Consider the following 56993-nt stretch of genomic DNA (forward strand, 5'->3'; position numbering starts at 1 on the left):
CCGCTGGAAGCTGAACCTGATCGAGGGCGAGACCCCGGGCTGGCGAACCTCTACGAGCGGCTGAAAGGTTAACGTCATGCTCTGGACGCCCGGAATACGTCCGGGCGAGACGGGAGTAGGAGGGCCGCTTTGGAGCCGCTGTCGTCATTGTGCTTGCGCCGTCAAGCGGAACCCAAGCCCGCCGCCCTCACGCGAACACCGCCTCCACCGCCGCCCGGCTCAGCCTTCGCGCCCGCAGGCCCATCTCCAGGGCCCGCGCCAGAAAGAGGCCCAGCGCCAGGAGCAGGAAGGCGTCCTGGATCAGGAGGGCGGGGAGGTGGTAGGCGGCCTCGAGCTGGCCGGCCAGGGTGCGCATCAACGCGCGCACCAGCACCAGGGCGACGATGAAGACCATGGCCAGCGGCGAGGCCTTGGCCCGCACCGCGCGGGTGGTGGGATCGACCTCCAGGTGGATGGTGGCGCCGCTGACCCAGCCGAGGCCGAACCCCGCCGCGAGCGCCAGGGCGAGCCACAGCCACTGCATCCCCTCGGGCGGGTGCGCCGCCAGGGTGAAGACGGTGAGCGCCAGGAACAGGGTGGGCAGGACCCAGATGTACTGCAAGCGGAACGGCCGGCTGGCCATGGCGCGGCGCATGCGCAAGGCCAGGAACACCAGGAAGACGGCGCCGCCCACGACGTAGGCGACCAGCCGTCCCGTCTGATCGTGCATCCCACATCCCCCCGGACCTGCGCACGCAAGGGTAGCGGATGGGGCGGGCAGGGCAAGGGGCGGGCTTCCCCTCCCCTGCGCAGCGGGGGAGGTGGCGCGATGCGGATACGCGCCGTGACGGAGGGGGCGTAACCGCCCCGGCAGCATCAGGCTTGGAAACGGTGACGGCCCCTCCACCGTGCTGCGCATGGTCCCCCTCCCCCGCTGTCGCAGGGGAGGAGAAGACGGCGTCTAGCCCGCGAAGGGGTCGTACATCAGGATGGTGTCGTCGCGTTCGGGGCTGGTGGAGAGGAGGGCGACGGGCGCGCCCACCAGCTCCTCGATCCGGCGGACGTACTTCACCGCCGCGGCGGGCAGGTCGCGCCAGGACCGGGCGCCCTGGGTGCTGTCGCTCCAGCCTTCCAGGGTCTCGTAGATCGGGGTGGCTGCGGCCTGGTCGGTCATGCCGGCGGGCAGGTGGTCCAGGACGCGCGTCTCGCCGATGCGGTAGCCGGTGCAGATCTTCAGCTCGTCCAGGCCGTCCAGCACGTCGAGCTTGGTGAGCGCCATGCCGTGGATACCGTTGATCGCGACGGTCTGGCGCACCAGCACCGCGTCGAACCAGCCGCAGCGGCGCGCCCGGCCGGTGACCACCCCGAACTCGCGCCCCACCGTGCCCAGGTGCCGGCCGACCGCGTCCGACAGCTCGGTCGGGAAGGGGCCGGAGCCGACGCGGGTGGTGTAGGCCTTGACGATGCCGAGCACATAGCCGACCCGCCCCGGGCCGACGCCCGAGCCCGCCGCCGCCTGGCCCGCCGCGGTGTTGGAGGAGGTGACATAGGGGTAGGTGCCGTGGTCGACGTCGAGCAGCGTGCCCTGCGCGCCCTCGAACAGGATCCGCTTGCCGGCCTTGGCCAGGGTGTCGAGCACCCGCCAGGCCGGCTTGGCGTAGGGTAGCACCCGGGGCGCGAGCGCCAGCAGGTCGGTCCGGAGCGCCTCGGCGTCGATCTCGGGCAGGTCCAGGCCGCGCCGGAGCGCCCGATGGTGGGCGAGCAGGCGGGGGAGCTTTAGGTCGAGCGCGGCCGGATCGGCAAGGTCGGCGACGCGGATGGCCCGCCTGCCCACCTTGTCCTCATAGGCGGGCCCGATCCCGCGCCCGGTAGTGCCGATCTTGGCGGCGGCGGCCTCGCGCTCGCGCGCCTGGTCCAGGTCGCGGTGCAGGGGCAGGATCAGGCAGGCGTTGTCGGCGAGCGTCAGGATATCGGGGCTGATCGCTATGCCCTGGCCTTCGAGCTTGGCGATCTCCTCCAGCAGGTGCCAGGGATCGACCACCACGCCCGAGCCGATGATGGACGGCTTGCCCTGGACCAGGCCCGAGGGCAGCAGGGACAGCTTGTAGACCTTCTCGCCGACCACCAGCGTGTGGCCGGCGTTGTGGCCGCCCTGAAAGCGCACCACCACGTCGGCGCGGTTGGACAGCCAGTCGACGATCTTGCCCTTGCCCTCGTCGCCCCACTGGGCGCCGACGACGGCGACGTTGCCCACCGCTAGAACAGGCCGCCGAAGCGGTACAGGACCCGGCCGCCGAAGGTGTCGAGCCCAGGGTTGCGGCCGCCGAAGCCGGCGTTGGAATAGTGGTCCCAGGAGGCTTCCACCGCGAAGTGGCGCGACAGGTCGTAGCCGACGGTGAAGTTGGGGTTGAACACGAAGTCCGATCCCATGGCCTTGTTCCTGTTGTAGATTTTCAGGTCCTGCTGGTAGAGGACGTTCTGGGCCGGGGTGGTGGGCAGCGGCGTGCTGTCCGGGTTGAAGTGGTCGGGATAGGTATTGTAGCCGTCCACATAGGCTCCGCCGAGCCCGAAATCGCCGTAGAACCTGCTGTGGAACAAGTGGTGGCGCCACTCGATGCCCAGGGTGAAGAAGTTGGTGCGGCTGTCGGTGTTGATCTGCGCCTTGGCGTAGAACATCGGGTTGAGCAGGTAGTCGATATGGAAGGTCCTGGTGCGGTAGAGCAGCTGGACGTCCTCGGTGCCGCTCTCGTGCGGGGTGCCGGACACGCCGAAGCTGGTGTCGTGAGCATAGACGCCGACGCCCACCTCGTCCGCCAGGGCGGGCGCCGCCGACAGCAGGGCCGCGGCCGCCACGGTGAGGGCCAGGGCCCGACGCGATCTACCCATATGCAAGTCCTCTGGCGGCCCCAAGGGCGGCGCTACGAAACCGGCGTCATAAAGCGACAAAGCCGCCGCATGTCCAGCCGGACGGCGGCGTGGCGGCCCGCTGCGCGACGTGCGTGTCAGTGGCGGAACACCCGCACGCCGGTGAAGGCCATGGCGACGCCGCGCGCGTCGGCGGCGGCGATCACCTCGGCGTCGCGGATGGAGCCGCCGGGCTGGATCACCGCGGTCGCGCCCCCCTCCACCGCCTGGATCAGCCCGTCGGCGAAAGGGAAGAAGGCCTCCGACGCGCAGGCCGAGCCGTCGGCGAGCGAGCCCGGCAGGCCTGCGGTCTCGGCGGCTTCCCGGGCGCGCAGCGCGGCGATGCGGGCGCTGTCGCGGCGGTTCATCTGGCCGGCGCCGATGCCTGAGGTCTGCCCGTCCTTGGCATAGACGATGGCGTTGGACTTCACGTGCTTGGCGATGGTGAAGGCGAACAGCATGTCGGCGACCTCCGCGTCGGTGGGCTGGCGCTTCGTCACGATCTTCAGGTCGGCGGGCGTGATGCGGGCGCTGTCGCGCGACTGCACCAGGAAGCCGCCGGCCACCGAGCGGAACACCTCTCCCGCCGCCCGCGGATCGGGCAGGCCGCCCGTGGTGAGCAGGCGCAGGTTCTTCTTCGCGGCGAACACGGCGATGGCGTCCTCGTCGGCCTCGGGCGCGATCACCACCTCGGTGAACACCTCCACGATCGCGCGCGCCGCCGCCACGTCCAGCCGGCGGTTCACGGCCACGATGCCGCCGAAGGCCGAGACCGGATCGCACTGCAGGGCGCGCCGGTAGGCCTCAAGCAGGCTCCCGCCCACCGCGACCCCGCAGGGGTTGGCGTGCTTGATGATGGCTACGGCGGCGTGGTCGGCGGGATCGAACTCGGCCACGAGCTCGAAGGCGGCGTCGGTGTCGGCCACGTTGTTGTAGCTGAGCGCCTTGCCCTGATGCTGGCGCGCCGCGGCCACGCCCGGCCTCGTGGCGCCCAAACGGTAGAAGGCGGCGGCCTGGTGCGGGTTCTCGCCATAGCGCATGGTCTGCAGCCGCTCGCCCGCGATGGCCTTGCGCTCGGGGAAGGCGTCGCCGAGCTGGCCGGCGAACCAGGTCGAGATGGCGGCGTCATAGGCGGCGGTGCGGGCGAAGGCGCGGGCGGCCAGCCTCTTGCGGAGTTCCAAGGTCGTGGCGCCGTCGGCCTGCAGGGCGGCGAGCACCTCGGCCATGGCCTCCGGGTCGGTGCAGACGGCGACACAGCCGTGGTTCTTGGCGGCGGAGCGGATCATCGCGGGGCCGCCGATATCGATGTTCTCCACCGCCGTGGCGAAGTCCGCGCCCGCCGCCACCGTCGCCTCGAACGGGTAGAGGTTGACGTAGAGCAGATCGATGCCGCCGATCCCGTGCTCCGCCATGGCCTGCGCATGGGACGGGGCGTCGCGGACGCCGAGCAGGCCGCCGTGGACGACCGGGTGCAGGGTCTTGACCCGGCCGTCCATCATCTCGGGAAAGCCGGTCAGCTCGGCCACGTCGCGCACGGGCAGGCCGGCGGCGGCCAACGCCGCGCGGGTGCCGCCGGTGGAGACCAGCTCCACGCCCAGCGCGTGCAGGGCGCGGCCGGCCTCGACCAGCCCCGCCTTGTCGGAGACGGAGATCAGGGCGCGGCGGACAGGGACGCGGTCGGGCGCCGGCGGGAAGTCGGGGGCTGAGGGCATGGCGGAGTCCGGACGGGAAGGGGTTCGGGAGCCCAGGCGCGCGGCGATCCACCCCGCACTCCCCGGTGGTGACCCACCTTCAGCGCCAGTCGTGCGAGGCGGCCGGACCATAGGAGGGCCGGCGAGGGTGTCAACGCAGGTCGGGCGGGCTCGTCAGAAGGGCCGGCCGTTGCGGCGGGTCACGGTGAGCTCGCCGACCTCCAGCTGGTCGATGCGAACCCTGCCCAGGCGCGCGTCGCCGACCGCCAGCCGTCCTATGGCCAGGGCGCCCACCGCCAGCGCGCCGACGGCCAGCCCGAACACCGCGACCAGGCCGAACGAGCCGAACGGAAGGGCGAGGGGTCGTATCGGTCCGCCCACCGTGGGGCCATGTCGCGGCGACCAGTGCACCAGCTCAGGCGCGTCCAGCTCGGCTGTGGGGTCGTCGTGATCCATTGCGCACGAACGGCTGCGCTGGAGCCCTGTTCCGTGCAGGGCGGATGACGCGGCGGCCGGGCGGCGCTAGAACCCGGCCCTTCCGGGCAGGCCTGTCGGCCACGCCCCGCAACCTCGACGACACGCACATGGCCGGCCATTCCAAGTTCAAGAACATCCAGTTCCGCAAGGGGCGCCAGGACAAGATCCGCTCCAAGCTGTTCTCCAAGCTGTCGCGCGACATCACGCTCGCCGCCAAGACCGGCGTGCCAGACCCCAAGGACAACGCCCGCCTGCGCCTGGCCATCGCGGCGGCCAAGGCGGAGTCGATGCCCAAGGACAACATCGACCGGGCCATAAAGAAGGCCGCGGGCGGGGAGGCCGACACCTATGAGGAGATCCGCTACGAGGGCTTCGGCCCTGGCGGCGTGGGCCTGATCGTGGAGGTGCTCACCGATAACCGCAACCGCGCCGCCGCCAACGTGCGCGCCATCTTCGGCAAGAACGGCGGCGCGCTGGGGGAGACCGGCTCGGTCGCCTTCATGTTCGACCGGCTGGGCGAGGTCGTCTATCCGGCCAAGGCGGCCAGCGACGACGCCATGATGGAGGCGGCCATCGAGGCCGGGGCCGAGGACGTGGAGAGCGACGAGGAGACCCACACCGTGTTCACCGGCTTCGAGGACCTGGGTGCGGTCATCGAGGCGCTGGAGGCGAAGTTCGGCGCGCCGAAACGCACCGGCATCGTCTGGCGACCGAAGTCGCTCACGCCTGTAGAGGGCGAGCAGGCGGCCTCCCTGCTCAAGCTGATGGACGCGCTGGACGACGAGGACGACGTTCAGACCGTCTTCCCGAACTCCGACATCAGCGAGGAGGAGATGGAGCGGCTCAGCGCCTAAACCGCGGCTCCGCGGCCTGCAGACGCAGTGACTTGGCCTCCCGCTTAGGTTCAATACGCTTACGCTTGCTCCGCCCGCTCCGCGCGCCGGGGCGCGGACTGTTCATGAGGTCGCCCTTGCAGACAGCGATCCGCAGACCCCGAGCGCGGCCGGGCGGCCTGGTCGCTGCGGCCGTCCTGCTGGCTGCGAGCCTGGCAGGATGCGCAGGCGGCGGCATATCGCACCCCTCCACGGTCATGCCCGCCGCCTACCAGGCGCCCGGCAAGTCGGACCCGGCCCTGTCGCCCCAGGCGCTGGACGCCTGGTGGCGGCTCTACGACGATCCCCAGCTCACCGGCCTGGTGGAAGGCGCGATGCAGGCCAGCCCCGACGCGCGCACCGGGCTGCAGCGCATCGCGGAGTCCCGCGCCGCCCGGTCCCAGGCCCTGGCGGCCTACCTGCCCCAGGGCGACCTGCTGGGTTCGGCCCAGAACCAGCACACCTCCGAGAGCTTCGGGGGGCTGGGCGTCAGCACAGGGCTCGGCAGCACCACGACCGGGACGGGTTCGGTCGGGACGACGGGAACGACGGGAACCACGACCACCAGCGATTCCGGCGCCGTCCTGACGCCCTCGGGCAGCCTGCAGACCTACGCCGCCCAGTTCAACGTCTCCTACGAGCTGGACATCTTCGGCCGCAGACGGGCGGCCAAGCGGGCGGCGGACGCGGACCTGTGGACCCAGCGCTTCGACTACGAGGCGGTGCGCTCGATGCTGGCCACCAACGTGGCCAACGACCTGTTCCAGGCCCGCGGCGACGCCATCCAGCTGGCCGAGGCGCGGGAAACCTACCGCATCGCCCAGTCGCTGGCCCGCTCGGCCGACCTGTCGGCCTCCCATGGCCTGACCTCGACCTCCGACGCCGCCCGGCTGGAGAGCGATGCGGCCACCGACGCGGCCGAGGTCGTGCGGCTGGAGGCGGTGGGCCGGGCCGCCCGCCGCACCCTGCTCGACCTGGTCGGCCGCGGCCTGGACGGGATCGAGACCCTGGTGGTGGAGCCTGTGGCCGTAGCCCCGCCCGTGCCGCCGCAGACCACGCCGGGAGAGCTGCTCCGCCGCCGCCCCGACGTGCGCGAGGCCCAGGCGCGGCTGCAGTCCGCGGCCGGCACGCTCGACCTCGACAGGCTCGGCCTGTTCCCGGACTTCTCGCTGGCCCCGGCGCTGGAGCTGGCCAAGACCACCGGGACCTATGACAGCTTCAGCACCATCTGGTCGCTCGGCCTGAACGCCACCGCGCCGGTGCTGGACCGGCCGCGCCTGCTCGCCATCGTGCGCGGTCAGAGGGCGCGGGGCGAGCAGGCGGTGATCGCCTACGAGAAGGCGGTGCAGGACGCCTATCGCGACGCGGAGAACGGGCTGAACACGCTGGACGCCGACCGCAGGCGCGGGGCCAGCCTGCAGACCGCGGTGGACCGGGCGCGCTTCGCCTTTGACGCCAAGCGGCGGGGCTACGACCTTGGCCTCACCGACCTCACCACCCTGCTGGCGGCGGAGAGCACCTGGCGCCAGGCGCGGCTGACGCTCTCCACCGCCCAGGTGACCACCCTGATGGACAGCGCCACCCTGTTCCAGGCGCTCGGCGGCGGCTGGACACCCCCGCCCATGCCCCAGCGGGTGGCGGCGCGATGATTACGAAGAGATAATGCGGCGTTGATGAGTAGTGACGCTAAAGGTTCGGGCGGCGCTTCGTCGACGGGCGGCGGAGCCGCGTCCGACACAGGCCCCCGCCCGTGCTGCAGACCTGTCGTGAAAAGGCCTGTATGAGCTTCCTCCGTTCCGCCTCCGCGTCGCTTCCCGCTGCGCTTCTCGCCTCGTCGGTGCTGCTGGCCGGCTGCAATAAGCCGGCGGCGAAGACGGCCGTGGCCGCCGCGCCGCTCAGCGTCAGCGTCACGCCCGTCCGCACCCAGGTGCTGCGAGGTGGGGTCACCGCCTCCGGCCTGCTGATCCCCAAGCTCGAGGCCGCCGTCTCCACCGAGCTGAGCGGCTATCGAGTGGCGAAGGTGTTCGTCGATCAGGACGCCCAGGTGGCGCCGGACCAGCCCCTGGCCCAGCTCGACGACACCCTGCTGCGCGCCCAGATCGCCCAGCAGCAGGCGATGGTGGACGAGCAGAAGGTCGCCTCAGAACGCAGCGTGGAGGAGGCCAAGCGCGTCTCCGGCCTGGACAACCAGGGCGTGCTGCCCCAGGAGCAGATCGTGGAGCGGCGCCTGGCCGCCCGCAGCGCCGGGGCCGGCGTCGCCGCCGCCCAGGCCCAGCTCAACGACCTGCTCACCCGCGAGCGGATGATGACCGTGCGCGCCCCCGTAGGCGGACGGGTGCTGGAGCGCACCGTGCGACCCGGCGATATCGCCGCCCCCACCATGGTCATGTACCGCATCGCCGCCGACAACGTGGTGGAGTTGAACGCCGAAGTGTCGGAAGCCGACCTCGCCGGCATCCATCCCGGCGACCACGCCACCGTCACCCTGCCCGACAATGCCAGCGTCGACGGCGTGGTGCGGGTGGTCAGCCCCGAGGTGGACGCCCAGACCAAGCTCGGCCACGTGCGCGTCACCCTGCCGGTGCGCGCGGACCTGCGCCCCGGCGGCTATGGTCGGGCGACCTTCACCAGCAGCGGCCGCAGCGCCACGGTGATCCCGGAGAGCGCGCTGCGCTTCGACGCCGACGGCGCCTCGGTGATGACGCTCGGCTCCGGCGACGTGGTGCGCCGCATCCCGGTCCGCACCGGCGCTCATGCGGGCGGCCTGGTGGAGCTCTTGAGCGGGCCCCAGCCCGGCCAGATGGTGCTGCTCGGCGGCGGCGCCTTCGTGCTCGACGGCGACAAGGTCAACCCGGTGCGGACCGATCCGGGAGCGCCCGCGGCATGAAGCTCCGCATCTCGGCCTGGGCGATACGCAACCCGCTGCCGATCACGGTGCTGTTCGTGGCGCTGACCCTGATGGGCTGGCTGTCCTACACCAAGCTGCCGATCCGCGAGTACCCCAACATCACCTTCCCCGCGGTCAGCATCACCGTCACCCAGAGCGGCGCGGCGCCCAGCGAGATCCAGAACCAGATCACCCGCCCGATCGAGGACGCGGTGGCTGCGCTCCCCAACGTCAAGCACGTCTACAGCTCGATCAGCCTGGGGCTGGAGCACACCACGGTGGAGTTTGAACTCGGCTCCGACCTGCAGAAGGAGACCGACCAGGTCAGGACCGCGGTCGACCGCACCCGCGTGCAACTGCCCCCCGGCATCGACCCGCCGCTGGTGGAGCGGGTGGACGCCAACACCAACTCCATCCTGATCTACGCGCTCAGCTCCAACTCGATGAACCCGGTCCAGCTGTCCTGGTTCATCGACAACACCGTCTCGCGCGGGCTGCAGGGCGTCTCGGGCGTCGCTCAGGTGAACCGCGACGGCGGCCAGGACCGCGAGATCAACGTCACCCTCAACCCGCAGCGGATGACCGCCTTCGGCGTCACCGCGCCCCAGGTGAATGCGGCGCTCTACACCTACAACATCGACGAGACCGGCGGCCGGGCCGACATCGGCGGCCGCGAGCAGACCGTGCGCGTGCTCGGCCAGGCGGCGACCGTCGACTCGCTCCGTCGCCTCACCATCCCCGCCAACGGCCGCTACGTGCAGCTCTCCGACATCGCCGAGATCGGCGACGGCCAGTCGGAGCCCCGGGCCTTCGCCCTGCTGAACGGGCGCCCGGTGGTCGGCTTCGAGGTGAACGAGACCGTCGGCGCTGACGAGATCAAGACCGAGCATGCCGTGAAGGCCGCCATCGCCAAGCTGGCGCACGCCTATCCCGCCGTCGCCTTCACCCAGATCATCGACACGGTGGACGAGACGCGACTCTCCTATGAGGCGACGGTGCACGTGTTGCTGGAAGGCATGGTGCTGGCGGCGCTGGTGGTCTTCGTCTTCCTGAAGAGCTGGCGCGCCACCGCGATCGCCGCGACCGCCATGCCGCTCTCCCTGATCCCCACCTTTACGGCGGTGCAGCTGTTCGGCTTCAACCTCGACGTCATCAGCCTGCTCTCGCTGACGCTGGTCATCGGCATCCTGGTCGACGACGCCATCGTCGAGATCGAGAACATCGAGAAGCGCATCGAGCGCGGCGAGACCCCCTACCGGGCCTCGCTGATCGGGGCGGACTCCATCGGGCTGGCGGTGGTCGCCACCACCGCCACGATCGTGGTGGTGTTTACCCCCGTCTCGTTCATGGGCGGCATACCGGGCCAGTTCTTCAAGGAATTCGGGCTGACCGTCGCCGTGGCGGTCATGTTCTCCCTGGTGGTGGCGCGCCTGCTGACGCCTCTGCTCGCGGCCTATTTCCTGAAGCCCCGCGCCCATATCCAGCCGAACAGGCCGATGGGCGGCTTCTATCGTCGTGCGCTGGACTGGGCGATGGGCCACCGCTGGCTCGCCGCCGTCGCGGGCCTGCTGATCTTCGTGGCCTCGCTGGCGCTCATGGGCACCCGGCCGACGGGCTTCCAGCCGGTCGGCGATCCCGGCTACTTCTACCTGACCATCGAGGGTCCGCCGGGCGCGACCCGGGCCGACATGACCGACAGCGTCGAACGCGCCACCAAGATGCTGCTGGCCCAGCCCGATGCGGAGCGCGTCTACGCCCAGGTCGGCGAGGGCAATCCGTCCAGCGAGGGCCAGGACCTGAACAACGGCGTGCTGACCGTGGTGCTGAAGCCCGTCCGCCGCCTGACCACCGAGGGCTTCAAGAAGCGCATCCGCCCTCTGCTGCGCCAGCAGCCGGACGTGCGGGTCAACACCCAGGGCAGCGGCTTCGGCGGCTCGGCGGACGTGGAGATCGTGCTGGCCAGCCAGAACGGGCCGGCCCTGGAGGTCAGCCAGCTCGAGCTCATGCGCGAGATGCGCCGCCTGCCCCAGCTGTCGGACGTGCGCCCCTCGCCCATGCCGTCGGGGCCCGAACTTGTGGTGCGGCCCAAGGCCGACGAGGCGGCCCGGCTCGGCGTCACCTCCGACGCCCTGGCCCAGGTGCTGCGCATCGCCACCATCGGCGACATCGACGCGGCGGTCTCCAAGTTCAGCGAGGGCGAGCGCCGCATCCCCATCCGCGTGCGCCTGCCCGAAGCCGACCGCACCGACGTGTCCACTCTCGGCCAGCTGCAGGTGCCGACCACGAACGGGGCCTCGACCCCGCTGTCCTCGGTCGCCGACCTCAGCTTCGAGGCGGGTCCGGCGCGCCTGGTGCGCTATGGGCGCGAGCGGCGCGTCTCGGTGCAGGCGGACCTGAACGGCGCCAGCCTCGGCACGGCGCTGAAGGCGGTGAAGGCGCTGCCGGTGATGCAGCACCTGCCGCCCGACGTGCATCAGCCCGCCATCGGCGACGCGGAGGCGCTCGGCGAGATCATCGGCGGCTTCACGCTCGCGCTCTTCACCGGGATCGGGCTGATCTACGCGGTGCTGGTCCTGCTGTTCCGGAGCTTCTTCAAGCCCATCATCATCCTGGGCGCGCTGCCGCTCAGCCTGGCGGGGGCGGCGGTGGCGCTGACGCTCTGCGGCATGGAGATCGACATGCCGGTTTTCATCGGCCTGCTCATGCTGTTCGGCATCACCGCCAAGAACTCCATCCTGCTCGTGGAGTTCGCCATCGAGGACGAGCGCGCCGGCCAGGACCGCTGGACCGCCCTGCACAACGCCTGCCGTGAGCGCGCCCGCCCGATCGTGATGACCACGGTGGCCATGGTGGCCGGAATGCTGCCGACTGCGCTGGGCCTGGGCGCCGGTTCGGAGTTCCGGAAGCCGATGGCGGTAGCGGTGATCGGCGGCCTGATGAGCTCGACCTTCCTAAGCCTCATCCTGGTGCCCGTGATCTATCTCTTCGTCGACGGCTTCGAGGCCTGGCTGAGACCCAAGTTCTCCCGCTTCGCCACGCCCCGACAGCCCGGCGACGACGCGCCGATCCGCGAGGGCGAGGAGACCCTGGTCACCTCCGGGGCCTGACCTCGCTCCCGCAGGACGGGCGGAGTGGAGCGACCGGCGCCGGTGAGCCGACCGTCAGGCGAGGAGCCTGGCGCAGAGGCGCGAGAGGCGGTCCTGTCCGACGCCCAGCGAGGCGAGATACGGCTCCAGCCCGCCCGTCCGTATGTCGAGGGAGGCCAGGGCAACGTCGAGGTGGCCGCCGGTCACGCCCATGAAGCCCTGCAGGATGGCGGCTGAAGGCTCGCCGCCGAGGATGGGCGCCAGGGTGGCGGAGACCTGCTCACGCCGTGGGCCGGTCATCATCGCCGTGTTCGTGGCCAGGAAGTCGGCCATGATCTCCGGGCGGCCGACCCCCAGCGCGGCCTGGATCAGGGCGGCCAGCAGCCCGGTGCGGTCCTTGCCCGCCGTACAGTGGATCAGCAGGGCGCCGTCACCGGCGTCGAGGGCCGAGAAGGTCTCGGCGAACAGGGCCATGTGGCGCGGCTCGAAGAACGCCTCGCGGTAGTAGCCGCTGAGATAGGCCTCCACGCCTGCGTCGCTGAGATCGCCCTGGCGCAGGAAGGCGATGTGCGGCCCCTCCTCCCGGTCGCCGAGATCGGACAGGATCAGGCGGCCCGGGAAGCTGGTCCAGCGGGAGGGCTGGCGGCGCCGTTCGGCCGGGCGGCGCAGGTCGACGATCGTGCGGACGCCGAGCCGGTCGAGCTGGACGATGTCGGCCTTGTCCGCGCCCGCGAGGTTGGCCGAGCGGAACAGCCGGCCAGTACGCACGCGGCCGCCGAAGCGCGACACCGCTCCGCCGAAGTCGCGGAAGTTGTCTACCCCGGCGAGGGCGTGGCACGTGGGCATGGCGGCTGCGCGGACAGGCGCACCGGAGCGTTGTTACGGGCGCCTGGCTTCAGGCGTCGTAGCCGGGCAGCTTGCGGTCGAGCTTTCGGAGCAGGCCGGGCCAGCCGAGCTGCGCCACGGCGGCCATGCCGCGGGCCGTCTGCCCCAGGACGACCTCCTGCGCCTCGGGGGGTGCCGTGAGGATGTGGTCGCGGCCGCCGGACAGGGCGGCGACCTGCTGGGCGCAGGCGCGTTCCAGGAAGTACATGGCCGTCCAGGCCTCCGCCGCCGAGCCGCCCACGGCCAGGGTGCCATGGTTCCGCAGCATCATCACCGACCTGTCCCCAAGGTCGGCCACCAGCCGCTCGCGCTCGTCGTGGTTCAGAGCCACGCCCTCATAGCCGTGATAGGCCAGCCGGGGGATGATGATCAGGTGGTTCTGGCTGATCGGCAGCAGGCCCTCGGCCTGGGCCGACACGCCGACGCCGCAGTCGGTGTGCAGGTGCATGACGCACATGGCGTCCGGCCGCGCCGCATGGATGGCGGAGTGGATGGTGAACCCCGCCGGATTGATCTTGTACGGCGTGTCCATGACGATCCGGCCATCCAGGTCCACCTTGACCAGGGCGGACGCCGTCATCTCGTCGAAATAGACGCCGTAGGGGTTGATCAGGAAGTGGTGCTCGGGTCCCGGCACACGCATCGACACGTGGGTGAAGATGGCGTCGTCCCAGCCGTGCAGCGCCACCAGGCGGTAGAGGGCGGCGAGTTCGACCCGCGCGCCCCACTCCTGTTCGCTCACCCGGCCCCTGAGGGAGCTGGGACCTGCCATCGAACCATCCGCCATCGCCGATCGTCCCTCAGTGCAGGCCTCGTTCTGCGCCCTTAGAACTTGGCCCGCAAGGTCGCCCCGAAGGTGCGCGGGTTGCCCAGGAAGGCGTCGATCAGGCCGGTGGCGTTGGTCGGCGCGTTCTGGAAGCCGCTGTCGAAGGCCACCTGCTCGTAGTGGGTGTTGGCCAGGTTCTCCACCCAGAACTCCACGTCGTACTTGCCGTCCTGTGGGCCGAAGATGATGCGGCCGTCGGTGACGAAGTAGGCGCCCTGCTCCTTGCGGATGTCCTCGTCGGAGCCGGTGTTGTACTTGGAGTTGAACTTGGTCCCGAGGTTCAGGCGGACCATGTAGTCGGCGGGCAGCCGGTAGGTGTAGGTTCCCTCCAGCGAGGCCGAATACTGGGGGGCCAGCGGCAGGCGCGACCCGGCGGCGCCGAGGAAGCCTGAGGTGGCCAGCACGCCCGAGGTGGCGTCCCCGTCGGTGTGGGAGAAGCGGGTGCTGGCGATGGTCAGGCCGCCCTGTACGTTCAGGTCGCGGATCGGCCGCCACAGGAAGTCGGTGTCCAGCCCTTTGCTGTAGACCGCCGGCAGCGAGTCGACCACGAACACCAGGCCGTTGAAGGTGTTGTACTGGAAGTTGGAGAACTTCTCGTAGAACAGGGTGGCGTTCAGCAGCAGCTTGCGGTCGAACAGGGTGGTCTTGGCCCCCGCCTCGATCGAGTCGGAATATTCCGGCTTGAAGAAGGTGTTGGTGTCGGCGGTGAGAGCGGTGATGATCTTGGTCCCGCCGGTGCCGAAAGGATTGGTCGGCACGGTGGCCACGGGGCATGAGCCCGCCGGGACCGGTCCGGTCCCGGCATAGGGCTGGCCGTTCGGACAGCCGACGCGGTCCAGGTTGAAGCCGCCTGCCTTGAAGCCCTTGGCGTAGGAGACGTAGGTCAGAAGCTCCGGCGCCCAACGATAGACCGCCTTCACCGTGCCCGAAGTGTTGGAGGTCGACTCGCTCTGGTGGTTGGAGAAGTTGTCGAAGGCCGGGCTGAAGAACGGCAGGCAGACGGTGTTCAGCAGCGCCTGCGGGATCAGGCCCAGCTGGGTCAGCGGGCTGGAGTCGATCGCCTGGCAGCCTGCGCCGGGATTGGCGCCGGTGTTCTGGTTGCTGCTGTTCAGCACCTTGTTGTCGATGGTGTAGCGCACGCCGACGTTCACGTCGAACTTGCTGGTGAAGTGGTAGGTGTCGTTGGTGAAGACGGAGTAGTCGTCGTCACGCTGGCGATAGCGATCCATGCTGGCGTTGCCGCCGGGGAAGGTGGCTTGCGGGCCGAACAGGCCCGGCAGGAATCCGGGTGTCGGCTGGCCTTCAACGATCGTGCTGAACAGGTCGTCCAGATAGGCGCCGAACTGGTTCCCGGTGCGGAACTCGAAGTTGTCGCGCAGGTATTCGTTCGCGTAGAACGCGCCCACCAGGTAGTCGAGCTTGCCGTAGGTTCCAGCAAAGCGCAGCTCCTGACTCAAGTCCTGGAACTGGGTGCTGTTCTCGTCGCCTACGGGAGTGGAGAACAGGTCGGCGTTGCTGAAGTCCAGGTCGTTACCATCGATAAGCTTCCAGTTCCGGAAGGCGGTGATCGAGGTAATGGCGGCGTTGATGCTGGGGAGTTTGTAGTCGATCTGGGCCGAAATGCCCTCATCGACGATGTTCTGCACGCTGGGCTCGTTCTGGTAGGCGAGGCGGCTGTAAGGGTCCGGCGTCTGGGCCTCGCCCCCGCCCGCGCCCGCCAGGCCGGCGACGATCCCCTGCACGTTCAGGGGACTCGCGGCGTTGAGCGGCCCGCTGTTGGCCTTCACCACCGCCGCGCAGCAGTTCTCGTCGCGGTGGGTGTAGTCGGCGATGATCCGTGCGGTGAGGTTTGAGTCCGGCCGGAACAGCAGCTGGCCGCGGGCGGTGTAGAAGTCCTCGTTGTCGCTGGCGTCCTGGGTGCGCGGCCCCTGGCCAGTGACCACGTCGTAAAAGCCGTCGCGATGGCGGTCGGCGAAGTAGAAGCTGCCCGCCACCTTGTCGCCGCCCAGCACCGGCAGCGCGCCGTGGACCTCGGCCGATCCGCCGATCTCGTTATAGTTGCCGACGGTGAACTCGGCGCTGCCGCCGGTCTTGAAGCTGGGCTCGGCGGTGGTGATGCTGATCACGCCGGCGGAGGTGGACTTGCCGAACAGGGTGCCCTGGGGACCCTTCAGCACCTCGATCTGGTCCACGTCGCCCAGGTCGTTGAAGCCTACACCGTTCCTTGGCCGGTAGACGCCGTCGATGACCACGCCGACCGACGGCTCCAGGCCCGGATTGTCGCCGACGGTGCCGACGCCGCGGATGCGGGCGGTGGTGGTGGCCTCGGACGCGGTGGAGGTCACCGTCAGGCCAGAGGTCAGCTTGGAGAGGTCCTTGATGTCCCGGACGCCGCTGTCCTGCAGCAGCTGCTTGTTGACCACCGTCACCACGATGGGCACGTCCTGCAGGTTCTCCTTCCGCTTCTGGGCGGTGACCACGACGGTGTCGACGGTGTAGCCGCTGGTGGTGTTGGCGCCGCCGCCGGCGGCGGGGGCCGCGGGACCGGGGGCCGTGGTGCTCTGGGAGGCGGCCACGCCCGTCGTGCCGGAGCTTGACTGTTCGGCGCCGGTCGGGACGGGGGCCGGGTTGGCGGCGCTTTGCGCCAGGGCGATACCGGCGCCCGCCAGGGTGGCCGTGGTGATCGCCAGAGTCGACGCGGTGATCCGCAGGAATGCGCGCATAGTCGTTCCACCCCCATGTACGGGCGGTCGTGGACGCCGCCCTTCGTTGGGGCTTCCTAGCGCCGGTGAACGCCACATTTCCAGGACGATTTCTTCAAAAAGGGCGATTGCGTCCCGGAAACCACACAGCGGCGCCATACTCGTTGCTCGAACCCAGGTTCCGGCGTCCCGATCGGACAGCCTTCGGTCGGCGGCGCGCATCACCGTGCAGAAGACCTCCTCGCCCTGCCCGGCCTTTCCGATGCTCGACCAACCCGGTTTTCCAATTTTGCTGCAGATCACCAGGGATGTTGACCGCAAGAGCATACCGGAACATCGTCTCGCCTCCCCGCCGGAAGCCGGGCCGGAGCTCGCCACCGTTGCGGCGGTCCAAGGCGGATGGCCGTGGCGTCCAGGCGCGATGCGCCTCGCGCCACGTTCCAACAGGTGAAGACGCCATGCCCGCGAAACAGCCTCGGAGGCGTCCCCATGGCCGCTGAGGTCGCGTTCCCCGACGGGCGGCCCTCGTCACGCAGGCCCGGTCCCGCCGCCTCCGCCCGCTACCGCTATCTGTGCGTAGGCATCCTGGCCCTGGCCTACACCTTCAACTTCCTGGACCGCCAGATCCTGTCCCTGCTGGCCGAGCCGGTGCGCAAGGAGCTGCACCTGTCCGACTCCCAGATCGGCATGCTGACCGGGTTTGCGTTCGCGCTGTTCTACACGCTGTTCGGGGTGCCCATCGCCTGGTTCGCGGACCGCTCGCACCGGGTCCGCATCGTGGCCCTGGCCTGCGCCTGCTGGAGCCTGTGCTCCGCCGCGGGCGGCCTCGCGAGCAGCTTCCTGCAGCTGGCTATGGCCCGCATGGGCGTCGGCATCGGCGAGGCGGGAGGCACCACGCCCTCCTACGCCATCATCTCCGACTACTTCCCGCCCAAGGAGCGGGGCAAGGCGCTGGCCCTCTATTCACTGGGCGTACCGTTCGGCATCGCCATCGGCGCGGCGCTCGGGGGCGGGGTGGCGGCGCATTATGGCTGGCGCGCCGCCTTCTTCGCCGTGGGCCTGCCAGGGCTGCTGATCGCGCTGCTGATCCTGACCGTGGTGCGCGAGCCCGTCCGCGGATCGCAGGACGCCCCGTCCGCCACCCGCGAGATCGCCCCCGCCCAGCTGGGCGCCACCATCGCCATGTTCTTCGGCGATCCGGTGCTGCGCTGGACGGCGGTGTCCACAGCCCTCGGGGCCTTTGCGGGCTACGGCTCGTCCAACTGGGTCCCGGCCTTCCTGATGCGCCACGAACACATGACGCTCAGTCAGATCGCCCTCCTCTACAGCGTCTGCGTAGGGGTCGCGGTGGGGTTCGGCACATGGTTCAGCGGCTATCTGGCCGACCGGCTGTCCAGGCGTGACCCGCGCGCCTATGCCATGATCCCGTTCTGGGGGTCTTTAGTGGCCCTGCCCTTCGCGGTGGCGGGCTATCTGGCGCCCAGCTGGCCGATCAGCCTGGCTTGCCTCACGGTCAGCGGCGCGGCCGCCATCCTGTATCTCGCGCCGGCCCTGGCGGTGGTGCAGAACATCGTGCCGCCGCAGGCGCGCAGCACCTCGGCGGCCCTGCTGCTGCTGGTGCTGAACCTCGTCGGTCTGGGCGGCGGCCCGGTGTACGTCGGCGTGCTCAGCGACCTGTTCAAGCCCCACTTCGGCGACCGCTCCCTGCAGATCGCGCTCCTGTGCGGCGCGCCGGTGCTGCTCCTGGTGATGGGCGCCTGCCTCATGCAGGCGCGGGCGCTCGGCCGGACCGCCAAGACAGGCGCGCCGGCCTAGCGGTCCATACCCAGCGGCCGGACAGCTCAGCTTCGCCGCTCAGAAGAAGAGCTGCCCGATCCAGACCGCGGTCAGGGCCGGCTTGCCTGCGCCTTCCACCTCCAGCGTCGTGTCGGCGAGCTGCTGCAGCTGGCCGGGCCGCTTCTCCTCCACCGACACCAGGGTCGAGGTGGCGCGCACGCGGGAGCCGGAGCGGACCGGCGTCACGAAGCGCACCCGCTCGAAGCCGTAGTTCACCGCCATCCGCAGCCCCTCGGGACGAGGCCGCCCCATGCTCGCCTGCAGCCTCGGCAGCAGCGACAGCAGCAGGAAGCCGTGGGCGACCGTGCCGCCGAACGGGGTCTGCGCCGCCCGCTCGGGATCGACGTGGATGAACTGGTGATCGCCGGTCACCTCGGCGAAGCGGTCGATCATCGCCTGATCGACGAGGATCCACTCCGAGACATAGGTGCGGCCGACCTCGGCCTGCAGCGTCTTGAGGGGGGTTTCCGTCATGGATCAGCCTTGGCTCAGCCGGGCGCCAGCGCGCGTCTGGAGGGCGACGAGCGAGGAGTTCGAGGCCCCTCCCACGCCGCCTGACGAGCCAATTACAAGACTCGGTATCTTCATCATAGCAGAAAGCTCGGAGATCGCATCCCAAGGCTTCGGGAACGGGCGGCGAAGAGCGACAGGGCTTCCCTACAGCAGGCGGGGTCGAGGGCGTCCGGCCGGGCCGCCCAGCGCCCGGTCGTCGAACAGGCCGTGCGCCAGCGTCGAGGCGTACAGCGCCACGGCGTGCGCCCGGGGCCAGGGAGACGCCCAGTTGCGCAACTCGTTGGCGGCGTTCAGCGTGGCCATGATGGCCTGGCTGGCGATCATGGGATCGACGGCGCGGATCGAGCCTTCGGTGATCCCGTCGGCCAGAGCGCCGGCGAAGCGCAGCGCCATGCGGTTGGACCGGTCGATCACGTCCGGCCGCACGTCGCTCGGCAGGGTCTGGAGCGCGGTGGTCCGAAGCAGCGGCCAATCGTCGGCGAACTGGATGTCGAGCAGGGCCGCAATCGCCGAAGACAGGCGCGTCCACTGATCGCCCCCCGCGCTGTCCGCGGCGCGCTGGGCCTCCGACACACGCTCGTAGCTCCGGGTGAAGCACTCCAGCACCAGGTCGTCCTTGGCCTCCATGTGATGGTAGAAGCTGCCCTTGGTGACCTTCAGCTCCAGGGCGATCCTCTCCACTGACGCGCCCCGGTAGCCCCGCTCGCTGATCAGCCGGGTGGCGACCCGCAAGAAGTTGGCGCGGCCGGGCTCCAGCGCCGCCCCGGACGGCGCGAGGTCCAGCGGCTGCGGCGCCCACGGGGCGTTCGACGGCGCCAGACCGTGGTCGAACACCTCGAACATGCGCCGCTGCACCCGCTCGTAATCTCCGAGCGAATAGCGGTCGAGCCAGGCGGGCATCCAGAACACCGTCTCCATCAACGCCTGGGCGCGGGCGGTCTGCAGCGCCTTGTGGCCGGTGTCCCGCGGCTCGCCGAAGAAGTCGCGCACGCCTCGAAAGATGGCGGAGTAGTGCCGGGTCAGGGGCGCGCGCACGGGCTCGTCCAAGGCGCGCATGTCCGACAGCAGGGCGATCGGCCGCTCCTCGCCCCGGCGTATGCGGGCCCGCAGATCGAAGTGCAGGGCGAGGTAGCGGGCGACGCGGGCGCGGGGATCGGGCTCGGCGCCCGCCTCGCGCACCATGGCCTCCAGCCGGCCCAGCGTCAGCTCGAACACGGCGGCGGCGAGCTGTTCCTTCAGGCGGAAATAGTAGGTGACGCTGGCGGTGTTCAGCTTCACCTGCTGCGCCACCTCCACGAAGGTCATGCCCTTCACGCCCCGCTGGTTGATCAGCTGGGTGGCGGCGTCCAGGATCAGCTCGCGCTTGCGCTCGAACCGGCTGGGCTCCGCAGCGGCGGAGCCGCCGGCGAGCGCCGAAGTCGATGTCATGGGCGGATACTGCCCCATCGTCGCGCCTCGCGCCATGGCGGCCGATCACGCCCCGGGTACGGCCCGGGCCGACGCCCGCGCACGCGCCTGCTTACGCGGCTTGATGGGCGTCGCCGCGCATGATTTCTGCGCGCCAGAAGGCCGGGCACGCTCCGCCGACAGGGAGACACGATGCCGGCGAGCGGTCTGACGCACAGCGGGCCTGCGAACGCGCGGGGCGCGGTCGAGCGGAGAGGGCGTTGAGTCTCGCCGCGGTGCTCGCCGGCGCGGAGCGCGAGGCGGGGCGTCTCTCCCTGGCCCAGCCGTCGGACTGGACACAGGGCCGCACGGTCTATGGCGGCCTGTCGACGGCGCTGGCGTTCGAGGCGGCCCGGAGCTGCATGCCGGAGCCGCCGCCGCTGCGTTCGCTGCAGGTGGCCTTCGTCGGACCCATGGCGGGACGGATCGAGGCCTCCGCCGAGGTGCTGCGCCAGGGCCGCTCGGCCACCTTCGTCCAGGCGGACGTACGCAGCGAGGCGGGTCTGGCCCTGCGCGCCACCTTCCTGTTCTCCACGAAGCGGGCCTCGGCCCTGGACTTCGAGGACGCGCCGGCCCCTCGAACGCCAGATCCCGAAGACGCGGCGCCCTCCCTTCTCCGCGCGCCGCCGAGCTTCTTCTCCAACCGCTTCGAGTACCGCCACGCCTTGCCGCGGACCGATCCGCCGACGCCGGAGTTCCTGCGCTGGGTGCGGCTGCGCGATCGCGACGGGGTGGAGCCGGTGAGCGGGCTGCTGACCCTGGCCGACGCCCTGCCGCCCGCCGCCATGGCTGTCATGGCCGCGCCGGGGCCGGTGAGTTCGGCCACCTGGACGATGAACCTCCTGGCCGCGGAGCCCGCCACCCGCGACGGCTGGTGGCTGCTCCGCGCCCGGGCCGAGCAGGCCAGGGACGGCGTCAGCAGCCAGTCCATGGCCATCTGGAACCGCGACGGCCAGCCCATCGCCCTGGGCATGCAGAGCGTCGCGATCTTCGTGTGAGCTGCGGGCCGGTGCGGAGCGAAAGATGGTCGCGTTCGGCTCGCCGAGGCTCGAAAGGCAGGTATGGTTTCGAGCGATGGTCGAGACAGGGAAAAAGACGCGCCTACGGGTAGCGGGTGTCTTGCGCGGGCGGGCGCGTAAGACCTAAAGCCCTGTGCGCCTCGTCCATCGATCCGGACCGGCCGCCGACACGAACGCCGCTGACCAGGAGACGCTCAATGCCCGTCGTCACGACCCACAAGGACGGGGATGTGCTCGTCGTCGTAAGCGACAATCCGCCGGTGAACGCGCTGGGCGCCGCCGTCCGCCAGGGGCTCGCCGAGGCGATGAAGACCGCGGCCTCGGACGACAGCGTCAAGGCGGTGGTGATCGTGGGCCACGGCCGGACCTTCTTCGCCGGCGCCGACATCACCGAGTTCGGCAAGCCGCCGGTCGAGCCGGGCCTGCCGGAGGTGGTGGACCTGATCGAGGCCTCCGCCAAGCCGGTGGTCGCCGCCATCCATGGCACGGCGCTCGGCGGCGGGCTGGAGGTGGCGCTGGGCTGCCACTACCGCGTGGCGGTCCCCTCGGCCAAGCTCGGATTGCCGGAGGTGAAGCTCGGCCTCCTGCCCGGCGCCGGCGGCACCCAGCGCCTTCCGCGTGTGATCGGGGTCGAGGCCGCCCTGCCGATGATCGTCTCCGGTGACCCGATCTCCGCCAAGACGGCGGAAGCGGCCGGCCTGATCGACAGGATCGTCGGCGAGGGCTCGCTCGAACCCGACGCCATCGCCTTCGCCCGCGAGGTCGCGAGCCGCAGCGATCATCCGGTCTCCAGCAAGCGTACGGACAAGATCTCCGGAACCGACCCTGGGGTATTCGACCGCTTCCGCCAGGAGAATGCGCGCCGGCTGAAGGGCTTCGAGGCGCCGGAGGCCTGCATCCAGGCCGTGAAGGCCGCGGTCGACCTGCCTTTCGCCGAGGGCCTGAACAAGGAACGCGAGCTGTTTATGAAGCTCGTCTCGGGCACGCAGTCGGCGGCGCTGCGCCACAACTTCTTCGCCGAGCGGGCCGCCACCAAGATCGACGGCATCGCGGCCGACATCCAGCTGATCCCCATCAAGAAGGTGGGCATCCTGGGCGCCGGCACCATGGGCGGCGGCATCGGCATGAACTTCCTCTCCGCCGGGATCGAGGTGGTCATGGTGGAACGCGAGCAGGCGCCGCTGGACCGCGGCGTCGGCGTCATCCGCAAGAACTACGAGAACACCGCCAAGCGCGGCCGCCTGACCCCGGACCAGGTCGAAGGGGCGATGGCCAAGCTGAAGCCCACCCTCTCCTACGACGACCTGGCCGATTGCGACCTTGTGATCGAGGCCGTGTTCGAGAACATGGACGTGAAGAAGGAGGTGTTCGGCCGCCTCGATACGATCGTGAAGCCCGGCGCGATCCTGGCGTCGAACACCAGCTACCTGAACATCGACCAGATCGCGGCGATGACCAGGCGGCCGGAGTCGGTGATCGGGCTGCACTTCTTCTCCCCCGCCAACGTCATGCGCCTGCTGGAGATCGTGCGGGGCGCCAGGACCGGCGGGGCCGTGCTCGCCACCTGCATGGCGCTGGCCAAGAAGATCGGCAAGATCGCGGTGGTGGCCGGCGTCTGCGACGGCTTCATCGGCAACCGCATGCTCACCCCCCGCCAGCGGGAGGCCAACAAGCTGATCCTGCAGGGCGCGCCCTTCGACCGGGTGGACCAGGTGCTGCTCGACTTCGGCTTCCCCATGGGGCCGTTCCAGATGGCCGACCTCGCGGGCCTCGACCTCGGCTGGAACAAGGAGACGTCCAAGGGCGCCTCGATCCGCGACCTGCTCTGCGAGCGCGATCGCCGTGGCCAGAAGAACGGACGCGGCTTCTACGACTATGACGAGAAGCGTAACCGCACCCCCTCGCCCGAGGTGCAGCAGATCATCCGCGAGTTCGCCGCCGAGTCCGGCGAGGACCAGCGCGAGATCGGCGACCAGGAGATCCTGGAGCGGCTGCTCTATCCCATGGTCAACGAGGGCGCGCTGATCCTGGAGGAGCACATGGCGCAGCGCGCCAGCGACATCGACGTGGTCTGGCTGAACGGCTACGGCTGGCCGGCCTGGACCGGCGGCCCGATGTTCTGGGCCGACACCGTGGGCCTGGGCAAGGTGGTCGAAGGCCTGGAGAAGAACGCGCCGCACATGGACAAGGCGTTCCGCATGTCGGCCCTGCTCAAGTCCAAGGCGGCCGAAGGCGGGAGGTTCAACACGTGAACGCTCCCGTCGACAGCCTCGAGACGTTCCGGGCCGAGACGCGCGCCTGGCTCGAGGCGAACTGCCCGCCGGAGATGCGCCGCCCGCTCCGCAAAGAGGCCGACGTGGTCTGGGGCGGGCGGCGCGCCCAGCTCAGCGAACCGCAACGCCAGTGGCTGGACCGCATGGCGGAGCGGGGCTGGACCACGCCGGACTGGCCGCGCGAGTACGGCGGCGGCGGCCTGACCCCACAGCAAGCCAAGGCGCTCCGCGAGGAGATGGCCGGGCTCGGCTGCCGCAGCCCGCTCAACTCCTTCGGCATCTCCATGCTGGGTCCGGCGCTGCTGAAGTACGGGACGGAGGCGCAGAAGCAGGAACACCTGCCCAAGATCGTGCGGGGCGAGATCCGCTGGTGCCAGGGCTATTCGGAGCCGGGCGCGGGCTCGGACCTCGCCGGTCTGCAGACCTCGGCGGAGGACGCCGGCGACCACTTCGTCGTCAATGGCCAGAAGGTCTGGACCAGCTACGCCGACAAGGCGGACTGGATCTTCTGCCTGGTGCGGACCGACAAGTCGGTGAAGCAGGGCGGCATCAGCTTCGTTCTGTTCGACATGGACTCTGCCGGCGTCTCCACCAAGCCGATCCTGCTGATCTCCGGCTCCTCGCCCTTCTGCGAGACCTTCTTTGATGACGTTAAGGTCCCCAAGGCCAACCTGATCGGGGAGCTCAACCACGGTTGGGACGTGGCCAAGTACCTGCTGGGCCACGAGCGGGAGATGATCTCCGGCATGGGCCTGGGTAACAGCGGCCACAAGAGCCTGCCCGAGATTGCGCTCGGGGCAATCGGCGCTGAGGCGGATGGACGGCTCGACGACCCCGTCCTGCGCGCCAGGATCGCCTTGTTCGAAGTGCGCGCCATGGCCTTCCAGGCCATGTCGGAGCGGTTTATGGACGAGCTGAAGGCCAGGCGCGCCCACCCCGCGCAGCCCTCGATGATGAAGTATTACGGCACCGAGCTGAACAAGGCGCGCCACGAGCTGATCATGGCCGCCGGCGGCTCCGACGCCCTGGCCTGGGACAGCGAGGCGAGCGGCGGCGGAGCGCTTGCGCGGGGGTGGCTCCGCACCAAGGGCAACTCCATCGAGGGCGGCACCTCGGAGGTGCAGCTCAACATCGTCGCCAAGCGCATCCTCGAGCTGCCCGGAGCCTGATCGTCGTGCCCCTGTTCCTGAACGACGACCAGGCGATGCTGGCCGACACCGCCCGCCCCTTCATGGCCGAGCAGGCGCCGGTCGGACACATGCGCGCGCTCCGCGACACAGCCGACCCCACCGGCTTCTCCCGCGATCTGTGGCGTCAGTTCGCCGAGATGGGCTTTACCGGCATGCTGGTGGAGGAGGCTCACGGCGGCCTGGGTCTCGGCCAAGTGGAGGCCGGGATCGTAATGGAGGAGATCGGCCGCAACCTGACCCCCTCCCCCTTCCTGTCCACCTCCGTCGGCGCCGTCACCGCGCTGAAGGGCGCGGCCGGCTTGGCGGAGCGCTGGCTGCCCGGGATCGTGGCCGGCGAGGTGGTGGCGGCGCTCGCCATCGACGAGGCGACGCACCACCGGCCGCTCCGAACCGCGCTGAAGGCCGAGCGCTCCGGCAACGGCTTCCGGCTGACCGGCGACAAGCGCTTCGTCGCTCACGGCCACGTCGCCGACCTGCTGATCGTCGCCGCCCGCACCGCGGGCGCTCCGGGCGAGGCGGACGGGATCACCCTGTTCGCCGTGGAGAAGGGCGCGCCGGGCCTCACCGCCACGCCCGAGCGGCTGGCCGACGCCAGCCTGGCTTCGCGCCTGGCCTTCGACGGGGTGCAGGTGGATGCGGACGCGGTGATCGGCGAGGTGGACGGCGGCTGGGCGGTCCTGTCCCGGGTGCTGGCGGCGGTCCGCACCGGAGCGGCGGCCGAGATGGGGGGCGTGAGCGCCGCGGCCCTGGCCATGACGATGGACTATCTGAAGTCCCGCAAGCAGTTCGGCGTGCACATCGGCAGCTTCCAGGCCCTGCAGCACCGCGCCGCCCACCTCTACTCGGAGATGGAAGTCACCCGCTCAGCCGTGCTCAAGGCTCAGCAGCTGCTCGACGCCGGAGACCCCGCGGCGGAGCGCGCGACGCTCGTGGCCAAGGCCATGGCGGGGCTGACCACCACGCTGGCGGTGCAGGAGGGCGTGCAGATGCACGGCGGCATCGGCATGACCGACGCATACGACATCGGGTTCTACATAAAGCGCGGCCGGGTGCTCGCGGAGATGTTCGGGGATGCGGACTTCCATGCGGATCAGCTGGCGCGGCTGAGCGGGTACTGAGCGGAGCTGCATCAACTCCGCTCATCCCGGCGAATGCCGGGACCCAGATCATAGGGCTCAGTAATACCAGCGGCTGTTGAGCTTGACCGCTGGCGACCCTGATCCTCCCCTCTTGGGGGAGGGGGACCAGCGAAGCTGGTGGAGCGGGCTGCGCCGCCGCTTCGCGTCGGCCCCCACAGTCGGCTCCGCCGACAGCTCCCCCAGAGGGGGAGCATCTGGGACGCTGTCGTTGAGGAGTCAGGGTCAACCGCCGCTGGTATGAGACAGGACTCGGCTGATCCGCTCGAGAAGTCACGACCTTTGATCTGGGTCCCGCCATTCGGCGGGATGAGCGGATGATGGTGGGCCGCGGCTCAGTAGATCTCGAACAGCCCCGCAGCGCCCATCCCGCCGCCGACGCACATGGTGACCACGCCATACTTCGCCTTCTCACGGCGGCCCTGGAGCAGCACGTGGCCGACCATGCGCGCGCCGCTCATGCCGTAGGGATGGCCGACGGAGATGGCGCCGCCGGTGGCGTTCAGCTTCTCGTCCGGGATGCCGAGCTTGTCACGGCAGTAGAGCACCTGCGAGGCGAAGGCCTCGTTCAGCTGCCACACGCCGATATCGTCCATGGAGAGATTGTTCAGCTTCAGCAGCTTGGGCACCGCGAACACCGGCCCGATGCCCATCTCATCCGGATCGCAGCCGGCCACAGCGATCCCGACATAGCGGCCGAGCGGCTCCAGCCCCCGGCGCTCCGCCTCCTTGGCCTCCATCAGCACCAGCGCCGCGGCCCCGTCCGACAGCTGGGAGGCGTTGCCGGCGGTGATGTACTTGCCTTCCTGGATGCGCTGGCCGCCCTTGAAGACGGGCTTCAGCGCCGCGAGCCCTTCCAGGGTGGTGTCGGCGCGGTTGCCTTCGTCCTTGCTTATGGTGATCTCGCGATCGGAGACCTGGCCCGTGGCCTTGTCCATCACCTTCATGGTGGTGGTGATGGGGACGATCTCCTCGGAATAGATGCCCTCGGCCTGGCCTTTGGCGGTGCGCTGCTGGGAGCGCAGGGCGTATTCGTCCTGGGCCTCGCGGCTGACGCCATAGCGGTCGGCCACGATCTCGGCGGTCTCGATCATGGACATGTAGGTCTGGGGGATGTGCTCCACGAGCCAAGGATCGGCGGCGCGGTACCGGTTGGCATGCTCGTTCTGGACCAGCGAGATCGACTCCATGCCGCCCCCGAGCGCCACCTGCATGCCGTCGCTGATGATCTGCTTGGCGGTGATCGCCACGCCCATGAGGCCCGAGGCGCACTGGCGGTCGATGGTCTGGCCGGGCACGCTCATGGGCAGGCCGGCGCGGAGCAAGGCCTGGCGCGCCACGTTCATGCCCTGGGCGCCCTGCTGGGAGGCGCAGCCCATGGTGACGTCCTCGATCTCGCCCGGATCGATCTTGGCGCGCTCCACCGCGGCGCGGATGGCGTGGGCGCCCAGCGTCTGGGCGGGGGTGTCGTTGAAGGCGCCGCGGAACGCCTTGCCGATGGGCGTGCGGGCGGTGGAGACGATGACGGCTTCACGCATGGGGGCTCTCCCTAAGTATCTTGCTGTTGCATAGAGGACGTCGGCTCGGCGGGCACGGTCAGGGCATAGGCCTGGAGTGCCGTGCGAAGGCCGTCCGGCAAGGGGCGCGACCCGCTCTCCCGGCGCTTGACGTGGACGAGCGTGGTCTCGGAGGTGCCGATGCAGGCGCCGAGCTGGAACAGGGCATGGCCCATGGTGAAGGAGCTGCGGCCCAGGCGCAGCAGGCCGGAGCTGACGGTCACCACATCCGGGTAGCGCCCCTCGGCCAGATACTGGATGGCGACCTCCGCCACCACGAAGCCGTAGCCCGGCTCCACCGCCGCCCGCGCGCCGATGGCGTCGACGAAGCGGACGCGCCCATCCTCGTAGAAGCGGGCGAGCGCTGCATTGTTCAGGTGGCGGAGCGGGTCGAGGTCGCCGAACCGCGGCGGCACGTCCACGCTCCATGGATAGGTGGCGGGCAGCAGGCGCTCAGGGCTCGGCTTGGCCACGCTCAGCCGCCCCGGCGCAGGGTTTCGCGGGCGATGATCAGCTTCTGGATCTCCGAGGAGCCCTCGTAGATGCGGAACAGCCGCACGTCCCGGTACAGCCGCTCCACCCCGTATTCGGAGATGTAGCCGGCGCCGCCGAAGATCTGCACCGTCCGGTCCGCCACCCGGCCCACCATCTCCGAGGCGATCAGCTTGGAGCTGGCGGCCTCGAGCGTCGTGTTGGCGCCGCCGTCGCGCAGGCGCGCGGTCTCCAGGGTCAGGGCGCGGGCGGCCAGGGCCTCGGCCTTGGAGTCGGCGATCATGGCCTGCACCATCTGGAAGCCGGAAACGGCCTGGCCGAACTGCTTGCGCTCGCTGGCGTAGGCGACCTGGTCGGCGATCAGCCGCTCGGCCACGCCGACGCAGACGGCCGAGATGTGCAGCCGCCCGCGGTCCAGCACCCGCATGGCCAGGGTGAAGCCCTCGCCCTCGGCGCCCAGCCGGTTGTCGGCCGGCACGCGCACGTCCTCGAAGATGACGTCGCAGACGTGGGCGCCCTGCTGGCCCATCTTGCGCTCCGGCTTGCCGATGGACAGCCCCGGGCTGTCGGCGAGGACCAGGAAGGCGGAGACGCCCTTGGCCCCCGGCGTGTCGGCATGGGTGCGGGCCATGACGGTGAAGAGCGAGGCCTTGTCGGCGTTGGTGATGTAGCGCTTGGCGCCGTTCAGCACGTAATCGTCACCGTCTCGCACCGCCCGGGTGCGCACCGAGGCGCTGTCCGAGCCGGCCTCGGACTCGGTGAGCGCGAAGGAGGTGATGGTCTCGCCGCTGGCGATCTTGGGCAGCCACCGCGCCTTCTGGGCTTCGGTCCCGTACATGACCAGGCCCTGGCTGCCGATGCCGATATTGGTGCCGACCACCGAGCGGAACACCGGCGAGGTGCGGCCGAGCTCGATGGCGACCCGGCACTCGTCCTCCATGGAGAGCCCAAGCCCGCCGTACTCTTCGGGGATCGACAGGCCGAACAGGCCGAGCTCGCGCATCTCCTGCACCAGGGCCTCGGGGATGGCGTCGGCCTCGGCGACCTCGGCCTCCATGGGCCGCAACCGCTCGGCCACGAAGCGGCGAACGGCGTCGAGGAGCTGGGTGAGGGTCTCGGGGTCGAGGGTCATGCGATCTTAGAACCCCCGCAAGGCCGAGGCGCCGCTAGACGCCATCAGCTCCGCCTGCCTTCGCCTCACCCTGAGCTTGTCGAAGGACGAGGCGTCCACCGGGCGAGCCACGGCCTCGTCCTTCGACAAGCTCAGGATGAGGCCGAATGAGACGGAAGCGTTTTGGAGCTGAGCAGCCATGACTTGCTAGGCGTCGAACACGATCATGGACCGCGCCACCTCGCCGCGCTTCATCTCCTCGAAGGCGTCGTTGACCCGCTCCAGCGGCAGGCGGGCGGACACCATCTCGTCCAGCTTCAGCCGGCCCTGCATGTAGAAGTCGACATAGCGGGGCATGTCCACGGGGAAGCGGTTGGAGCCCATGAAGGAGCCCTGCATCTTCTTCTCCGACAGGAAGTCGACGCCGCTCAGCTCCACCTTCACGCCGGGCGGGATCATGCCGATGATGGTGGCCGCGCCGCCCCTGCGCAGCATCTTGAAGGCGTCCTCGGCGGTGGCCTTCAGCCCGATGCACTCGAAGGCGTGGTGCACGCCGCCGCCGGTCAGCTCGCGCACCCGCTTGGCCACATCGCCTTCGGAGGCGTCGATCACGTCGGTGGCGCCGAACACACGGGCCATCTCCAGCTTGGAGGGCTGGCGGTCGATGGCGATGATGCGGCCGGCGCCGGCGATCAGGGCGCCGTTGAGGGTCGCCAGCCCCACGCCGCCGCAGCCGATCACCGTCACCGTCTCGCCAGGGCGGACATTGGCGGTGTGGGTCACCGCCCCGATACCGGTGGTGACGGCGCAGCCGATCAGCGCGGCCCGATCCAGCGGCATGTCCTTGCGGATCGCGGTGCAGGCGTGCTCGTGCACCAGCATGTGCTCGGCGAAGGCCGACAGGTTCAGATACTGGGTCATGGACCCGCCGTCCGGCTGGGCCAGGCGCGGCGGCTCGTCCTTACCCCGCTGGGTGTCGGGGCTGGGGCAGAGCGACATGTGTCCGGTGAGGCAGTACTCGCAGTGGCCGCAATAGGCCGACAGGCAAGTGACCACGTGGTCGCCGACCTTCACCGTGCGAACTTCAGAACCGACCTTCTCCACGATCCCGGCCGCCTCGTGCCCGAGCACGGTGGGGAGCGCGGTCTTGTAGGACCCTTCGATGAAGTGCAGGTCGGAGTGGCAGACGCCTACGGCCGAGGTGCGGATCAGCACCTCGCGTGGACCCGGAAGGCCAATCTCCACGTCCTCGATCGAGAGGGGCTGGCCCACGGCGCGCAGGACGGCGGCCTTCATCGGTTGGCGCTCCAGAGTGGCTCGGCGGTTTTCGAGGGTGAGGTATGCGGTTCTGACCGGGCTGGCCAGTCCAAAAGCATGATGTCTGCTTTGGACGGGTTCGGGGTTGTCCAAGCCCTTGCGCTTGATGGTATGGTGAAGCCCAACCGCGCCAGCCAGAGCCGGCCTGTCGGAGCTTCGCCTTGGACTTCACCCTATCCGCCTCCCAGAGCCACTGGCTGAAGCGCGTGCGCGACTTCATGGATGCGGAGGTCTATCCCGCCCTCGAAGGCGTCCACCATGAGCACCAGGCGGCCGGCGCCGACCGCTGGATCGTGCTGCAGGGGCTGGAGGCGCTGAAGGCTAAGGCCAAGGCGCAGGGGCTGTGGAACCTGTTCATGCCGCCTTCCGCCACCCACGATGTGGGCGACTATCGCGGCGCGGGCCTGACCAATCTGGACTACGCCCTGTGCGCCCAGGAGATGGGGCGCGCCCAGCACGCCTCCGAAGTGTTCAACTGCTCCGCCCCCGACACCGGCAACATGGAGGTGCTGCACTTCTACGGGACGGACGCCCAGAAGGACCGCTGGCTGAAGCCGTTGATGGCCGGCGAGATCCGCTCCGCCTTCCTGATGACCGAGCCCGAGGTCGCCTCGTCGGACGCCACCAACATCACCACCTCGATCCGGCGCGACGGCGACGAATACGTCATCAACGGACGCAAGTGGTGGTCGTCAGGCGTCGGCGATCCGCGCTGCAAGGTCGCCATCGTCATGGGCAAGACCGACCCGGACGCCGCTCGTCACAAGCAGCAGTCCCAGATCCTGGTGCCGCTCGACGCCCCGGGCGTCGAGGTGGTCCGCATGCTGCCCGTCTTCGGCTACGACGACGCCCCCCACGGCCATGCCGAGGTAATCCTGCGCGACGTGCGCGTACCTGTGGACAACCTGCTGCTCGGCGAAGGCCGCGGCTTCGAGATCGCCCAGGGGCGGCTGGGGCCGGGCCGCATCCACCATTGCATGAGGACGCTGGGAACCGCCGAGGTGGCGCTGGAGAAGATGTGCAAGCGGCTGCTCACCCGCACCGCCTTCGGCAAGCGCATCTCCGAACAGTCCGTCTGGGAGCAGCGGATCGCCGAGGCCCGCATGGACATCGAGATGACCCGCCTGCTGTGCCTGAAGGCCGCCGACGCCATGGACAAGGTCGGCAACAAGGGCGCCCAGCTGGAGATCGCCATGATCAAGGTGGCCGCCCCCCGCGCCGCCCTGAAGATCATCGACGACGCCATCCAGGCGCACGGCGGCGGCGGCGTCTCCGACGACTTCGGCCTGGCCAAGAGCTACGCCGGCATCCGCACCCTGCGCCTCGCCGACGGGCCGGACGAGGTGCACAACCGGGCGATCGCGCGGCTGGAGTTCCGCCGCTACACCAACGCTCCTGAAAGCGTGCCGCAGCAGGCGGCCGCCGCCGAATGAGCGAAGCGCTGGCCGACGCCTTCTCCGGCGTGAAGCCGGTGGAGGCCCGTCATCAGTTCGACGAGGCGGCGCTGGCGCGCTGGATGGACGCGCACGTGGACGGTTACGCCGGCCCGCTGCAGGTTTTCCAGTTCAAGGGCGGCCAGTCCAACCCGACCTACCGGCTGGAGACGCCCCGCCAGGCCTATGTGCTCCGCCGCAAGCCGTTCGGGACGCTGCTGCCCTCGGCCCACGCGGTGGACCGGGAGTTCAGGCTGATCGCAGCCCTGAACAAGGTCAACTTCGCCGTCCCCCATGCCTATGCGCTCTGCGAGGACGCCTCGGTGATCGGCGCGGTGTTCTACGTCATGGAGGCGGTGGAGGGTGCGATTCACTGGGACGGCGCCCTGCCTGGCCTCACTCCGGAGGCCCGGCGCAAGGTCTACGAGGCCATGATCACCACCCTGGCGACCCTGCACCAGGTGGATTACGCCGCGATCGGCCTCGGCGACTACGGCCGCCCCGGCAACTACTTCGCCCGCCAGGTGGAGCGCTGGACCCGGCAGTACCGCGCCTCGGAGACCGACCGGATCGAGGCGGCCGAAAAGCTGATGGAGTGGCTGCCCCGCACGGTGCCGGAGCAGGCCGGTACGTCGATCGTCCACGGCGACTACCGGCTGGACAACATGATCATGGCCCCCTCCGGCGACCGGGTGGCGGCGGTGCTGGACTGGGAGCTGTCGACGCTCGGCGACCCCCTGGCAGACTTTTCCTACACGCTGATGAACTGGGAGATGCCGCACGATGGCCGCAGCGGCCTGGGCGGGCTCGACCTGCCCGCGCTCGGCATCCCGTCGCGCGACAAGGCGGCGGCGCTCTACTGCCGGCTGACGGGGCGGGACGCCATGCCGGCGCTGGACTGGTACTTCGCCTACAACCTGTTCCGCCTGGTGGGCATCCTGCAGGGCATCGGCGGCCGGGTGCGCGACGGCACCGCCGCCAGCCCCCGGGCGGCCGAGATGGCGGCGCGCGCGCCCCGGCTGGCGGAGGCCGCCTGGGGCTTCGCCGTGAGGGCGGGGGCCTGAAGGAACCAAGATGCAGCTGAGCGGCAAGATCGTGGTCGTCACCGGCGCCGCCCAGGGCATCGGGCGCGCGCTCTGCGAACGCTTCCATGCCGAGGGTGCGGCCAAGGTGATCGCCGCCGACCTGAACATCGACGGCGCAGCGGAGACGGCCGACCGGGTGGGCGGCTCCGCCTTCGCCTGCGACGTCTCCCAGGCGGACGAGGTCGCCGCCATGGTGGAGAAGGTCCAGGCTGACGTGGGCGTGATCGACCTCTACGCCTCCAACGCCGGCGTCCTGGCGCGCGACCCCGACTTCAAGGACGCGTCTTCCGCCTCGGAGGAGGATTGGGCGCGATCCTGGGGCGTCAACGTCATGGGCCATGTTCACGCTGTGCGCGCCCTGCTGCCGGCCTGGCGCGAACGGCGCGAGGGCTACTTCCTGGCCACCGTCTCGGCCGCGGGCCTGCTGAGTCAGGTGGGCAGCGCCACCTATTCGACCACCAAGCACGCGGCGCTCGGCTTCTGCGAGCACCTCGCCATCACCCACAAGGACGACGGCATCAAGGTCTCGGCCCTCTGTCCCCAGGGGGTGGATACCGCTATGGCGCGCGGCGCGGACGCCAGGACGCCCGCCCTGCTGGACGGTCTGCTCAGCCTGGAGACGGTGGCGGAGTCCGTCGTCCAGGGCCTGGCCGCCGAACAGTTCCTGATCCTGCCCCATCCCCAGGTCGCCCAGTACATGCTGAACAAGGCGACGAACTACGACCGCTGGTTAGGCGGCATGGTCAAGCTGCGCCGCGCGACAGGGTGGTGAGCCGTCGTGCTGCGTGCTTCGAGACGCCCTTCGGGCTCCTCAGCATGACGAAGGTTTATGCAATCCACCCCCGCTCGTCATCCTGAGGAGCGGGCCTATGGCCCGCGTCTCGAAGGACGCAGGCCCTCGACAGCCAGTAGGAACCCCGTCGCCATGTCCCTGTTCGACCTGACCGGCAAGGTGGCCGTCGTCACCGGCTCCTCCCGCGGCATCGGCAAGGCGATCGCGCACCGCATGGCCGAGCAGGGAGCGCGGGTGGTGATCTCGTCGCGCAAGCAGGACGCCTGCCAGGCCGTCGCCGACGAGATCAACGCGGCCTTCGGCCCCGATCGGGCGGTGGCGATCGCCGCCAGCATCTCGCACAAGGAGGCGCTGGCCCAGCTGGTCACCCAGACGAATGACACGCTCGGCCCGATCGACGTGATGGTCTGCAACGCCGCCAGCAATCCTTATTACGGGCCAATGGCCGGCATCTCCGACGACCAGTTCCGCAAGATCATGGACAACAACATCCTGTCCAACCACTGGCTGGTCCAGCTGGTCGCGCCGCAGATGGTGGAGCGCGGCGACGGCGCAATCATCATCGTCTCCTCCATCGGCGGGCTGAAGTCCTCCACCGTCATCGGCGCCTACAACGTGTCAAAGGCCGCCGACATGCAGCTGGCCAGGAACTACGCCGACGAGTACGGCCCCCACAACGTGCGGGTGAACTGCATCGCGCCGGGCCTGATCCGCACCGACTTCGCCAAGGCGCTGTGGGAGAACCCCGCCACCCTGAAGTCCGCCACCGCCTCCACCCCTCTGCGCCGGATCGGCGAGCCGGACGAGATCGCGGGCGCGGCGGTGTTCCTGGCTTCGGACGCGGGGCGTTTCACCACCGGCCACGTGCTGGTGGTGGACGGCGGCCAGACCATCTCCAGCGGCGGGGCGATCGGGTGAGCACGATGAAGGCCCTCCTCAGCAAGGCGCCCGGCGGGCCCGACACCCTGGTCATCGAGGATCTGCCGACGCCTGAGCCCGGCCCCGGCGAGGTCCGCATCAAGGTGGCCGCCTGCGGGATCAACTTCCCCGACAGCCTGATCATCGAAGACAGATACCAGGTGAAGCCGCCCCGGCCCTTCTCGCCGGGCGCGGAGGTGTCCGGCGTGGTGGACGCCGTCGGAGAAGGCGTCGCGACGGTCTCGGCCGGCGACCGGGTGATCGGCTCGGCGGCCTATGGCGGTCTTTCGGAGATGATGGTTGTCCCGGCGAGCCGCTGCCTGCCCATGCCCGACGGCATGCCCTTCGAGACCGCCGCCGCCTTCACCATGACCTACGGCACCTCCTACCACGCCCTGAAGCAGCGCGGCCGTCTACAGCCCGACCAGACCCTGCTGGTGCTAGGCGCCGCGGGCGGGGTGGGGCTGGCGGCGGTGGAGATCGGCAAGGCGTTCGGCGCGCGCGTGATCGCTGCGGTCTCCTCCGACGAGAAGGCGGCGATGGCGAAGGCGCACGGCGCGGACGCCACGGTGGTCTATCCTCACGGCCCCTTCGACAAGGACGGGCTGAAGGCGTTGTCGGCCCAGTTCAAGGACGCGGTCGGAGCCGAAGGCGCCCACGTGATCTACGATCCCGTCGGCGGCGACTATGCGGAGCCCGCGCTGCGGGCCATCGCCTGGGAAGGCCGGTTCCTGGTGGTCGGCTTCCCGGCCGGCATTCCCAAGCTGCCGCTGAACCTCACCCTGCTCAAGGGCTGCGACATCTGCGGCGTGTTCTGGGGCGCCTTCGTGGCCCGCGATCCCAAGGCGCACCAAGCCAATGTCGCGCAGATGATGTCGCTCTACGCCGAGGGGAAGCTCCGCCCCGAGGTGTCCCAGACCTTCCCTTTCGTCCGGGCCGCCGAGGCGATCCGTGTGCTGGCCGAGCGGCGGGCCCTGGGCAAGGTCGTGGTCCGGATGGGCGGATAGCGTCAGTTCAGCAGGCGCGTTCCGGTCGGTGCGCTTGGCCGGTGCGGCGGCGGCCATGACCGGGAGTCGTTGGGCGGTCTTCCTGCGCCGATGTCTTCAGCCAGGGTGTTGAAGGCCGCATCCGCATCGCCCCAAGTGGTGAAGTTGACCTCGTCGCGCAGCTGGGTCTCGAAGAATCGGTAACGGATGGGCAGGCGCGACCCGTCCGCCAGCACGACCTCACCGGTGATGGCCGCGCCGCCAAGCCCGAAACTGCCGGCGTTCAGCGACGTGCTGAGCCCAAGTTCGCGCGAGGTCGGCCGGTTCGGCTGGATGTCCTGGATCACCAGATGCACCTGAAGCGGCGCCTTGTGGCTCCGGGCTATGGCCTGCTCCACCTCGTGCTGCAGCTCAAGCCGCTGTCCGTCGAGCTCAGCCTGCCCGAGGTCCGCCGTCCGCGCCTGCACGGCGGGCCCGAGGCGGACATCCACGCTGGACGATTGCGCGAAGGCCGCGGATTCGACGGCGGACAAGATTATGACGGAGGCGAACAAGGCGATGGGTCTCATGCAGTTTGAACCCTATGGGCTTCCGGCAGGTTCCACCGGCCAAGCCTGCGGTCGGATTGACCCCTCGCCGGGCGGGGGATATAAGGATATCCTTATATGATTACCTCGTCCTTTTAACATCCGGTTCGGTCATGCAGGTCCAGCCCTCGCCGTCCCGGCCGGCCCTCGCTCCCGTGGGGGCCGTGCGGCCGCGGGTCTCGTTCGAGTTCTTCCCGCCCAAGACCCCGGAGTTGGAGGCCCAGCTCTGGCGCGCCGTCGATCGGCTGGCGCCGCTGGATCCCACCTTCGTCTCGGTCACCTACGGGGCCGGCGGCTCCACGCGGGAACGCACGCTCGGCGTCCTGCGCCGGATGCTGGCCGAGACACGGCTTAAGCCCGCCGCCCACCTGACCTGCGTCTCCGCCACTCGGGCGGAGGTGGACCAGGTGGTGCGCGACTACTGGGCGGCCGGGGTACGCCACATCGTGGCGCTGCGCGGCGACCCGCCGGGCCAGCTCGGCGGCGCCTACCAGCCGGGACCGGACAGCTATCGCAACGCCTGCGAGCTGGCGGCCGGCATCAGCGCCATCGCGCCCTTCGAGATCAGCGTCGCCGCCTATCCGGAGAAGCATCCCGAGAGCCCCTCCATGCTGCAGGACATCGACGCCCTGAAGGCCAAGGTGGACTCAGGCGCGACCCGCGCGATCACCCAGTTCTTCCTGGACACCGAAGCCTTCTACCGCTTCGTCGACCGGGTGCGGAAGGCTGGGATCAACATCCCGATCCTGCCCGGCGTGATGCCGGTGACCAGCGTCAAGGGCCTGAAGCGCATGGCCGAGATCGCCTGCGCCCACATCCCTGCCTCCATCGCCAAGGTGTTCGAGGGCCTGGACGCCGATCCGGACACGCGCAGCCTGGTGGCCGCGACGGTCGCCAGCGAGATGTGCCAGGAGCTGGTGGGCCAGGGGTTCTCGGAGCTGCATTTCTACACCCTGAACCGGGCCGAGCTGGTCTACGCAGTCTGCCGCATGCTGGGCGTCACCACACCCGCAGCCGAGGCCGCATGAGGCGCGCCGACCGCATCGCGGCGCTGAAGGCCGCCGCCCATGATCGCATCCTGATCCTGGACGGCGCCGCGGGCTCCATGTTCCAGCAACGCAAGCTGACCGAAGCGGACTTCCGCGGGGCCCGCTTCGCCGACCATCCGAGCCCCTTGCAGGGCGACAACGACCTGCTCTGCGTCACCCGGCCGGACGTGGTAGGCGAGCTGCACGACGCCTATCTGGCCGCCGGCGCCGACATCGTGGCCACCAACACCTTCAACGCCACCTCGATCAGCCAGGCGGACTACGCGCTGGAGGCGGCGGTGATGGACATCAACGCCTGCGCGGCCCGCCTGGCGCGGGAGGCGGCCGACCGCTGGACCGCCAAGAGCCCGGACCGGCCGCGCTATGTCGCCGGCTCCATCGGGCCGCTCTCGCGCACCCTGTCCATCTCCCCGGACGTGAACGATCCGTCCAAACGGGCGGTGACCTTCGACGAGGTCTACCACGCCTATCGCGAGCAGGCCCTGGCGCTGCACGCGGGCGATGTGGACATCTTCCTGGTGGAGACGGTGTTCGACACCCTGAACGCCAAGGCCGCCATCAAGGCGATCCTGGACCTGGAGGACGACGGAATGGAGCCCCTGCCGATCTGGGTCTCCGGCACCATCACCGACCGGTCGGGCCGCACCCTGTCGGGCCAGACCGTGGAGGCCTTCTGGAACTCCATCCGCCATGCCCGCCCTTTTGCGGTGGGGCTGAACTGCGCCCTGGGCGCCGAGCTGATGCGCCCGCACGTGGCCGAGCTCTCGAGGCTGGCCGACTGCCTGGTCTCCGCCTATCCCAACGCCGGCCTTCCGAACGCCTTCGGCGAGTACGACGAGCAGCCGCACGAGACCGCCTGCCAGCTGGAGGAGTGGGCGGCGAGCGGCATCGTCAACATCCTGGGCGGCTGCTGCGGCACCACGCCAGACCACATCGCCCACATAGCCCAGTCGGTAGCCGGCAAGCGTCCCCGCGCTCCGGTGAAGCGGCCTGTCGCCATGCGCCTGTCAGGGTTGGAGCCGTTCGAGCTGGCATGACCGCGTCGTGACGGTCAGCCGCCCTGATCCCAAGCTCGCCCTGTCCCAGGTCGAGGTCGAGGCACTGCGCACTTTGCGCGCCCGGCTGAACAAGCCGGCGGTGAGCGACGCCGCCTCCGCCACCCTCGGCCGCGCCTTCTTCCAGGTGATCGCCCGCTCCGACCTCGAACCCGCCGCCGACTCCGCGGGTCTCACCGTGATTGAGGCCACCCTGGGCCGCGCGCCGGCCACGATTTTGGACGCGGTGCATGGCGCCGGCATGGCCAACCTGCGCGTGATCCTCGGCGTGCTGTACAAGCGCCTGACCTCAAGCCCCGCCGACTGGCGTGCGCTGCAAACGGCTGGGGCGCCCCAGGCGGTGATCTCTCGCCGCCTCCAGCTCGCCGGCCGCGAGCCCGATCCGATTGCAAGCGCATGACCGTCCCCATCTTCGTCAACATCGGCGAGCGCACCAACGTCACCGGTTCCGCCAAGTTCAGGAAGCTGGTGGCCGCCGGCGACTATCCGGCCGCCCTGGACGTCGCCCGCCAGCAGGTGGAGGCCGGCGCCCAGGTCATCGACGTGAACATGGACGAGGGCCTGCTCGACTCCGCCGCCGCCATGACCACCTTCCTGAACCTGATCGCCGGCGAGCCCGACATCGCGCGGGTGCCGGTGATGGTCGACAGCTCCAAGTGGGAGGTGATCGAGGCCGGGCTGAAGTGCGTGCAGGGCCGCTGCATCGTCAACTCCATCAGCCTCAAGGAGGGCGAGGCGAAGTTCATCGCCCAGGCCAAGGCCTGCCAGCGCTATGGCGCGGCGGTCGTGGTCATGGCCTTCGACGAGGTGGGCCAGGCCGACACCGCCGACCGCAAGGTGGAGATCTGCACCCGGGCCTACCGGCTGCTGGTGGACAAGCTGGGCTATCCGCCCGAGGACATCATCTTCGACCCCAACATCTTCGCGGTGGCGACGGGGATCGAGGAGCACAACAACTACGCGCTCGACTTCATCCATGCGACCAAGCGCATCCGGGATAGCCTGCCCCACGCCCACATCTCCGGCGGCGTCTCCAACGTCTCGTTCAGCTTCCGGGGCAACGAGCCGGTGCGGCGCGCCATGCACTCGGTCTTCCTCTACCACGCCATCGCCGCGGGCATGGACATGGGCATCGTCAACGCCGGCGACCTGCCCGTCTACGACAAGATCGACCCGGAGCTGCGGGAAGCGGTCGAGGACGTCATCCAGAACCGCCGGGCCGATAGCACCGAGCGGCTGGTGGACCTCGCGCCCAAGTACAAGGGCGACAAGGGCGCCGTGCGGGTGGTGGACCTGGCCTGGCGAGAGCAGCCCGTTGGCAAGCGGCTGGAATACGCCCTGGTCAACGGCAATTCCGAGTTCATCGTCGCCGACACCGAAGAGGCGCGCCTGTCGGTCGCCCGGCCCCTGCACGTCATCGAAGGCCCGCTGATGGACGGGATGAACGTGGTCGGCGACCTGTTCGGCGCAGGCAAGATGTTCCTGCCCCAGGTGGTCAAGTCCGCCCGCGTGATGAAGCAGGCCGTAGCCCACCTGATGCCCTTCATGGAGGCTGAGGCCGGCGGGGGTCCGCGCAGCTACGCCGGCAAGGTGCTGATGGCCACGGTGAAGGGCGACGTGCACGACATCGGCAAGTCCATCGTCGGCGTCGTGCTCCAGTGCAACAATTACGAGGTGATCGACCTCGGCGTCATGGTGCCGGCCGACCGCATCCTGGACGCCGCCATGGAGCACAAGGTCGACATCGTGGGCCTCTCCGGCCTGATTACGCCGTCCCTGGACGAGATGGTGTTCGTGGCCAGCGAGATGCAGCGCCGCGGCATGGGCGACAAGCCGCTGCTGATCGGCGGCGCCACCACCAGCCGCACCCACACCGCGGTGAAGATCGAGCCCGTCTTCGACGGCGCCACCATCTACGTCCCCGACGCCAGCCGGGCCGTGGGCGTGGTCTCAGGCCTGCTGTCGCCGAGCGAGGGCCAGAACGCCCGCTCCGCCGTGCGCGACGAGTATGTCAAGATCCGCGAGCAGTTCGCCCGGGGCCGCGAGCAGAAGGCCCGCGCGACCCTCGAGCAGGCCCGCGCCAGCCGTTTCCGCCCCGACTTCGCTGACCACACGCCCACGCGCCCGAGCTTCCTCGGCACGCGCGCCTTCAACGACTACGACCTGGCCACCCTCGCGGCCGCCATCGACTGGACGCCCTTCTTCGCCAGCTGGGAGCTGGTCGGCCGCTACCCGGCGATCTTCGAGGACGATGTCGTGGGTGAAGCCGCCCGCAACCTCTACGCCGACGCCCGGCCCATGCTGGACCGCATCGTCCAGGAGAGCCTGTTCCAAGCCTCAGGCGTGGTCGGCTTCTGGGCCGCCAACAGCGAGGCGGACGATATCATTCTGTATACGGACGATACGCGATCAAGCGAGTTGGCGCGCTTGCACACCCTGCGTCAGCAGATGCTGAAGAGCGAGGGCAAGCCGAACCTGGCGCTCTCAGATTTCGTCGCCCCGATAGGCGGCCCGGCCGACTACATGGGCGCCTTCGCCGTCACCGCCGGCCACGGCGAGAGCGCGCTGTCGCTGCACTACAAGCAGGCCGGCGACGACTACTCCGCCATCCTGGCCACGACCCTGGCCGACCGGCTGGCCGAGGCGTTCGCCGAGGTGATGCACGCGCGCGTTCGCCGCGAGCTCTGGGGTTATGCGCCGGACGAGGCGCTGGCGGTGGACGACCTGCTGGCCGAGAAGTACCGCGGCATCCGTCCGGCTCCGGGCTATCCCGCCCAGCCGGACCACACTGAGAAGGCCACCTTGTTCCGCCTGCTCGACGCCGAGCGCGCCACGGGCATGTCGCTGACCGAGAGCTTCGCCATGGCCCCGCCGGCCTCGGTCTCCGGCCTCTACTTCGCCCACCCGGAGGCGCACTACTTCGGCGTGGGCAAGATCGACGCCGACCAAACCGCCGACTACGCCCGCCGCAAGGGCTGGGAGGTGAAGACGGCCGAGCGCTGGCTGGCTCCAATCCTCAACTACGACCCGGCGCGGTAACTCCCTCTCGGGAGACATGCAGGCGCCTGAGGCGTCAAGCCGATCTGAGCTGGAGTAAGCCCAGAGCAACTCAGCTGCGCAGGATGATCCAGCTCATTGCCTGCCGGACTTGACGAGCGTTCCATCTTTGACATGGACTTGGTAGCCCGGCCGGCCCATGGCTGATGCCGGTTCTTTTCGCTATCGCAACATCTCCAACATTGCACCGCGGACGCCCGTGCCCTAGCACCCGCTCGGGCCGGAGGAGCCATCCCCGGCGGAGATAGTGAATGCGTGCGATCACGCTGATGGTTGCGATCTGCGTCGGCGTCGCCGGATGCGCCAAGAAGGCCCCGCCCAAGCCCCCGCCGCCGACCGTGATCGTCTCCAAGCCCCTGGCCAAGAAGATCGTGGACTGGGACGACTTCGTGGGCCGCTTCGAGGCGATCGACTCCGTGGACATCCGTCCGCGGGTGAGCGGGTATCTGAAGTCGATCGGCTTCACTGACGGCCAGGTGGTCCGCAAGGGCCAGGTGCTGTTCGTCATCGACCCCCGCCCCTACCAGGCGGCGCTGGACCAGGCCAAGGGGCAGGAGGCGCGTGCGGTCGCCACCCTGGCCAACGCCAGGATCGAGCGCGCCCGGGCCGAGCGCCTGTACGCGGCCAAGGCGATCGCCGAGCAGGAGTACGAGACCCGCCTGGCCGCCGAACAGCAGGCGGCCGCCGACCTGGTCGCCGCCCGCGCCACCACCGCGACAGCCGCCCTGAACCTGAGCTTCACCCGGGTGACCGCGCCCCAGGACGGCCTGGCCTCGGATCGCCGGGTGGCGCCCGGCAACCTGGTGACCCAGGACACCACCATCCTGACCAACATCACCGACCTGAACCCGATCCGCTTCAGCTTCTACGGCGCGGAGTCGCTCTATCTGAAGTACCAGCGCCAGGCGGCGATGGGCAGCCGGCCCAGTTCCCGCACCTTCGCCAACCCGGTGGAGATCCGGCTGCAGGACCAGCCCAACTTCGCCATCCGCGGCCGCATGGACTTCGTGGACAACACGTTGGACGCGAACTCGGGCACGATCCGGGGCCGCGCCCTGGTGGACAATCCCAAGCTGATCTACCTGCCGGGCCTGTTCGGCCACCTGCGCCTGCTGGGCTCCGGCGCCTATCAGGCCCTGCTCATCCCCGACGATGTCACCACGACCCAGCAGAGCGACACGGTCGTCTATGTGGTCGGCCGCGACGGCAAGATCGAGCAGCGCAAGATCACCGAGGGGCCGCTGGTGGACGGCCTGCGCGTGGTGACCGGTGGCCTCAAGGCCGGGGACGATCTGGTTATCGACGGCCTGCAGCGCGCCAAGGTGGGCGTCGAGGTGAAGGTCAAGCAGGGCAGGATCACCCCGCCCGACCCCGGCGCCTCGCCCACGCCCGCCGACCTCGCGCCCCCCGCCGCCGCCGGCACCTACGCCGGCCAGATCCAGTAAGGCGGCCCACGGGCGATGCGTTTTTCCCACTTCATGATCGACCGGCCGGTGTTCGCGGCCGTCATCGCCATCCTGATCACCCTGCTGGGCGCCATCGCCTACCCGAACCTGCCGGCCGCCCAGTACCCGGAGATCGTGCCGCCGACCGTCAACGTGACGCTGACCTATCCCGGCGCCTCGGCCGAGACCATCGCCGAGACCGTGGCCGACCCTCTCGAGGAACAGATCAACGGGGTGGAGGACATGATCTACATGTCCTCCCAGTCCACCGGCGACGGCAACCTGCAGATCACCGTCACCTTCAAGCTCGGCACCGACCTCGACAAGGCCCAGGAGCTTGTAGAGAACCGGGTCGACACCGCCAAGCCCCGCCTGCCCCAGGAGATCCAGTCCACCGGCATCACGGTGCGCAAGAGCTCGCCGGACATCCTGCTGGCGGTGCACATGTACTCGCCGGACAAGTCTCTGGACCAGCAGTACGTGGCCAACTACGTCACCCTGCAGGTCCAGAACCCCCTGTTGCGGCTGCCGGGCGTCGGCGACGTGTCGGTGCGTGCGGCGCGCGACTACTCCATCCGCATCTGGATCGACCCGGACAAGGCGGCGGCGCGCAACCTCACGGTGGACGACATCGTCACCCAGCTGAGGAACCACAACGTCCAGGTCGCCGCCGGCAACATCGGTTCGCCGCCTTTCGGGAACAATCCGGCCGCCTACCAGCTGCAGGTCCAGACCCAGGGCCGGCTGGTGACGCCTGCGGAGTTCGCCGACATCGTGCTGAAGCGCGACGACCAGGGGCGCATCACGCGCGTCTCGGACGTGGCGCGGGTGACGCTGGGCGCCGCCACCTACACCACCAACGCCTATCTCGGCATCCTCAAGGACGGCAAGCCGGACACCAACCCCGCCGCCGCCATCGGCATCCTGCAGCAGCCCGGCACCAATGCGCTGCAGGCCGCCGACGCCGTCATCAAGGAGATGGCGGAGCTGAAGAAGAGCTTCCCGCCGGGGCTCGACTACCAGATCATCTACAACCCCACCCAGTACATCAAGGACAGCATCACCGAGGTGCAGCGCACCCTGTTCGAGGCGCTGATCCTGGTGGTGGTGGTGGTGATCGTCTTCCTGCAGAGCTGGCGCGCGGCGATCATCCCGATCCTGGCCATCCCGGTCAGCCTGATCGGCACGCTGGCGGTGATGCTGGCGGCGGGGTTTTCGCTCAACAACCTGTCGCTGTTCGGCCTGGTGCTGGCCATCGGCATCGTGGTCGACGACGCCATTGTCGTGGTGGAGAACGTCGAGCGCCACCTCGAAGACGGCATGAGCCCCCCCGAAGCCGCCCATGCCACCATGGACGAGGTGGGCGGCGCCCTGGTCGCCATCGCGCTCGTGCTCTCGGCGGTGTTCATCCCCGCGGCCTTCATCAGCGGCATCTCGGGCCAGTTCTACCGCCAGTTCGCCCTGACCATCGCCACGGCCACCATCTTCTCCCTGATCGTGTCGCTGACCCTGTCCCCCGCCATGGCCGCCCTGCTGCTGAAGCCCAAGCACCAGCACGGCGGCAAGCGCGGGCCGGCCTGGATGCGGCCGTTCAGCGTCGGCGCGCAGACGTTCAACAAGGGCTTCGACCGGCTGAGCCGGGGCTACGGCAACCTGACACGGCGGTTGCTGCGCATGGCCGTGCTCATGCTGGTGATCTATGCCGGCCTGATCGCGCTGACCGTCTGGCGGATCGGGGCGACGCCCGTGGGCTTCATCCCGTCCCAGGACCAGGGCAATGTCATCATGGCGGCGAACCTGCCCAACGGATCCTCGCTGTCGCGAACCGACACCCTGATCCGCAAGACCATTCCTCTCGCGCTTGGATCCAAGGGCATGATCGGCGCATCCACCTATGCCGGGGTGGACGCCTCCACCCAGACCACCAACTCCGCCTCCGGACAGGCCTACCTGATCGAGGACAGCTTCGAGAACCGCCACAAGGCCCATGTCACGCTGAAGAGCATGATCGCCGACGAGCAGAAGCGGCTGCAGTCGATCCCCGGCGCCCAGATCCGCATCCTGCCGCCGCCGCCCGTACGCGGCATCGGCACTCAGGGCGGGGTGAAGATGATCATCGAGGACCGGAGCGGGAAGGCCAACTACAAGCAGCTGGAGCAGGTCGCCCAGGAGATGGTCGACGCCGTCAACCAGGACCCCAGCGTCACCGGCGCCTACGAGACCTTCAACACCAAGACTCCCCGCTTGCTGGCTAACATCGACCGGGTGAAGGCGGAGTACTTCGGCGTCAACGACAGTTCTGTCTTCAACACCCTGCAGACCTATCTGGGCTCAAGCTACATCAATGACTTCAACTACCTGAACCACACCTACGAGGTGTTCGCCCAGGCCGACACGCCCTACCGCATGGACGCCTCGGAAATCCAGCAGCTGCAGACCCGCACCAACAGCGGCGCGATGATGCCGCTGGGCGCGGTGATCGACGTCAAGCGCGTCACCGGTCCCTACCGCGTGCTGCGCTACCAGCTGTTCCCCGCCGCCGAGGTCCAGGCCAACACGCCCCCCGGCCGCTCCACCGGCCAGACCATGAAGGCGATGGAAGAGATCGCCACCCGCATCCTGCCCGAGGGCTACCACTATGAGTGGACCGAGCTGGCCTACCAGCAGGAAGCTGCCGGCAACACCGCAGGCCTGGTGTTCGTGCTGGCCGTGGTGCTGGTCTTCCTGCTGCTGGCGGCGCTGTACGAGAGCGTGACCATGCCGCTGGCGGTGATCCTGATCGTGCCCATGTGCCTGCTGGCCGCCATCACCGGCGTGAACATCATGGGGCTGGACAACAACATCCTGACCCAGATCGGCTTCATCGTACTGGTGGGCCTGGCCGCCAAGAACGCCATCCTGATCGTGGAGTTTGCGCGCCAGGGCGAGATCGAGCACGGACACGACCGCTACAAGGCCGCGACCGAAGCGGCCCGCACCCGCCTGCGTCCGATCCTGATGACCTCCTTCGCCTTCATTCTGGGCGTGGTGCCGCTGGCGTTTGCAAGCGGGGCCGGCGCGGAGCTGCGTCAGGCGCTGGGGGTCGCGGTGTTCTTCGGCATGATCGGGGTGACCGTGTTCGGCCTGATCTTCACCCCGGTCTTCTACACCGTGGCCCGCGCGCTCGGCGACCGCCTGCCCAAGCCCGCCAAGCCCCCGCCCGAGGCGCCCACCACCGGCGGCATGCCGACCGGGGCCGAGGTCTGATGCGCCAGCTCGCGCCTCGCCTCGCCGGCCTGCTCAGCTGTGCAGCCCTCACCGGCTGCGTGGTCGGTCCCAAGTACGTCCCGCCCTCCACACCCGCGCCCGACCAGCCGGGCGGCGGCAAGTTTGCGGCCAGCGCGCCGGACACCTCCACCGGGTCGCCCCTGCCGCCGGACTGGTGGCGGCTCTACAACGACGCCGCGCTCAACGACCTCGTTCAGGACGCCCTGCTCCACAACAACACGCTGAAGCAGTCCGCCGCCAACTTGGTGCAGGCGCGCGCCGCCCTGACGCTCGCCCGCTCCGCCCGCCTGCCCTCCACCAACCTCACCGGCAGCGCCCAGTACGGCGTCAGCGGCGATAGCCTCTTCGCGTCCGCGATCCGCAGCGGCGGCGACTCCGCCGGCAGCACCGCCTCGATCGTCCCGCCCGCACAAAGCTACTATTCCTACGGCCTGGACGTCTCCTACGAGGTGGATCTGTTCGGGCGTATAACCCGCACCATCCAGGCCGCCCGCGCCGACGCCCAGGCCCAGGCCGCAGCCCTCGACTACACCCGCGTCAGCGTCGCCGGCGAGACCACCCGGGCCTATGTCAACGCCTGCGCCTTCGGTCAGGAGGCCGAGGTCGCCCAGCGCGCGGTGGACGTGGTCCAGCAGACGCTCGCCGTCACCAAGGCGCAGCAGGCGGCCGGCGGCGTCGGCCAGCTCGAAGTGGTCCAGCAGCAGGGCCTGCTGCAGCAGGTCCAGGCCGACCAGCCGGCCTACGACGCCCAGCGCCGCAGCGCCTTGTTCCAATTGGCGGTGCTGACAGGCAAGCCCCCGGAAGCCATCTCCAAGGACGCCGATGCCTGCAAGGCCCCGCCGACGCTGAAGCAGCTGGTGCCGGTGGGCGACGGCCAGGCCCTGATCCGCCGCCGCCCGGACCTGCGCGAGGCCGAGCGGCAGCTGGCCGGTAACGTCGCCCGCATCGGCGTCGCCACCGCCGACCTCTACCCCACCATCACGATCGGCGGATCGGCAGCGGAGTCGGCCACCAAGCTCGGCAACCTGGCCTCCACCGGCGGCCTGAGCTATCTCATCGGCCCGCTGCTGAGCTGGAGTTTCCCCAACACCCTGGCGGTACAGGCGCAGATCCGGGAAGCGCGCGCCGCCGCCTCAGCCTCGCTGGCCAACTTCCAGCAGACCGTGCTGCAGGCGCTGCAGGACGTGGAGACCTCGCTCGTCGCCTACCAGGGCGAGCTTCGCCGCAACAAGTCGCTCAAGGGCGCCGACGACGCGCAGCGCCACGCCTTCGACCTCCAGCGCATCCGCTACCGCGAAGGCTCGGCCAGCTATCTCGACCTGCTGACCGCCGAAACCAACCTCGTCAACGCCGACCTGGCTCTGGCCGACTCCGACCAGGCGCTGGCCTCCGACCAGGTCACCGTGTTCAAGTCGCTCGGGGGCGGCTGGGAGCAGGCGCCGCCTGTCACGCCGCTGCCGATCCCGGACAGCAAGAAGGGCGACGCGGTCACCCCGGTCGCCTGAGCCGCTTTCAGCCATTCGTAAGTCGAAGGCGCGAAACTCGCCCGGTTCTTCGACGCCTCGGGTCACGTCATGCTGTTCGGCATCCTCCTCTCCGCCGCCGTGGCGCTGCTCGCCATGGGGCTGGTCCATGTGCTGGTGGAGCGGCGCTCTCCCGTCGCGCCGGTCCCGCCCAACCACCGGCTGCTGAATCTGGCGACCATGCTGGCCTGGCTTATGCTGAACGCTGCGGTCGGGCCGCTGCTGGTCGGCGCGGTCGCGGTCGGCGCGAACCGCCTTGGCGGTGGGATGATCGTCCTGTCCGACCACGGCTGGGGACTGGCCGCAGGCGCCTTTGCCTACGTTTTCGTCGCCGACGCCGGCGAGTACGGCTTCCACCGCCTGCAGCACACCGTTCCCTGGCTCTGGTCGCTGCACACCCTGCACCACAGCGAGCCGCACATAAACTCCACCTCCGGCGTGCTGCACCACTGGTCGGCGATGATCATGCGCACCGCCTTCGTCGCCTTGCCGCTCGGGCTGCTGTTCAGGGCGCCGGCGGCCGTCCTCTCGATCTATTTCCTGTCGACCCTCTACGTGCACTTCATGCACGCCAACTCCACGCTGGATTTCGGCCGGTTGTCCTGGCTGTTGTCCTCGCCCAGCTACCACCGCATCCATCACTCGGTGGAGCCGGAACACTATGACCGGAACTTCGCCTTCATCTTCCCGATCTACGACGTGGCCCTTGGCACCTACCGGCGGGCCCGGCCCGGCGAGCTCCCCGCCACGGGCCTGGAGGACGGTGACCGCCCCCACGACCTTCTGGAGGTGATGCTCTGGCCGGTGCGGCGTCGCTTGCGCCGATGGAATGGCTTGATCACCGCCCAATAGAAAGGGCCGCCACGACGGGCGGCCCTCCTGCCGGATGCGACGGCGAGATCAGTAGCCGTAGCTGGCTTCCCAGCGCAGGCTGCGGCCCACATAGTCGAGCTGCGACTGGACGTAGCCCTGCTGGTCCGGGGTCAGCTGGCCGTAGCGCTGGTAGTTGTTCCGCGCATAGCGGCGGACCTGGCTCAGGCGGGCATAGGCCTGCTGGGCCTCGCCTGGGCTGATCCGGCCGTTGGCGGACAGGCGGTTGATCCGCTGCTGCAGGAAATCGATGCGAGCCCTCACATCGGTCGGCGCACCGCGCCAGAACCCGCCGGCGCCGACAGGGCCGTAGGCCGGCGGCGGAGCACCGTAGCCCGGCTGGGGATAGTAATAGCCCGGAGGGCAGGGATCGTTGCGCTGTCCGGCGATCACGTTGCCGGCCACGCCACCGCCGACCGCGCCCAGAACCGCACCTTCACCGCGGGAGTGGCGGCCCGCCAGCACGCTGCCGAGCACGGCGCCCGCGCCCGCGCCGAGAACGGTGCCTTCCACCCGGCTGTTCTGGTTGGACTGCACGCACGCCGGGTTCGGCGGCTGGGCCAGGGCGGCGCTCGGCAGGACGGCCGCCATGGCCCCGGCCAGAATAAGCTTCTTCTTCATGTCTTGCCTCCGTCAGCACGCCTCCAGGGCGTGCAGCCTGTTTCGAATGGCGGGACGGTAGCCCCGCCAAGCTGAACCAGGGCTGACGACAGGGCTCACGCCTGCGTCAGCCCCGAGACTCAGCGGTGGTAGTGGCGGTGGGCCATGTAGTGACCGACCGCGCAGCCGCCCGCCGCGCCGACAAGGGCGTGGTGGCCGGCGAAATGGCCGGCGACGCCGCCGACCAGGGCGCCCTTCAGGCAGCCCCTCGCCTCGGCCGCGCCTGCGGTCAGGGCGAGTGCAGCGGTGGCGGCGATCAGGATGGTCTTCATGTGGGTTTCCTCAGATGGCGGTTGCTGAACGCAAAAGGCCAAGCTTGGGTCCCCCGCCGCCCAGCTTACCTGGCTGAGCGGGACCCGCCGGACGCGTTAAACCACGCGATCCACCAGCATGGCCTTGATCGAGGCGATCGCCTTGGCCGGGTTCAGCCCCTTCGGACACACCTGCGCGCAGTTCATGATGGTGTGGCAGCGATAGAGCTTGAACGGGTCTTCCAGGTAGTCGAGCCGCTCGCCCCGCGCCTCGTCGCGGCTGTCGGCCAGCCAGCGATAGGCCTGCAGCAGGGCGGCGGGACCCAGGTACTTCTCCTGGTTCCACCAGTAGCTCGGGCAGGACGTGGAGCAGCAGGCGCACATTATGCACTCGTACAGTCCGTCGACCAGGCCGCGGTCCTCCGGCGTCTGCACCCACTCCTTCTGAGGCTCGGGCGTGTCGGTGTGCAGCCAGGGTTCGATCGATTCGTACTGGGCGAAAAACAGCGTCAGGTCCGCCACCAGGTCCTTGATCACCGGCATGTGCGGCAGGGGCGAGATGGTGATCTCCTTGCCCGGAACGTCGGACCAGGCATGGGTGCAGGCCAAGGTATTACGGCCGCCCAGGTTGACCGAACAGGAGCCGCACACGCCCTCGCGGCAGGAGCGGCGGATCGCGAGGGTCGGGTCCACGGTGTTCTTGATGTGCAGGATCACGTCGAGCACCATCGGCCCGCAGGATCCGACATCCACGTCGTAGGTGTCCCAGCGCGGATTGGAATCCACTTCGGGATCGTAGCGATAGACCTTGAAGGTCTTGACCTTCTTGGCCCCCTCGGGCGCAGGGTGGTGTTTGCCCTTGGTAAGCTTGGAGTTCTTCGGAAGCGCGAATTCAGCCATGAGCGTGTCCTAAACCGTCCGGCGCCTGCGGCGCTTGCGATCGAGCACCGTCATCAGATCGTTGTTCTCTTCGATCCGCAGCATGCGGATGTCGCGTAATGACGGGACGAACCAATCGTATTCTTCCGCCAAATCCTGCACCACGGCGATGCAATCAGTCGCGTCGATCTCATCCAATGCGAAGTAAACCGAGCCCTGCTTGTTTTCGAACCCGTTGGCTTCCAGAAAGCGGCGCACATCAGAGTAAGCATTACGCCAGGAGTCGTTTTTATAGAGTTGCTCAAGCAACTCAGTGTTGAAGTCGAAGGTGATCGCGTACACGCGCTGCCGTCCTCGCGCCCTGTTATGCCCGAGACCAGCTGTAGCGATCGCCATCGTCCACCCTCAGTACACCCGCCTCTTAGGCGGAATGTACGACACGTCGTTGGTCATGGTGTAGGTGTGCACCGGGCGGTAGTCGATCGACACCTTGCCCGTGCCGGCATCCAGCCACGCCAAGGTGTGCTTCATCCACTCCGCATCGTTGCGATCCGGATAGTCGTCCCGGGCGTGGGCCCCTCTACTCTCCGGGCGGTTGACGGCGGAGTTCACCGTCACCGCCGCCTGGCCGATCAGGTTGTCGAATTCAAGCGTTTCCATCAGGTCGGTGTTCCAGATCATCCCGCGGTCGGTGGTGCGGATGTCGGCGACCTTGTCGTAGACGTCGGCGATGCGCTTGACGCCCTGCTGCAGGGTGTCGTCGATGCGGAACACCGCCACATCCTCCTGCATCGCCTTCTGCATCTCCATCCGAAGGGTCGAGGTCGGCGTGGAGCCGGAGGCGTTGCGGAAGCGGTCCAGCCGGGCGAGGTGGGGATCGGTAAGGCTGTCCGGGATGTCCCGCTGGGCCTCGCCGGGCTTGACGATCTCAGCCGCCCGCAGGCCCGCCGCGCGCCCGAACACCACAAGGTCGGTCAGCGAGTTGGAGCCCAGCCGGTTGGCGCCGTGGATGGAGACGCAGGCGGCCTCGCCCACCGCCATCAGGCCAGGCACCACGTGGTCGTTGTCCTCGCCGACCTTGGTGAGCACCTCGCCGTGGTAGTTCGCCGGAATGCCGCCCATGTTGTAGTGGACGGTCGGAAGGACCGGGATCGGCTCCTTGGTGACGTCCACGCCGGCGAAGATGCGCGCGGACTCCGAGATGCCGGGCAGCCGCTCGTGGATCACCGCAGGATCGAGGTGGTCCAGGTGCAGGAAGATGTGGTCCTTGTTCGGACCGACGCCGCGCCCTTCCTTGATCTCCACCGTCATCGAGCGGCTGACCACGTCGCGTGACGCCAAGTCCTTGGCCGAAGGGGCGTAGCGCTCCATGAAGCGCTCCCCCTCCGAATTGGTCAGGTAACCGCCCTCGCCCCGCACGCCCTCGGTGATCAGCACGCCGGCGCCATAGATCCCCGTGGGGTGGAACTGCACGAACTCCATGTCCTGCAGCGGAAGCCCCGCCCGCAGGATCATGGCGTTGCCGTCGCCGGTGCAGGTGTGGGCCGAGGTGCAGGAGAGATAGGCCCGGCCGTAGCCGCCGGTGGCCAGGATCACCAGTTGGGCGGAGAAGCGATGCAGGGTGCCGTCGTCCAGCTTCCACGCGGTGACGCCGCGGCAGGCCCCCTCGTCCATGATCAGGTCGAGCGCGAAATACTCGGTGAAGAACTCCACCGAGCGGCGCAGCGACTGGCCGTAGAGGGTGTGCAGGATGGCGTGGCCGGTGCGGTCGGCGGCGGCGCAGGTGCGCTGGATCGGCCCCTCGCCGAAGTTCTTGGTCATGCCGCCGAAGGCGCGCTGATAGATCTTGCCCTCGTCGGTGCGGGAGAAGGGCACGCCCCAGTGCTCCAGCTCATAGACGGCGGCCGGGGCGTTGCGGGTCAGGTATTCGATGGCGTCCTGGTCGCCGAGCCAGTCGGAGCCCTTGACGGTGTCGTACATGTGCCAGCGCCAGTCGTCCGCGCCCATGTTGCCCAGCGAGGCGGAGATGCCGCCCTGGGCCGCCACAGTGTGCGATCGCGTCGGGAAAACTTTGGAGACGCAGGCGGTCTTCAGGCCGGCCTGCGCGCAGCCGAGGGCGGCGCGGAGGCCGGAGCCGCCTGCCCCGACCACCACCACGTCGTAGACGTGGTCGACGAACTTATAGGCCGAGGCCATGACTAGTGGGCTCCTACGCCCAGCAGGGCGACTTTCAGGACGGAGAACACCCCGATCGCCGCGGCCAGCCAGCACAGGCCGGAATTCAGCAGCAGCAGGGGGAGTTTGCGGTTGGGGATGTGAATGTAGTCTTCGATGATCACCTGCATTCCCATTTTCATATGGAGTGCGGAGACGAAGATCAGAAGGGCCGCCATCACCGCGTTGACCGGCGACTGCAAGAAGCCGACCGCGCCCGCATAGCCGCCTTGCCCGAGCTTGACCCCCGCATAGACCGCCCAGAGCGTCAGGGGCACGAGCGCCACCGAGGTGGCGCGCTCGCTGATGAAGCGGCCGACGCCCTCATGGGCGCTGCCGAGGCCCCGGGCGCGCGAGAGCGGGGTGCGGAGGGAGGATTGCGCCATGGCTCAGGACCTCGTCATCAGCGCTAGGGCGAATACCGCGATCCCCGCCACGATGGCGAAGCCGAAGCAGAGCCAGGCGGTGATGTTGGCGGTGGTGGGCAGGAAGCCCTTGCCGCTGTCGAAGGCGAGGTGCCGCACGCCCGCCGCCAGATGGTAGAAGTTCGCCACCGTGATCCCGAACAGCACCAGCAGCCCGATCGGCGAGCCGAGCACGCCGGCGAATGCGGTGTAGGCTCCCGGCCCCGCCGCGAGCGACAGCGCCAGGCCGACCACGATCAGCAGGCCGACATAGAGCGCGCCCCCGCTCACCCGCGTGGCGATGGAGGCGGCCATGGTGACGTGCCACCGCCAGACCTGGAGGTGCGGCGACATGGGGCGCGCGCGCACCGCCGTCCCGGGTCCCCTGGCGTCCGCCTTGACCTGGCTCATCCGCGCCCTTTCGCACCTGCAACGGGGCCGCTTTTAAACCCGCCCCCCCTCAAGTCAACGAAAGCCCCCAGGTTGTGGCTCTTCGGCAACATGGGTTACGATCCCGTCGCCACGCTTGACTTGCTGCGGGTCAGACCGGGGCCGCCAGGCTCCGTGAAGCGGCCAGACGGGCGAAGGCGAGGGTCAGCGCCTTGCGCCGGGCGCCGACCAGCGGCGTGAGCGGCGCTTCGGTCAGGATGGCCCCGCCGAACCCGTCGGCAACGATCACGCCGGGGCCCTCCGGCAGGACGGCGCGGGGGAACTCGGGCGCCACGGCGAAGTAGAAGGCATCGCAGTAGGGCCGGTATTCGCGCCACTTCTGGTCGGCGCGGAAGTCCTCGAGCGAGGACTTGACCTCCACGATGACGACCTCGCCGCGGGGTCCCAGCGCCATGACGTCGGCGCGCCGGCCGTTCGGCAGCGGCGCCTCCAGCAGGGGCGCATAGCCGAGCTGGGCCATCAGCCGAGCCGCGCCGCGGGTGACCTGCCCCGTGATCTCAGGCCGGCAGACGATCTTGGCGACAAGGCTCACCCCGCCAGAATGTTCCGCCTTCGTTCGTTGTCAAGCCGTAGAGCCGGCTACGCCCCCTTGTCGTAGATCAGCTTGGAGGTGTCGTAGCCCAGCGACCTGGCGCGGGCGACGAGAGCCGCCTTGTGGGCCTGCAGGTCGGGGGTCCGGCTGAACAGCCAGAGGTATTTGCCGGTCGGCTCTCCCAGCACCACCCAGCTGTTGTCGGGTGCATAGTCCAGCACCCAGTAATCCTTCGAGATGAAGGCGAAGAAGGTCAGGCGGAACTTGGCGTTGGTGCCGGGGTCGAGCACCTTCATCATCGGGTGGTACAGCTTGGGCGGTCCCTTGGCGTGGAGACAGGCGTCCACGACCTTAAAGCCGCCGTCCTCGGCGGGGGTGTAGGTCACCTGGGCGTCGACGCACTCCTCCTCGATCTTGTTGTGCAGTCGGGCCACCTCGTACCAACGGCCGGCGTACTTCTGCAGGTCGATGGGCCTGGCCGGTTCGGGCGCCGCCGCGATCAGGGCGAGCCAGAGCGGTGCGAGGACGGCGACGAGGGTGACGGTGCGCATCGGCTTCAATCTTCGGGCTGGAACTGCAAGGGCCTGGAAAACTGCAAGGGCCTGAAACAGGTCTATGTTCGGCCATTTGGGCGAGATGGCGGCGAGCGCGGACAGCCGCTCCCGACGCCGCTCGCGGGCGCACGGGATCATGGCCGCCCCGCCGAGAGCTTGTCAAAGCGCCAGGAACACCGGCCGGGTCGCAGCGCTTCTCCCTGCAACCGAGGAGGACGCCATGCCCGACGCCGAGACGCCCGACGCCAACAAGGAAGCCCGCGACGACGCGGCGGGGAAGACCCCTGAGCAGCAGGCCAAGGAAGGCAAGGCGTTCCTCGAGGACGAACGCAAGCGCGAGCTGCCGAAGGACAACTGGCCAGGCAAGGGCGAGCATTGAGGTCAGGCGACGGGCCCGGCGCCTCTCCTCCGCAGACCCAGGGGTCGCTCCGGCTGGTCCTGGGCGACCAGATCAGCGACGGGCGGCTGTCCTCCCTGCGTGATCTCGACCCCCGGCGGGACGTGGTGCTGCTGGCCGAGGTGATGAGCGAGGCCAGCTATGTCCGCCATCACAAGCAGAAGTTCGCCCTGGTCTTCTCGGGCATGCGCCAGTTCGCCGACCGGCTGAGGGACCAGGGCGCGGTGGTGCGATACGTGCGGCTGGACGACCCCGCCAACACCCACAGCCTGAACGGCGAGGTGCTGCGCGCCCTGGAGGACCAGCCATTCGGGCGGGTGGTGGTCACCGAGCCCGGCGAGTGGCGCCTGGTCCAAGCTTTCGACGAGCTGGCCCACGTGGCGGCCGTGCCGGTGGAGATGAGGCCCGACGACCGCTTCATCTGCTCGCGCGCCGAGTTCGAGGCCTGGGCCAATGACGGCCGCGGCGAGCTGCGCATGGAGTTCTTCTACCGCCTGATGCGCCGCAAGACCGGCCTGCTGATGGACGGCGACAAGCCCACCGGCGGCCGCTGGAACTTCGACGCGGAGAACCGCAAGCGCCTGCCCAAGGGCAAGGCGATTCCCCCGCGTCACATGATCGAGCCGAACGGGCTCACCCGCCAGGTCATGGGCGAGATGGCCGCCCGCTTTCCGGACAATTTCGGGACCATGGAAGGCTTCAACTTTCCCACCAACCCGCAGGAGGCCGAGGCGGCGCTGGACCACTTCATCACCCGCCACCTGCCGGAGTTCGGCGACTGGCAGGACTTCATGAAGTCGGGCGAGCCCTGGATGTGGCACGCCCACATCTCGGCCGGCATGAACCTGGGGCTGATCGATCCCCTGGACGCCTGCCGCCGGGCGGAGGCCGAATACCGCGCCGGCCGTGCGCCGGTGAACGCGGTGGAGGGCTTCGTCCGCCAGATCCTGGGCTGGCGCGAATACGTGCGCGGCGTCTACTGGCTGAAGGGGCCGGACTACAGGACGACCAACGCGCTGCAGGCCGACCGCCGCCTGCCCTGGTCCTACTGGTCGGCCGAGACCAGGATGGCCTGCGTGGCCGACGTGGTGGCGGTGACCCGCGACCACGCCTACGCCCACCACATCCAGCGGCTGATGGTGACCGGCAACCTGGCCATGCTGCTGGGCGTGCACCCCGACGAGATCAACGACTGGTACATGGTCGTCTATGCCGACGCCTACGAATGGGTGGAGCTGCCCAACACCCACGGCATGGCCACCTTCGCCGACGGGGGCGTCATGAGCTCCAAGCCTTATGCGGGGTCGGGCGCCTACATCAACCGCATGTCGGACTATTGCGGGGGCTGCGCCTATGACGTGAAGGACCGGCTCGGGGACAACGCCTGCCCGTTCAACGCCCTCTATTGGGATTTTCTGATCCGCAACCGGGCGCGTCTCGGCGCCAATCCTCGCATGAGCATCCCCTACGCCGCCGTGGATCGCATGGGGGCGGACGACGTGGAGGCGATCGGGCGAAAGGCGGAAAGCCTGAAGGAGAAGTTGGGCGCGACACGGCGCTAATCCAGGCCTCCAACCCAGACGCCCTCAGGCCTCCGGCGTGTCCTCCGCATCGTAGGCGCCGGGATCGAGCCGCTCATCCTCCCCGTGCGCAGGGTCGGAGAGCACGAAGCGCCGGTCGCAGTAGCCGCACTCCACAAAGCCCTTGGCGCCCATCTCCAGATAGACCCGGGGATGGCCGAGCGCGCCGCCGACGCCGTCGCAGCTCACCCGGTGGGTGTCCACCATGACCACCTCCGGCGGTCCGGGCGCGGCGGTGGCCAGGGTTGAGGACAGGGACATGGACCGGAGCTCCAGCTTGGCAAGGCGGGCCGCGCCGCCTACCTATGCACCGGGCCTGGACGCGTCAACGAACCGACCGCCCGCCGCTCCCAAGGATCGTCAAGCCCCGCATGAGCGCTCCCGCCGCAGCCCCCGAGTTCGCCCTCCAGGCCGAGGGGCTGGTCAAGACCTATCCCGCCAGCAAGATGACGCCGGAAAAGACGGCGCTGCGCGGCATCGACCTGGCCATCCCGCGGGGCTCTATCTTCGGGCTGCTGGGGCCGAATGGGGCGGGCAAGTCCACCTTTATCAACATCTTGGCCGGGATGGTGAACAAAACGGCCGGCAAGGTGCGCATCTGGGGCATGGACATCGATGTCCAGCCCAGGACGGCCCGCGGAGCCATCGGCGTCGTGCACCAGGAGATCGTGTCGGACGTCTTCTTCACCCCACGCGAGGCGCTGGAGGTCCAGGCCGGGTTCTACGGCGTCAGGAAGGCCGACCGCAAGACGGACGAAATCCTGGCCAGCCTGGGTCTGACCGACAAGGCCGACGCCTATGTGCGC

50 protein-coding genes and 1 riboswitch (1 of these 51 running past the window's edge) are annotated in these 56993 nt (G+C 69.4%); of the genes, 25 read left to right on the plus strand and 25 right to left on the minus strand.

What is annotated here, in order from left to right:
• Window positions 1-187: 187 nt before the first annotated feature.
• The 5 genes from HUV06_RS00400 to HUV06_RS00420 form a co-directional block, all read right to left on the minus strand.
• Window positions 188-709 carry a CcdC protein domain-containing protein gene (locus tag HUV06_RS00400; RefSeq protein ID WP_174299293.1) on the minus strand — a complete coding sequence of 174 codons (522 nt, stop codon included), beginning with the start codon at window positions 707-709 and terminating at the stop codon, window positions 188-190.
• A 231-nt stretch (window positions 710-940) separates the two neighbouring features.
• Window positions 941-2233, minus strand: coding sequence for an adenylosuccinate synthase (locus tag HUV06_RS00405; protein WP_174299294.1), 1293 nt, complete (start codon window positions 2231-2233; stop codon window positions 941-943).
• Between the two features lie 2 nt (window positions 2234-2235).
• Window positions 2236-2865: an acyloxyacyl hydrolase gene (locus HUV06_RS00410; protein WP_174299295.1), complete on the minus strand. Its 630-nt coding sequence runs from the start codon at window positions 2863-2865 to the stop codon at window positions 2236-2238.
• Between the two features lie 116 nt (window positions 2866-2981).
• Window positions 2982-4595, minus strand: a complete 1614-nt coding sequence (gene purH / locus HUV06_RS00415) for a bifunctional phosphoribosylaminoimidazolecarboxamide formyltransferase/IMP cyclohydrolase (RefSeq protein WP_174299296.1) — start codon at window positions 4593-4595, stop codon at window positions 2982-2984.
• A 23-nt stretch (window positions 4596-4618) separates the two neighbouring features.
• Window positions 4619-4698: riboswitch (ZMP/ZTP riboswitch) on the minus strand.
• Window positions 4699-4748: 50 nt separating this feature from the next.
• Window positions 4749-5030 carry a hypothetical protein gene (locus HUV06_RS00420; protein WP_217433573.1) on the minus strand — a complete coding sequence of 94 codons (282 nt, stop codon included), beginning with the start codon at window positions 5028-5030 and terminating at the stop codon, window positions 4749-4751.
• Window positions 5031-5158: 128 nt separating this feature from the next.
• On the opposite strand from HUV06_RS00420, the gene HUV06_RS00425 reads away from it, so the two are divergent.
• The 4 genes from HUV06_RS00425 (at window position 5159) to HUV06_RS00440 (ending at window position 11917) form a co-directional block, all read left to right on the plus strand.
• Entirely contained in the window at window positions 5159-5905 is a 747-nt protein-coding gene (locus HUV06_RS00425; protein WP_174299340.1) for a YebC/PmpR family DNA-binding transcriptional regulator, read from the plus strand.
• Window positions 5906-6021: 116 nt separating this feature from the next.
• Window positions 6022-7572, plus strand: coding sequence for a TolC family protein (locus HUV06_RS00430; RefSeq protein ID WP_174299297.1), 1551 nt, complete (start codon window positions 6022-6024; stop codon window positions 7570-7572).
• A 131-nt stretch (window positions 7573-7703) separates the two neighbouring features.
• Window positions 7704-8810 (plus strand): efflux RND transporter periplasmic adaptor subunit, encoded by a 1107-nt coding sequence (locus HUV06_RS00435; protein ID WP_174299298.1) that lies wholly within the window; start codon window positions 7704-7706, stop codon window positions 8808-8810.
• Complete coding sequence (locus HUV06_RS00440; protein ID WP_174299299.1) at window positions 8807-11917, plus strand: efflux RND transporter permease subunit; 3111 nt, start codon at window positions 8807-8809, stop codon at window positions 11915-11917. Before HUV06_RS00435 ends, HUV06_RS00440 begins: the two co-directional genes overlap by 4 nt.
• Before the next feature lie 54 nt (window positions 11918-11971).
• Here the strand turns inward: HUV06_RS00440 and HUV06_RS00445 are convergent, their stop codons facing one another.
• From HUV06_RS00445 to HUV06_RS00455, 3 genes are read right to left on the minus strand one after another with little or no spacing between them, the layout of a single operon-like run.
• Window positions 11972-12742 (minus strand): tyrosine-protein phosphatase, encoded by a 771-nt coding sequence (locus HUV06_RS00445; RefSeq protein ID WP_174299300.1) that lies wholly within the window; start codon window positions 12740-12742, stop codon window positions 11972-11974.
• 49 nt (window positions 12743-12791) lie between these two features.
• On the minus strand, window positions 12792-13568 hold the full coding sequence (locus tag HUV06_RS00450; protein ID WP_174299301.1) for a class II aldolase/adducin family protein: 777 nt from the start codon (window positions 13566-13568) through the stop codon (window positions 12792-12794).
• Between the two features lie 38 nt (window positions 13569-13606).
• Window positions 13607-16330 carry a TonB-dependent receptor gene (locus HUV06_RS00455; RefSeq protein ID WP_174299302.1) on the minus strand — a complete coding sequence of 908 codons (2724 nt, stop codon included), beginning with the start codon at window positions 16328-16330 and terminating at the stop codon, window positions 13607-13609.
• 468 nt (window positions 16331-16798) lie between these two features.
• On the opposite strand from HUV06_RS00455, the gene HUV06_RS00460 reads away from it, so the two are divergent.
• On the plus strand, window positions 16799-18124 hold the full coding sequence (locus HUV06_RS00460) for an MFS transporter (protein ID WP_174299303.1): 1326 nt from the start codon (window positions 16799-16801) through the stop codon (window positions 18122-18124).
• 39 nt (window positions 18125-18163) lie between these two features.
• On the opposite strand, the gene HUV06_RS00465 is transcribed toward HUV06_RS00460, so the two are convergent.
• Both HUV06_RS00465 and HUV06_RS00470 read right to left on the minus strand, forming a co-directional pair.
• Window positions 18164-18619 (minus strand): MaoC family dehydratase, encoded by a 456-nt coding sequence (locus HUV06_RS00465; protein ID WP_174299304.1) that lies wholly within the window; start codon window positions 18617-18619, stop codon window positions 18164-18166.
• 183 nt (window positions 18620-18802) lie between these two features.
• Complete coding sequence (locus tag HUV06_RS00470) at window positions 18803-20086, minus strand: TetR/AcrR family transcriptional regulator (RefSeq protein ID WP_174299305.1); 1284 nt, start codon at window positions 20084-20086, stop codon at window positions 18803-18805.
• 239 nt (window positions 20087-20325) lie between these two features.
• Between HUV06_RS00470 and HUV06_RS00475 the strand changes: the two genes are divergently transcribed.
• From HUV06_RS00475 to HUV06_RS00490, 4 genes are all read left to right on the plus strand, one after another.
• Window positions 20326-21102 (plus strand): thioesterase family protein, encoded by a 777-nt coding sequence (locus HUV06_RS00475; RefSeq protein ID WP_217433574.1) that lies wholly within the window; start codon window positions 20326-20328, stop codon window positions 21100-21102.
• A gap of 218 nt (window positions 21103-21320) precedes the next feature.
• Window positions 21321-23375, plus strand: a complete 2055-nt coding sequence (locus HUV06_RS00480; RefSeq protein ID WP_174299307.1) for a 3-hydroxyacyl-CoA dehydrogenase NAD-binding domain-containing protein — start codon at window positions 21321-21323, stop codon at window positions 23373-23375.
• The gene (locus HUV06_RS00485; RefSeq protein WP_254600802.1) at window positions 23372-24565 is read left to right on the plus strand and encodes an acyl-CoA dehydrogenase family protein; all 1194 of its coding nucleotides are present in this window, start codon (window positions 23372-23374) and stop codon (window positions 24563-24565) included. The genes HUV06_RS00480 and HUV06_RS00485 overlap by 4 nt, the downstream gene beginning before the upstream one ends.
• 5 nt (window positions 24566-24570) lie before the next feature.
• Entirely contained in the window at window positions 24571-25704 is a 1134-nt protein-coding gene (locus tag HUV06_RS00490; RefSeq protein ID WP_174299308.1) for an acyl-CoA dehydrogenase family protein, read from the plus strand.
• A 353-nt stretch (window positions 25705-26057) separates the two neighbouring features.
• Here the strand turns inward: HUV06_RS00490 and HUV06_RS00495 are convergent, their stop codons facing one another.
• The 4 genes from HUV06_RS00495 to HUV06_RS00510 form a co-directional block, all read right to left on the minus strand.
• Window positions 26058-27260, minus strand: a complete 1203-nt coding sequence (locus HUV06_RS00495; protein ID WP_174299309.1) for an acetyl-CoA C-acyltransferase — start codon at window positions 27258-27260, stop codon at window positions 26058-26060.
• Window positions 27261-27271: 11 nt separating this feature from the next.
• Window positions 27272-27751 carry a thioesterase family protein gene (locus HUV06_RS00500; protein WP_174299310.1) on the minus strand — a complete coding sequence of 160 codons (480 nt, stop codon included), beginning with the start codon at window positions 27749-27751 and terminating at the stop codon, window positions 27272-27274.
• A gap of 2 nt (window positions 27752-27753) precedes the next feature.
• Window positions 27754-28902 carry an acyl-CoA dehydrogenase family protein gene (locus HUV06_RS00505; RefSeq protein WP_174299311.1) on the minus strand — a complete coding sequence of 383 codons (1149 nt, stop codon included), beginning with the start codon at window positions 28900-28902 and terminating at the stop codon, window positions 27754-27756.
• A 186-nt stretch (window positions 28903-29088) separates the two neighbouring features.
• Window positions 29089-30177 (minus strand): Zn-dependent alcohol dehydrogenase, encoded by a 1089-nt coding sequence (locus HUV06_RS00510; RefSeq protein ID WP_174299312.1) that lies wholly within the window; start codon window positions 30175-30177, stop codon window positions 29089-29091.
• A 182-nt stretch (window positions 30178-30359) separates the two neighbouring features.
• Here HUV06_RS00510 and HUV06_RS00515 point away from each other — a divergent pair, with 182 nt between their 5' ends.
• The 5 genes from HUV06_RS00515 to HUV06_RS00535 all read left to right on the plus strand — a co-directional run bounded on the left by HUV06_RS00515 (window position 30360) and on the right by HUV06_RS00535 (window position 35434).
• Window positions 30360-31631: an acyl-CoA dehydrogenase family protein gene (locus HUV06_RS00515; protein ID WP_174299313.1), complete on the plus strand. Its 1272-nt coding sequence runs from the start codon at window positions 30360-30362 to the stop codon at window positions 31629-31631.
• Window positions 31628-32695: a phosphotransferase gene (locus HUV06_RS00520; RefSeq protein ID WP_174299314.1), complete on the plus strand. Its 1068-nt coding sequence runs from the start codon at window positions 31628-31630 to the stop codon at window positions 32693-32695. Before HUV06_RS00515 ends, HUV06_RS00520 begins: the two co-directional genes overlap by 4 nt.
• Before the next feature lie 10 nt (window positions 32696-32705).
• Window positions 32706-33488, plus strand: a complete 783-nt coding sequence (locus HUV06_RS00525) for an SDR family oxidoreductase (protein WP_174299315.1) — start codon at window positions 32706-32708, stop codon at window positions 33486-33488.
• Between the two features lie 153 nt (window positions 33489-33641).
• Entirely contained in the window at window positions 33642-34427 is a 786-nt protein-coding gene (locus HUV06_RS00530) for an SDR family oxidoreductase (protein WP_174299316.1), read from the plus strand.
• 5 nt (window positions 34428-34432) lie between these two features.
• Window positions 34433-35434, plus strand: a complete 1002-nt coding sequence (locus tag HUV06_RS00535; RefSeq protein ID WP_174299317.1) for an NADPH:quinone oxidoreductase family protein — start codon at window positions 34433-34435, stop codon at window positions 35432-35434.
• 2 nt (window positions 35435-35436) lie between these two features.
• Here HUV06_RS00535 and HUV06_RS00540 read toward each other — a convergent pair whose 3' ends face one another.
• Window positions 35437-35967 carry a hypothetical protein gene (locus HUV06_RS00540; protein WP_174299318.1) on the minus strand — a complete coding sequence of 177 codons (531 nt, stop codon included), beginning with the start codon at window positions 35965-35967 and terminating at the stop codon, window positions 35437-35439.
• A 146-nt stretch (window positions 35968-36113) separates the two neighbouring features.
• On the opposite strand from HUV06_RS00540, the gene metF reads away from it, so the two are divergent.
• The 8 genes from metF (at window position 36114) to HUV06_RS00580 (ending at window position 48248) form a co-directional block, all read left to right on the plus strand.
• The gene (metF, locus tag HUV06_RS00545; RefSeq protein WP_174299319.1) at window positions 36114-37028 is read left to right on the plus strand and encodes a methylenetetrahydrofolate reductase [NAD(P)H]; all 915 of its coding nucleotides are present in this window, start codon (window positions 36114-36116) and stop codon (window positions 37026-37028) included.
• Window positions 37025-38086, plus strand: coding sequence for a homocysteine S-methyltransferase family protein (locus tag HUV06_RS00550; RefSeq protein WP_174299320.1), 1062 nt, complete (start codon window positions 37025-37027; stop codon window positions 38084-38086). The genes metF and HUV06_RS00550 overlap by 4 nt, the downstream gene beginning before the upstream one ends.
• Before the next feature lie 7 nt (window positions 38087-38093).
• Window positions 38094-38504 carry a hypothetical protein gene (locus tag HUV06_RS00555; RefSeq protein ID WP_174299321.1) on the plus strand — a complete coding sequence of 137 codons (411 nt, stop codon included), beginning with the start codon at window positions 38094-38096 and terminating at the stop codon, window positions 38502-38504.
• Complete coding sequence (gene metH, locus HUV06_RS00560) at window positions 38501-41143, plus strand: methionine synthase (protein ID WP_174299322.1); 2643 nt, start codon at window positions 38501-38503, stop codon at window positions 41141-41143. The genes HUV06_RS00555 and metH overlap by 4 nt, the downstream gene beginning before the upstream one ends.
• A gap of 269 nt (window positions 41144-41412) precedes the next feature.
• The gene (locus HUV06_RS00565; protein ID WP_174299323.1) at window positions 41413-42606 is read left to right on the plus strand and encodes an efflux RND transporter periplasmic adaptor subunit; all 1194 of its coding nucleotides are present in this window, start codon (window positions 41413-41415) and stop codon (window positions 42604-42606) included.
• Window positions 42607-42621: 15 nt separating this feature from the next.
• Window positions 42622-45852 carry an efflux RND transporter permease subunit gene (locus HUV06_RS00570; protein ID WP_174299324.1) on the plus strand — a complete coding sequence of 1077 codons (3231 nt, stop codon included), beginning with the start codon at window positions 42622-42624 and terminating at the stop codon, window positions 45850-45852.
• Window positions 45852-47378 (plus strand): efflux transporter outer membrane subunit, encoded by a 1527-nt coding sequence (locus HUV06_RS00575; RefSeq protein WP_174299325.1) that lies wholly within the window; start codon window positions 45852-45854, stop codon window positions 47376-47378. The genes HUV06_RS00570 and HUV06_RS00575 overlap by 1 nt, the downstream gene beginning before the upstream one ends.
• 69 nt (window positions 47379-47447) lie before the next feature.
• The gene (locus HUV06_RS00580) at window positions 47448-48248 is read left to right on the plus strand and encodes a sterol desaturase family protein (protein ID WP_174299326.1); all 801 of its coding nucleotides are present in this window, start codon (window positions 47448-47450) and stop codon (window positions 48246-48248) included.
• A gap of 48 nt (window positions 48249-48296) precedes the next feature.
• On the opposite strand, the gene HUV06_RS00585 is transcribed toward HUV06_RS00580, so the two are convergent.
• The 9 genes from HUV06_RS00585 to HUV06_RS00625 all read right to left on the minus strand — a co-directional run bounded on the left by HUV06_RS00585 (window position 48297) and on the right by HUV06_RS00625 (window position 54348).
• The gene (locus tag HUV06_RS00585) at window positions 48297-48887 is read right to left on the minus strand and encodes a glycine zipper 2TM domain-containing protein (RefSeq protein WP_174299327.1); all 591 of its coding nucleotides are present in this window, start codon (window positions 48885-48887) and stop codon (window positions 48297-48299) included.
• Window positions 48888-49006: 119 nt separating this feature from the next.
• Window positions 49007-49198: a hypothetical protein gene (locus HUV06_RS00590; RefSeq protein WP_174299328.1), complete on the minus strand. Its 192-nt coding sequence runs from the start codon at window positions 49196-49198 to the stop codon at window positions 49007-49009.
• Window positions 49199-49294: 96 nt separating this feature from the next.
• Window positions 49295-50077 carry a succinate dehydrogenase iron-sulfur subunit gene (locus tag HUV06_RS00595; RefSeq protein WP_174299329.1) on the minus strand — a complete coding sequence of 261 codons (783 nt, stop codon included), beginning with the start codon at window positions 50075-50077 and terminating at the stop codon, window positions 49295-49297.
• Window positions 50078-50086: 9 nt separating this feature from the next.
• Window positions 50087-50398, minus strand: coding sequence for a virulence factor (locus tag HUV06_RS00600; RefSeq protein ID WP_174299330.1), 312 nt, complete (start codon window positions 50396-50398; stop codon window positions 50087-50089).
• A 63-nt stretch (window positions 50399-50461) separates the two neighbouring features.
• Window positions 50462-52252 (minus strand): succinate dehydrogenase flavoprotein subunit, encoded by a 1791-nt coding sequence (gene sdhA / locus HUV06_RS00605; protein ID WP_174299331.1) that lies wholly within the window; start codon window positions 52250-52252, stop codon window positions 50462-50464.
• 2 nt (window positions 52253-52254) lie between these two features.
• Window positions 52255-52656, minus strand: coding sequence for a succinate dehydrogenase, hydrophobic membrane anchor protein (sdhD, locus tag HUV06_RS00610; protein WP_174299332.1), 402 nt, complete (start codon window positions 52654-52656; stop codon window positions 52255-52257).
• Window positions 52657-52659: 3 nt separating this feature from the next.
• A complete protein-coding gene (sdhC, locus tag HUV06_RS00615) occupies window positions 52660-53085 on the minus strand; it encodes a succinate dehydrogenase, cytochrome b556 subunit (RefSeq protein WP_174299333.1) in 426 nt (141 codons plus the stop codon).
• A 130-nt stretch (window positions 53086-53215) separates the two neighbouring features.
• A complete protein-coding gene (mmcB, locus tag HUV06_RS00620) occupies window positions 53216-53656 on the minus strand; it encodes a DNA repair putative endonuclease MmcB (protein ID WP_174299334.1) in 441 nt (146 codons plus the stop codon).
• A 47-nt stretch (window positions 53657-53703) separates the two neighbouring features.
• A complete protein-coding gene (locus HUV06_RS00625) occupies window positions 53704-54348 on the minus strand; it encodes a lipocalin family protein (protein ID WP_174299335.1) in 645 nt (214 codons plus the stop codon).
• An 82-nt stretch (window positions 54349-54430) separates the two neighbouring features.
• Between HUV06_RS00625 and HUV06_RS00630 the strand changes: the two genes are divergently transcribed.
• Together HUV06_RS00630 and HUV06_RS00635 are read left to right on the plus strand one after the other, a co-directional pair.
• On the plus strand, window positions 54431-54589 hold the full coding sequence (locus tag HUV06_RS00630; protein ID WP_174299336.1) for a hypothetical protein: 159 nt from the start codon (window positions 54431-54433) through the stop codon (window positions 54587-54589).
• Window positions 54586-56169: a cryptochrome/photolyase family protein gene (locus HUV06_RS00635; RefSeq protein WP_254600803.1), complete on the plus strand. Its 1584-nt coding sequence runs from the start codon at window positions 54586-54588 to the stop codon at window positions 56167-56169. The genes HUV06_RS00630 and HUV06_RS00635 overlap by 4 nt, the downstream gene beginning before the upstream one ends.
• A gap of 24 nt (window positions 56170-56193) precedes the next feature.
• Here HUV06_RS00635 and HUV06_RS00640 read toward each other — a convergent pair whose 3' ends face one another.
• The gene (locus HUV06_RS00640; RefSeq protein WP_174299337.1) at window positions 56194-56448 is read right to left on the minus strand and encodes a zinc-finger domain-containing protein; all 255 of its coding nucleotides are present in this window, start codon (window positions 56446-56448) and stop codon (window positions 56194-56196) included.
• A 110-nt stretch (window positions 56449-56558) separates the two neighbouring features.
• Here HUV06_RS00640 and HUV06_RS00645 point away from each other — a divergent pair, with 110 nt between their 5' ends.
• On the plus strand, window positions 56559-56993 hold the 5' portion of the coding sequence (locus tag HUV06_RS00645) for an ABC transporter ATP-binding protein (protein WP_174299338.1). It continues 540 nt past the right edge of the window; only the first 435 of its 975 coding nucleotides appear in the window; it begins with the start codon at window positions 56559-56561; its stop codon lies off the right edge, out of view.

Origin of the sequence: Caulobacter sp. S45, from assembly GCF_903642205.1 — a bacterium.
Taxonomy (GTDB): Bacteria; Pseudomonadota; Alphaproteobacteria; order Caulobacterales; family Caulobacteraceae; genus CAHJWH01.

Bases quoted from the DNA above. Each gene is read 5' to 3' on its own strand.
- HUV06_RS00440 (WP_174299299.1), top strand. From the start codon at position 8,807: ATGAAGCTCCGCATCTCGGCCTGGGCGATACGCAACCCGCTGCCGATC.
- HUV06_RS00585 (WP_174299327.1), bottom strand. From the start codon at position 48,887: ATGAAGAAGAAGCTTATTCTGGCCGGGGCCATGGCGGCCGTCCTGCCG.
- sdhA (WP_174299331.1), bottom strand. From the start codon at position 52,252: ATGGCCTCGGCCTATAAGTTCGTCGACCACGTCTACGACGTGGTGGTG.
- HUV06_RS00550 (WP_174299320.1), top strand. From the start codon at position 37,025: ATGAGGCGCGCCGACCGCATCGCGGCGCTGAAGGCCGCCGCCCATGAT.
- HUV06_RS00530 (WP_174299316.1), top strand. From the start codon at position 33,642: ATGTCCCTGTTCGACCTGACCGGCAAGGTGGCCGTCGTCACCGGCTCC.
- HUV06_RS00570 (WP_174299324.1), top strand. From the start codon at position 42,622: ATGCGTTTTTCCCACTTCATGATCGACCGGCCGGTGTTCGCGGCCGTC.
- metH (WP_174299322.1), top strand. From the start codon at position 38,501: ATGACCGTCCCCATCTTCGTCAACATCGGCGAGCGCACCAACGTCACC.
- HUV06_RS00625 (WP_174299335.1), bottom strand. From the start codon at position 54,348: ATGATCCCGTGCGCCCGCGAGCGGCGTCGGGAGCGGCTGTCCGCGCTC.
- HUV06_RS00525 (WP_174299315.1), top strand. From the start codon at position 32,706: ATGCAGCTGAGCGGCAAGATCGTGGTCGTCACCGGCGCCGCCCAGGGC.
- HUV06_RS00520 (WP_174299314.1), top strand. From the start codon at position 31,628: ATGAGCGAAGCGCTGGCCGACGCCTTCTCCGGCGTGAAGCCGGTGGAG.
- HUV06_RS00470 (WP_174299305.1), bottom strand. From the start codon at position 20,086: ATGACATCGACTTCGGCGCTCGCCGGCGGCTCCGCCGCTGCGGAGCCC.
- HUV06_RS00400 (WP_174299293.1), bottom strand. From the start codon at position 709: ATGCACGATCAGACGGGACGGCTGGTCGCCTACGTCGTGGGCGGCGCC.
- HUV06_RS00535 (WP_174299317.1), top strand. From the start codon at position 34,433: ATGAAGGCCCTCCTCAGCAAGGCGCCCGGCGGGCCCGACACCCTGGTC.
- HUV06_RS00435 (WP_174299298.1), top strand. From the start codon at position 7,704: ATGAGCTTCCTCCGTTCCGCCTCCGCGTCGCTTCCCGCTGCGCTTCTC.
- HUV06_RS00460 (WP_174299303.1), top strand. From the start codon at position 16,799: ATGGCCGCTGAGGTCGCGTTCCCCGACGGGCGGCCCTCGTCACGCAGG.
- HUV06_RS00580 (WP_174299326.1), top strand. From the start codon at position 47,448: ATGCTGTTCGGCATCCTCCTCTCCGCCGCCGTGGCGCTGCTCGCCATG.
- HUV06_RS00640 (WP_174299337.1), bottom strand. From the start codon at position 56,448: ATGTCCCTGTCCTCAACCCTGGCCACCGCCGCGCCCGGACCGCCGGAG.
- HUV06_RS00630 (WP_174299336.1), top strand. From the start codon at position 54,431: ATGCCCGACGCCGAGACGCCCGACGCCAACAAGGAAGCCCGCGACGAC.
- HUV06_RS00465 (WP_174299304.1), bottom strand. From the start codon at position 18,619: ATGACGGAAACCCCCCTCAAGACGCTGCAGGCCGAGGTCGGCCGCACC.
- sdhC (WP_174299333.1), bottom strand. From the start codon at position 53,085: ATGAGCCAGGTCAAGGCGGACGCCAGGGGACCCGGGACGGCGGTGCGC.
- HUV06_RS00495 (WP_174299309.1), bottom strand. From the start codon at position 27,260: ATGCGTGAAGCCGTCATCGTCTCCACCGCCCGCACGCCCATCGGCAAG.
- metF (WP_174299319.1), top strand. From the start codon at position 36,114: ATGCAGGTCCAGCCCTCGCCGTCCCGGCCGGCCCTCGCTCCCGTGGGG.
- HUV06_RS00510 (WP_174299312.1), bottom strand. From the start codon at position 30,177: ATGAAGGCCGCCGTCCTGCGCGCCGTGGGCCAGCCCCTCTCGATCGAG.
- HUV06_RS00505 (WP_174299311.1), bottom strand. From the start codon at position 28,902: ATGACCCTCGACCCCGAGACCCTCACCCAGCTCCTCGACGCCGTTCGC.
- HUV06_RS00425 (WP_174299340.1), top strand. From the start codon at position 5,159: ATGGCCGGCCATTCCAAGTTCAAGAACATCCAGTTCCGCAAGGGGCGC.
- sdhD (WP_174299332.1), bottom strand. From the start codon at position 52,656: ATGGCGCAATCCTCCCTCCGCACCCCGCTCTCGCGCGCCCGGGGCCTC.
- HUV06_RS00450 (WP_174299301.1), bottom strand. From the start codon at position 13,568: ATGGCGGATGGTTCGATGGCAGGTCCCAGCTCCCTCAGGGGCCGGGTG.
- HUV06_RS00565 (WP_174299323.1), top strand. From the start codon at position 41,413: ATGCGTGCGATCACGCTGATGGTTGCGATCTGCGTCGGCGTCGCCGGA.
- purH (WP_174299296.1), bottom strand. From the start codon at position 4,595: ATGCCCTCAGCCCCCGACTTCCCGCCGGCGCCCGACCGCGTCCCTGTC.
- HUV06_RS00590 (WP_174299328.1), bottom strand. From the start codon at position 49,198: ATGAAGACCATCCTGATCGCCGCCACCGCTGCACTCGCCCTGACCGCA.
- HUV06_RS00595 (WP_174299329.1), bottom strand. From the start codon at position 50,077: ATGGCTGAATTCGCGCTTCCGAAGAACTCCAAGCTTACCAAGGGCAAA.
- HUV06_RS00575 (WP_174299325.1), top strand. From the start codon at position 45,852: ATGCGCCAGCTCGCGCCTCGCCTCGCCGGCCTGCTCAGCTGTGCAGCC.
- HUV06_RS00445 (WP_174299300.1), bottom strand. From the start codon at position 12,742: ATGCCCACGTGCCACGCCCTCGCCGGGGTAGACAACTTCCGCGACTTC.
- HUV06_RS00480 (WP_174299307.1), top strand. From the start codon at position 21,321: ATGCCCGTCGTCACGACCCACAAGGACGGGGATGTGCTCGTCGTCGTA.
- HUV06_RS00420 (WP_217433573.1), bottom strand. From the start codon at position 5,030: ATGGATCACGACGACCCCACAGCCGAGCTGGACGCGCCTGAGCTGGTG.
- HUV06_RS00455 (WP_174299302.1), bottom strand. From the start codon at position 16,330: ATGCGCGCATTCCTGCGGATCACCGCGTCGACTCTGGCGATCACCACG.
- HUV06_RS00410 (WP_174299295.1), bottom strand. From the start codon at position 2,865: ATGGGTAGATCGCGTCGGGCCCTGGCCCTCACCGTGGCGGCCGCGGCC.